At 58.8% G+C, this 56,111-nt stretch carries 58 protein-coding genes and 1 pseudogene (1 of these 59 running past the window's edge); 41 read left to right on the forward strand and 18 right to left on the reverse strand.

Translation table 11 applies throughout. The features are described from left to right. Both BCY88_RS33915 and BCY88_RS33925 read right to left on the reverse strand, forming a co-directional pair. On the reverse strand, positions 1-407 hold a 407-nt coding region (locus tag BCY88_RS33915; protein ID WP_147408504.1), incomplete at its 3' end, for an electron transfer flavoprotein subunit beta/FixA family protein. Between the two features lie 282 nt (positions 408-689). After that, positions 690-1,898, reverse strand: a complete 1,209-nt coding sequence (locus BCY88_RS33925; protein ID WP_120348469.1) for a CaiB/BaiF CoA transferase family protein — start codon at positions 1,896-1,898, stop codon at positions 690-692. A gap of 380 nt (positions 1,899-2,278) precedes the next feature. Here BCY88_RS33925 and BCY88_RS33930 point away from each other — a divergent pair, with 380 nt between their 5' ends. Then, positions 2,279-3,736, forward strand: a complete 1,458-nt coding sequence (locus BCY88_RS33930) for an MmgE/PrpD family protein (RefSeq protein WP_120348470.1) — start codon at positions 2,279-2,281, stop codon at positions 3,734-3,736. A gap of 39 nt (positions 3,737-3,775) precedes the next feature. Next, the gene (locus BCY88_RS33935; RefSeq protein WP_120348471.1) at positions 3,776-5,227 is read left to right on the forward strand and encodes an MFS transporter; all 1,452 of its coding nucleotides are present in this window, start codon (positions 3,776-3,778) and stop codon (positions 5,225-5,227) included. A 123-nt stretch (positions 5,228-5,350) separates the two neighbouring features. On the opposite strand, the gene BCY88_RS33940 is transcribed toward BCY88_RS33935, so the two are convergent. The 7 genes from BCY88_RS33940 to BCY88_RS33970 form a co-directional block, all read right to left on the reverse strand. Next, on the reverse strand, positions 5,351-5,728 hold the full coding sequence (locus tag BCY88_RS33940; RefSeq protein ID WP_120348472.1) for a BON domain-containing protein: 378 nt from the start codon (positions 5,726-5,728) through the stop codon (positions 5,351-5,353). Between the two features lie 17 nt (positions 5,729-5,745). Next, entirely contained in the window at positions 5,746-6,792 is a 1,047-nt protein-coding gene (locus tag BCY88_RS33945) for a porin (RefSeq protein WP_120348473.1), read from the reverse strand. Between the two features lie 215 nt (positions 6,793-7,007). Next, positions 7,008-7,733: an OmpW/AlkL family protein gene (locus tag BCY88_RS33950; RefSeq protein ID WP_404935757.1), complete on the reverse strand. Its 726-nt coding sequence runs from the start codon at positions 7,731-7,733 to the stop codon at positions 7,008-7,010. 249 nt (positions 7,734-7,982) lie between these two features. Continuing rightward, positions 7,983-8,300 carry an SCP2 sterol-binding domain-containing protein gene (locus BCY88_RS33955; RefSeq protein WP_120348474.1) on the reverse strand — a complete coding sequence of 106 codons (318 nt, stop codon included), beginning with the start codon at positions 8,298-8,300 and terminating at the stop codon, positions 7,983-7,985. Between the two features lie 105 nt (positions 8,301-8,405). Next, positions 8,406-9,038, reverse strand: a complete 633-nt coding sequence (gene leuD, locus BCY88_RS33960) for a 3-isopropylmalate dehydratase small subunit (protein WP_120348475.1) — start codon at positions 9,036-9,038, stop codon at positions 8,406-8,408. After that, positions 9,035-10,435, reverse strand: a complete 1,401-nt coding sequence (gene leuC, locus BCY88_RS33965) for a 3-isopropylmalate dehydratase large subunit (RefSeq protein WP_120348476.1) — start codon at positions 10,433-10,435, stop codon at positions 9,035-9,037. The genes leuD (BCY88_RS33960) and leuC (BCY88_RS33965) overlap by 4 nt, the downstream gene beginning before the upstream one ends. A gap of 1 nt (position 10,436) precedes the next feature. Further along, positions 10,437-11,327 (reverse strand): isocitrate lyase/PEP mutase family protein, encoded by an 891-nt coding sequence (locus BCY88_RS33970; protein WP_120348477.1) that lies wholly within the window; start codon positions 11,325-11,327, stop codon positions 10,437-10,439. 403 nt (positions 11,328-11,730) lie between these two features. On the opposite strand from BCY88_RS33970, the gene BCY88_RS33975 reads away from it, so the two are divergent. Beyond that, positions 11,731-12,342, forward strand: a complete 612-nt coding sequence (locus tag BCY88_RS33975) for a GntR family transcriptional regulator (protein WP_147408595.1) — start codon at positions 11,731-11,733, stop codon at positions 12,340-12,342. Between the two features lie 62 nt (positions 12,343-12,404). Here the strand turns inward: BCY88_RS33975 and BCY88_RS33980 are convergent, their stop codons facing one another. Further along, on the reverse strand, positions 12,405-13,397 hold the full coding sequence (locus BCY88_RS33980) for a LysR family transcriptional regulator (RefSeq protein ID WP_120348479.1): 993 nt from the start codon (positions 13,395-13,397) through the stop codon (positions 12,405-12,407). 100 nt (positions 13,398-13,497) lie between these two features. Here BCY88_RS33980 and BCY88_RS33985 point away from each other — a divergent pair, with 100 nt between their 5' ends. The 9 genes from BCY88_RS33985 to BCY88_RS34025 all read left to right on the forward strand — a co-directional run bounded on the left by BCY88_RS33985 (position 13,498) and on the right by BCY88_RS34025 (position 24,880). Further along, entirely contained in the window at positions 13,498-14,664 is a 1,167-nt protein-coding gene (locus BCY88_RS33985) for a 2-methylaconitate cis-trans isomerase PrpF family protein (RefSeq protein WP_120348480.1), read from the forward strand. A gap of 17 nt (positions 14,665-14,681) precedes the next feature. Further along, positions 14,682-16,082: an MmgE/PrpD family protein gene (locus tag BCY88_RS33990; protein WP_120348481.1), complete on the forward strand. Its 1,401-nt coding sequence runs from the start codon at positions 14,682-14,684 to the stop codon at positions 16,080-16,082. A 390-nt stretch (positions 16,083-16,472) separates the two neighbouring features. Beyond that, complete coding sequence (locus BCY88_RS33995; protein ID WP_120348482.1) at positions 16,473-17,378, forward strand: isocitrate lyase/PEP mutase family protein; 906 nt, start codon at positions 16,473-16,475, stop codon at positions 17,376-17,378. Beyond that, positions 17,375-18,784 carry a 3-isopropylmalate dehydratase large subunit gene (leuC, locus tag BCY88_RS34000; RefSeq protein ID WP_120348483.1) on the forward strand — a complete coding sequence of 470 codons (1,410 nt, stop codon included), beginning with the start codon at positions 17,375-17,377 and terminating at the stop codon, positions 18,782-18,784. Before BCY88_RS33995 ends, leuC (BCY88_RS34000) begins: the two co-directional genes overlap by 4 nt. Further along, complete coding sequence (gene leuD, locus BCY88_RS34005; RefSeq protein WP_120348484.1) at positions 18,777-19,391, forward strand: 3-isopropylmalate dehydratase small subunit; 615 nt, start codon at positions 18,777-18,779, stop codon at positions 19,389-19,391. The genes leuC (BCY88_RS34000) and leuD (BCY88_RS34005) overlap by 8 nt, the downstream gene beginning before the upstream one ends. A gap of 78 nt (positions 19,392-19,469) precedes the next feature. After that, positions 19,470-20,861 carry an MFS transporter gene (locus BCY88_RS34010; protein WP_120348485.1) on the forward strand — a complete coding sequence of 464 codons (1,392 nt, stop codon included), beginning with the start codon at positions 19,470-19,472 and terminating at the stop codon, positions 20,859-20,861. 11 nt (positions 20,862-20,872) lie between these two features. Beyond that, positions 20,873-22,051, forward strand: a complete 1,179-nt coding sequence (locus BCY88_RS34015) for a 2-methylaconitate cis-trans isomerase PrpF family protein (RefSeq protein ID WP_120348486.1) — start codon at positions 20,873-20,875, stop codon at positions 22,049-22,051. Then, complete coding sequence (locus BCY88_RS34020) at positions 22,048-23,469, forward strand: MmgE/PrpD family protein (protein ID WP_120348487.1); 1,422 nt, start codon at positions 22,048-22,050, stop codon at positions 23,467-23,469. Before BCY88_RS34015 ends, BCY88_RS34020 begins: the two co-directional genes overlap by 4 nt. A gap of 43 nt (positions 23,470-23,512) precedes the next feature. Beyond that, the gene (locus BCY88_RS34025) at positions 23,513-24,880 is read left to right on the forward strand and encodes an MmgE/PrpD family protein (protein ID WP_120348488.1); all 1,368 of its coding nucleotides are present in this window, start codon (positions 23,513-23,515) and stop codon (positions 24,878-24,880) included. A 102-nt stretch (positions 24,881-24,982) separates the two neighbouring features. Here BCY88_RS34025 and BCY88_RS34030 read toward each other — a convergent pair whose 3' ends face one another. After that, complete coding sequence (locus tag BCY88_RS34030; RefSeq protein ID WP_259461601.1) at positions 24,983-25,747, reverse strand: GntR family transcriptional regulator; 765 nt, start codon at positions 25,745-25,747, stop codon at positions 24,983-24,985. A gap of 385 nt (positions 25,748-26,132) precedes the next feature. On the opposite strand from BCY88_RS34030, the gene BCY88_RS34035 reads away from it, so the two are divergent. From BCY88_RS34035 to BCY88_RS34050, 4 genes are all read left to right on the forward strand, one after another. Then, positions 26,133-27,311: a 2-methylaconitate cis-trans isomerase PrpF family protein gene (locus BCY88_RS34035; protein WP_120348489.1), complete on the forward strand. Its 1,179-nt coding sequence runs from the start codon at positions 26,133-26,135 to the stop codon at positions 27,309-27,311. A gap of 531 nt (positions 27,312-27,842) precedes the next feature. After that, positions 27,843-29,087, forward strand: coding sequence for a porin (locus tag BCY88_RS34040; RefSeq protein WP_120348490.1), 1,245 nt, complete (start codon positions 27,843-27,845; stop codon positions 29,085-29,087). A 171-nt stretch (positions 29,088-29,258) separates the two neighbouring features. Next, positions 29,259-30,683: an MmgE/PrpD family protein gene (locus BCY88_RS34045; protein ID WP_183081523.1), complete on the forward strand. Its 1,425-nt coding sequence runs from the start codon at positions 29,259-29,261 to the stop codon at positions 30,681-30,683. After that, on the forward strand, positions 30,670-32,280 hold the full coding sequence (locus BCY88_RS34050) for a methyl-accepting chemotaxis protein (RefSeq protein ID WP_120348492.1): 1,611 nt from the start codon (positions 30,670-30,672) through the stop codon (positions 32,278-32,280). The genes BCY88_RS34045 and BCY88_RS34050 overlap by 14 nt, the downstream gene beginning before the upstream one ends. Here BCY88_RS34050 and BCY88_RS34055 read toward each other — a convergent pair. Together BCY88_RS34055 and BCY88_RS34060 are read right to left on the reverse strand one after the other, a co-directional pair. Next, positions 32,276-32,740: pseudogene (locus tag BCY88_RS34055) on the reverse strand (helix-turn-helix domain-containing protein); the annotation flags it as partial. The gene BCY88_RS34050 and the pseudogene BCY88_RS34055 overlap by 5 nt on opposite strands. Before the next feature lie 148 nt (positions 32,741-32,888). Then, a complete protein-coding gene (locus tag BCY88_RS34060; protein WP_120348493.1) occupies positions 32,889-33,218 on the reverse strand; it encodes a helix-turn-helix domain-containing protein in 330 nt (109 codons plus the stop codon). A 537-nt stretch (positions 33,219-33,755) separates the two neighbouring features. On the opposite strand from BCY88_RS34060, the gene BCY88_RS40585 reads away from it, so the two are divergent. From BCY88_RS40585 to BCY88_RS34080, 4 genes are all read left to right on the forward strand, one after another. Beyond that, positions 33,756-33,878 carry a hypothetical protein gene (locus BCY88_RS40585; protein ID WP_259461602.1) on the forward strand — a complete coding sequence of 41 codons (123 nt, stop codon included), beginning with the start codon at positions 33,756-33,758 and terminating at the stop codon, positions 33,876-33,878. Positions 33,879-33,947: 69 nt separating this feature from the next. After that, entirely contained in the window at positions 33,948-34,859 is a 912-nt protein-coding gene (locus BCY88_RS34065) for a hypothetical protein (RefSeq protein ID WP_120348494.1), read from the forward strand. Positions 34,860-35,324: 465 nt separating this feature from the next. Continuing rightward, complete coding sequence (locus BCY88_RS34075) at positions 35,325-35,579, forward strand: ogr/Delta-like zinc finger family protein (RefSeq protein WP_120348496.1); 255 nt, start codon at positions 35,325-35,327, stop codon at positions 35,577-35,579. Next, complete coding sequence (locus BCY88_RS34080; RefSeq protein ID WP_120348497.1) at positions 35,576-35,788, forward strand: ogr/Delta-like zinc finger family protein; 213 nt, start codon at positions 35,576-35,578, stop codon at positions 35,786-35,788. The genes BCY88_RS34075 and BCY88_RS34080 overlap by 4 nt, the downstream gene beginning before the upstream one ends. A 65-nt stretch (positions 35,789-35,853) precedes the next feature. Here the strand turns inward: BCY88_RS34080 and BCY88_RS34085 are convergent, their stop codons facing one another. Next, on the reverse strand, positions 35,854-36,621 hold the full coding sequence (locus BCY88_RS34085; protein ID WP_120348498.1) for a TraB/GumN family protein: 768 nt from the start codon (positions 36,619-36,621) through the stop codon (positions 35,854-35,856). Between the two features lie 320 nt (positions 36,622-36,941). On the opposite strand from BCY88_RS34085, the gene BCY88_RS34090 reads away from it, so the two are divergent. Next, a complete protein-coding gene (locus BCY88_RS34090) occupies positions 36,942-38,111 on the forward strand; it encodes a hypothetical protein (protein ID WP_147408596.1) in 1,170 nt (389 codons plus the stop codon). A 577-nt stretch (positions 38,112-38,688) separates the two neighbouring features. Here BCY88_RS34090 and BCY88_RS34095 read toward each other — a convergent pair. Then, a complete protein-coding gene (locus BCY88_RS34095; protein ID WP_120348500.1) occupies positions 38,689-38,979 on the reverse strand; it encodes a hypothetical protein in 291 nt (96 codons plus the stop codon). A 229-nt stretch (positions 38,980-39,208) separates the two neighbouring features. Next, positions 39,209-39,589, reverse strand: coding sequence for a response regulator (locus BCY88_RS34100; RefSeq protein ID WP_120348501.1), 381 nt, complete (start codon positions 39,587-39,589; stop codon positions 39,209-39,211). A 128-nt stretch (positions 39,590-39,717) separates the two neighbouring features. Between BCY88_RS34100 and BCY88_RS34105 the strand changes: the two genes are divergently transcribed. After that, positions 39,718-40,839, forward strand: a complete 1,122-nt coding sequence (locus BCY88_RS34105; RefSeq protein ID WP_120348502.1) for a sensor histidine kinase — start codon at positions 39,718-39,720, stop codon at positions 40,837-40,839. A gap of 266 nt (positions 40,840-41,105) precedes the next feature. Here BCY88_RS34105 and BCY88_RS34110 read toward each other — a convergent pair whose 3' ends face one another. Then, positions 41,106-42,146 carry a phage portal protein gene (locus BCY88_RS34110; protein WP_120348503.1) on the reverse strand — a complete coding sequence of 347 codons (1,041 nt, stop codon included), beginning with the start codon at positions 42,144-42,146 and terminating at the stop codon, positions 41,106-41,108. Then, the gene (locus BCY88_RS34115) at positions 42,143-43,921 is read right to left on the reverse strand and encodes a terminase ATPase subunit family protein (RefSeq protein WP_120348713.1); all 1,779 of its coding nucleotides are present in this window, start codon (positions 43,919-43,921) and stop codon (positions 42,143-42,145) included. Before BCY88_RS34115 ends, BCY88_RS34110 begins: the two co-directional genes overlap by 4 nt. A 153-nt stretch (positions 43,922-44,074) precedes the next feature. Between BCY88_RS34115 and BCY88_RS34120 the strand changes: the two genes are divergently transcribed. The 19 genes from BCY88_RS34120 to BCY88_RS34210 all read left to right on the forward strand — a co-directional run. Continuing rightward, positions 44,075-45,094 (forward strand): GPO family capsid scaffolding protein, encoded by a 1,020-nt coding sequence (locus BCY88_RS34120; protein WP_120348504.1) that lies wholly within the window; start codon positions 44,075-44,077, stop codon positions 45,092-45,094. A 40-nt stretch (positions 45,095-45,134) separates the two neighbouring features. Further along, on the forward strand, positions 45,135-46,154 hold the full coding sequence (locus tag BCY88_RS34125; protein ID WP_120348505.1) for a phage major capsid protein, P2 family: 1,020 nt from the start codon (positions 45,135-45,137) through the stop codon (positions 46,152-46,154). Continuing rightward, the gene (gene gpM, locus BCY88_RS34130; RefSeq protein ID WP_120348714.1) at positions 46,154-46,834 is read left to right on the forward strand and encodes a phage terminase small subunit; all 681 of its coding nucleotides are present in this window, start codon (positions 46,154-46,156) and stop codon (positions 46,832-46,834) included. The genes BCY88_RS34125 and gpM overlap by 1 nt, the downstream gene beginning before the upstream one ends. A gap of 100 nt (positions 46,835-46,934) precedes the next feature. After that, positions 46,935-47,426: a head completion/stabilization protein gene (locus BCY88_RS34135; protein ID WP_120348506.1), complete on the forward strand. Its 492-nt coding sequence runs from the start codon at positions 46,935-46,937 to the stop codon at positions 47,424-47,426. Then, positions 47,426-47,632 (forward strand): tail protein X, encoded by a 207-nt coding sequence (locus BCY88_RS34140; protein ID WP_120348507.1) that lies wholly within the window; start codon positions 47,426-47,428, stop codon positions 47,630-47,632. Before BCY88_RS34135 ends, BCY88_RS34140 begins: the two co-directional genes overlap by 1 nt. A gap of 11 nt (positions 47,633-47,643) precedes the next feature. Then, on the forward strand, positions 47,644-47,988 hold the full coding sequence (locus tag BCY88_RS34145; RefSeq protein ID WP_030103260.1) for a putative holin: 345 nt from the start codon (positions 47,644-47,646) through the stop codon (positions 47,986-47,988). Between the two features lies 1 nt (position 47,989). Next, complete coding sequence (locus tag BCY88_RS34150) at positions 47,990-48,262, forward strand: phage holin family protein (protein ID WP_120348508.1); 273 nt, start codon at positions 47,990-47,992, stop codon at positions 48,260-48,262. Continuing rightward, positions 48,259-49,065, forward strand: a complete 807-nt coding sequence (locus BCY88_RS34155; protein ID WP_120348509.1) for an N-acetylmuramidase domain-containing protein — start codon at positions 48,259-48,261, stop codon at positions 49,063-49,065. The genes BCY88_RS34150 and BCY88_RS34155 overlap by 4 nt, the downstream gene beginning before the upstream one ends. Further along, a complete protein-coding gene (gene lysB, locus BCY88_RS40590; protein ID WP_120348510.1) occupies positions 49,062-49,496 on the forward strand; it encodes an Rz-like lysis system protein LysB in 435 nt (144 codons plus the stop codon). Before BCY88_RS34155 ends, lysB begins: the two co-directional genes overlap by 4 nt. Continuing rightward, positions 49,384-49,626, forward strand: coding sequence for an Rz1-like lysis system protein LysC (lysC, locus tag BCY88_RS40150; RefSeq protein WP_259461603.1), 243 nt, complete (start codon positions 49,384-49,386; stop codon positions 49,624-49,626). The genes lysB and lysC overlap by 113 nt, the downstream gene beginning before the upstream one ends. Next, positions 49,619-50,038: a phage tail protein gene (locus tag BCY88_RS34170; RefSeq protein WP_120348512.1), complete on the forward strand. Its 420-nt coding sequence runs from the start codon at positions 49,619-49,621 to the stop codon at positions 50,036-50,038. Before lysC ends, BCY88_RS34170 begins: the two co-directional genes overlap by 8 nt. Then, positions 50,035-50,505, forward strand: coding sequence for a phage virion morphogenesis protein (locus BCY88_RS34175; protein ID WP_220669715.1), 471 nt, complete (start codon positions 50,035-50,037; stop codon positions 50,503-50,505). Before BCY88_RS34170 ends, BCY88_RS34175 begins: the two co-directional genes overlap by 4 nt. Before the next feature lie 142 nt (positions 50,506-50,647). Then, positions 50,648-51,286, forward strand: coding sequence for a phage baseplate assembly protein V (locus tag BCY88_RS34180; RefSeq protein WP_259461604.1), 639 nt, complete (start codon positions 50,648-50,650; stop codon positions 51,284-51,286). Further along, positions 51,283-51,642 (forward strand): GPW/gp25 family protein, encoded by a 360-nt coding sequence (locus BCY88_RS34185; protein ID WP_120348515.1) that lies wholly within the window; start codon positions 51,283-51,285, stop codon positions 51,640-51,642. The genes BCY88_RS34180 and BCY88_RS34185 overlap by 4 nt, the downstream gene beginning before the upstream one ends. After that, positions 51,639-52,550 carry a baseplate J/gp47 family protein gene (locus BCY88_RS34190; RefSeq protein WP_120348516.1) on the forward strand — a complete coding sequence of 304 codons (912 nt, stop codon included), beginning with the start codon at positions 51,639-51,641 and terminating at the stop codon, positions 52,548-52,550. Before BCY88_RS34185 ends, BCY88_RS34190 begins: the two co-directional genes overlap by 4 nt. Continuing rightward, positions 52,543-53,112: a phage tail protein I gene (locus tag BCY88_RS34195; RefSeq protein WP_120348517.1), complete on the forward strand. Its 570-nt coding sequence runs from the start codon at positions 52,543-52,545 to the stop codon at positions 53,110-53,112. The genes BCY88_RS34190 and BCY88_RS34195 overlap by 8 nt, the downstream gene beginning before the upstream one ends. Next, positions 53,109-54,767 (forward strand): hypothetical protein, encoded by a 1,659-nt coding sequence (locus BCY88_RS34200; RefSeq protein WP_120348518.1) that lies wholly within the window; start codon positions 53,109-53,111, stop codon positions 54,765-54,767. Before BCY88_RS34195 ends, BCY88_RS34200 begins: the two co-directional genes overlap by 4 nt. After that, positions 54,764-55,348: a DUF4376 domain-containing protein gene (locus tag BCY88_RS34205; RefSeq protein ID WP_120348519.1), complete on the forward strand. Its 585-nt coding sequence runs from the start codon at positions 54,764-54,766 to the stop codon at positions 55,346-55,348. The genes BCY88_RS34200 and BCY88_RS34205 overlap by 4 nt, the downstream gene beginning before the upstream one ends. Before the next feature lie 62 nt (positions 55,349-55,410). Continuing rightward, positions 55,411-56,111, forward strand: partial view of a phage tail sheath protein gene (locus tag BCY88_RS34210; RefSeq protein WP_120348520.1) — the 5' portion only. It continues 475 nt past the right edge of the window; only the first 701 of its 1,176 coding nucleotides appear in the window; its start codon is at positions 55,411-55,413; the stop codon falls past the right edge of the window.

Here is a 56,111-nt window from a genome sequence, read left to right on the forward strand (position 1 = left end):
TTCGCCAGCGCAGCCAGCATCTGGCCGGTCTGGTTCGAATCGTCGTCAATGGCCTGCTTGCCGAGGATGACCAGTTGCGGCTGTTCCTTGTCGACCAGCGCCTTGAGCAGCTTGGCGACAGCCAGCGGCTGCAGATCTTCGTTCGACTCGATCAGGATCGCGCGGTCCGCGCCGATCGCCAGCGCCGTGCGCAGCGTTTCCTGCGACTGCGCCACACCCGCCGACACGGCGATCACTTCAGTTGCCACGCCCGCTTCGCGCAGACGCACCGCTTCTTCAACCGCGATTTCGTCGAACGGATTCATCGACATCTTCACGTTCGCGATGTCGACGCCCGTGCCGTCCGACTTCACCCGGACTTTCACGTTGTAATCGACCACTCTCTTGACTGGCACCAGGATTTTCATGCAGCTCTCCTTGAATTGATAGTCGACGCCTGCACGAACTGTGCGGCGTCAGGGATACGGATCAGTTGATCGTCACGCCGGCTTGCTTCAGAAGCGGCATAGATTTCTCGAGGTTCCGGCCCGACGTTCCGACTGACTTCACGTCTTCATCGACGACGAGTCCAAGCGCCTTCTGCGCTTTCTCGCCGGGGATGAGCTTTGGAATGATTGAGACGTTGGCACCGAACAGACCGCTGTCGCGTAGATATCGACCGTACCGTAGCGGCGAGACGCAATACCGCGTCAAACGACACCGTCGGCCTTCAACCGCGCGAGCCGTTCGTCCGACAACCCGAGCAGCGACTGAAGAACGTCTTCCGTGCCTTCCCCGAGTTGCGGCGGTGCGCTTCGTACCGGTAAGCGCGCACCGTCGAAGCGATAGGGCGGAGCGAGGACAGGCGTGCTGCCGACTTCCGGATGCGGCTGTGTCGTCACGAGCCCGGCATCCGTTGCACGCTTCGAGGTGAGCGCCTCGTGAAGACCGAGTACTTCGCCACATGGAATGCAGGCCTGAGTCATGCGCGCAAGCAATACCTGGCGTGGTCGCCGAGCAATCTCGCGGTTGAGTTCGGGTACGAGAACCTCGCGATTCGCCGCGCGACCGATGTTCGTCTGGAACCGCTCGTCTTCAGCGAGATCGGGGCGTTCGATCACTTCGCGACAGAAACGCATGAACTGGCCGTTGTTGCCGACGGTGATGACCAGCGGTCCATCGGCCGCGCCGAATACGCCGTAGGGCACGATCGACGGATGCGCGTTGCCGTAGCGCGGCGGGTCCTCGCCCATGAGCAGTGCTTCCAGGCCGTAGTAAGCGGTGATCATCAGGCCGCAATCGAAAAGCGCCATTTCGATGTGGTGTCCTTTACCGGTCTTCTGGCGCTCGAACAGCGCTGCGAGTACCGCCTGGGCGGAATACATCCCGGTGAACAGGTCGACGGCGGCAATGCCGAACTTCAAAGGCGGCTGATCGGCTTCACCGTTTAGCGCCATCAGCCCGGCCTCGCCCTGAATCACGAGATCGTAGCCGGGACGCGCAGCTTCCGGCCCAGTGCGGTCGTAGCCGGAAATCGAGCAGTAGATCAGGTCCTCGTGCTCCTGCTTCAGTTGCTCGTATCCGAGGCCCAGCTTCTCCATGCCGCCGAACTTGAAGTTCTGGATCACGACATCGCTCCTTTGCGCCAGCTCTCGCGCGATCTGCTGACCCTCGGCGGTTTGCAGGTCGAGACTCACCGAGCGCTTGTTGCGGTTGACGCTGTTGAAATAGGCCGTCTCGGTCGAGCCGACTCGCAAGCCCCAATCACGGGTATCGTCGCCGCGTTTCGGGTGCTCGACCTTGATGACTTCGGCGCCGAGGTCACCCAGTACCATGCCGCACCAAGGTCCGGCAAGTACGCGAGAGAGATCGAGAACACGAACGCCGGCGAGCGGCAGCGAGGAAATCAGGTTCGACATGGCGAGTCCAGATTGACAGGGTGATGGGGTTAGTGGCGAGGAGGTCATTTCTAAGGTGACTGTGTAGCCACCCAGCGACGCAAGGCGAAGAAGTCGGCGGGACGTTGGTCGAAGACAAGCGCGCATGCCTTCCTGACGAGTTGCCACGATCAAGAAGTCGGCCTGATGAATATCCGTCGCGGACACCGGTTCACGGTCCTGCCGCCATCGCGTCTAGCCAGGTGATTAACGTAAACCCTTCTCGCATTTTTAAGTTCGTCATCATAATAATATAACAACAAATGAATGAATACCAGATTTGGCTCCCCGCAGAAGCTGGTTTTGTCCATGTCACGTAAACGAACGTCATCGATGTCCCCTAACTTCAGGAAGCGTCACGCATGGCCTCTTCAATTGAATCGTCTTACACCACCTCCGCTCATTCAGGCCCCACGGACCCGAACGGTCCGACAGGGAAATTGGCGACATGGCTCGCATCTGTGCAGCTCGACAACATCCCCGAACGGGCGCTAGAGCGCGGCAAATACCTGACGCTTGACGGGTTGGGGTGCGCGCTCGTCGGCGCGCAATTGCCCTGGTCGAGAAAGGCGGTGGAACTGGTAAGCGCGCTCGAAGGTGGTGGGAACGCGAGCCTGATCGGGTGGGGAAAAAGCGTCAGCGCGCCTGCTGCGGCGCTGCTTAACGGCACCTTCGTCCAGGGTTTCGAACTCGACGACTTTCATCCGTTGGCGCCGCTGCATGCCGCATCGGTTGTGCTGCCGTCGCTCTTTGCCAGTGCAAGTCTGCTTGGTCCGGTCAGCGGCGAACGGTTCCTGCTTGCCGCGATGTGCGGCTATGAAGTGGGACCTCGCGTTGGCCTTGCATTGCACGGCTCGCAGATGTTGTCGCGCGGTTGGCACTCGGGCGCGGTCTTCGGCACGCATGCAAGCGCTGCGGCAGCCGGTAAGCTGCACGGTCTGAGCGCTGCTGCGTTCGAAGATGCGCTTGGGCTAGCCGGCACGCAATCCGGCGGACTGATGGCGGCGCAATTCGAAGCTATGTCCAAGCGCATGCATCACGGCTTCGCGTCACGGGGCGGCCTCTATGCCGCGGCGCTGGCGGCGGGCGGATATACCGGCATCAAACGGGTCTTCGAGCGCGAATATGGTGGTTTCCTCTCGACGTTCGGCGAGGGTCACGATCCGGACGCGTCGCAGATATCGGCCAACCTTGGCGCAAAGTGGGAGACCGAGGCATATGTGATCAAGCGCTACTCCGCAATGGGCGCGCTGCTTGGTCCGATTAGCGCCGTGCTTGAGATCCAGCAGCAGCGCGGCACGACTGCAACCGACATACTGAAGATTGAGCTCGATTGCGCAAGCGCGTCGTTTCACCACGGCGGCTGGCAGGCGCACAAGCCGCTGACCCCGATCGGCGCGCAAATGAACATGGCCTACGCGGTCTCAATTGCAGCCCTCGACGGCGCCGCGCTGATGAAGCAGTTCAGTCCCGAGCGCGTCAATGCCGCCGATGTATGGGAATTCATGAAGAAGGTCACGGTCCGGCACGAAGAGGCGTTCGACCGGGATGGCCCGCTTGCCCGCGGAGCCGTGCGGATCCGCATTACGTTTACTGACGGCAGCCATGAAGAACAACTGCTGCGACATCCGCGAGGCCGTCCATTGGAGCACGTGTCGAACGAAGTCATTGTCGATAAGTTCCGTGCGCTGACAGACGGCGTGATCGACAAGCCGCGCCAGCGGCGCATCGAGGAACTTGTGGTGGGTATGGAGCGGCTCGATGACATCGCCGAACTGATCGAAGTGCTGGCACCACCCGTAACGGACGCGCTTGCATAGAACCGACGTGGATAGCTAAAAATACAGATGGAGGAGCCAATGTCATCGACACACAATTCGATCGGATCGCCCGTCGGTGCGACCGATATAGACCAGATACGCGTAATCGAGGCGAATGAAACCACTGGCATGATCGGCGCTCGGCTTGACCGGCTGCCAGTGTCGCGATCCGTCTGGATGCTGGTGCTGCTGATCTCACTCGGTGGTTTCTTTGAATTCTACGAATTGTTTTCGACCGCCTACATTGCTCCGGGCATTATCCGATCGGGTGTTCTGACGGCTACGACAACGAACTTCCTGAGCATGAGCGGCATAGCGAGCTTCATTGCCGCGGCGTTCACAGGATTGCTCGTCGGCACGCTGTTCTTCGGGGCAATCGCGGACAAATTCGGGCGGCGTTCGGTATTCACGTTTGCGTTGCTCTGGTACACCGTGTCTGCGGCGATCATGGCGTTCCAGACGACAGCACTCGGATTGAACTTCTGGCGCTTCATGGTCGGGATCGGCTTGGGGGTCGAGCTGGTGACCATCGACAGTTATTTGAGCGAGATCGTCCCTAAACATATTCGCGGACGTGCGTTTGCTTTTAACCAGTTCATCACCTACCTGGCGGTGCCGGTTATCGCATGCCTCGCCTGGCAGCTTGTGCCTCTTGCACCGTTCGGTCTCGATGGGTGGCGCTGGGTCGTACTCATCGGTTCAGTGGGAGCCGTCGCGATCTGGGTGATTCGCAGGCGTATTCCCGAAAGTCCGCGCTGGCTCGCGGCGCACGGCGAATCGAAGAAGGCTGAGCTGATTGTGGCAGAGCTCGAGCGGCGGGCCGAGCGGGAAACCGGCAAGCCTTTGCCGACGCTGGAAGCGGCCTCTGGTGAAGTGGTGGAGACAGGTCAGTTTTGGGAAATATTCAGTCGCCCATTTCTGTCGCGCACTGTGATGTTGAGCTTCTTCCACGTATTCCAGACGATCGGTTTGTACGGGTTCTCCAATTGGGTACCGAGTTTTCTGATCAAGCAGGGTTTCGAGGTGACAACCAGCCTGGGCTATACGCTGGGGATTACGCTGGTGATGCCATGTGGTCCGCTGATCGCCTTGCTTTATGGTGACCGCTTCGAGCGAAAATGGCAGATTGTGGTTTCGTCCCTCTTGGTAGCCGGTGCAGGACTGCTGTTTGCCGAAGCGCGCAATCCGATATTCATCGTGACGACCGGTGCATTGGTGACGCTAGGGGCCACGACCCTCTCCTATAACTTCCATGCGTACCAGTCAGAGCTTTATCCGACCCGTATTCGTGCGCGTGCAATTGGTTTTGTGTACTCGTGGAGCAGGCTGTCGGGCATTTTCAGTGGCTTCCTGGTGTCGTACGCGCTGAACAGGGCAGGTGTCTCCGGCGCGCTGCTGTTGATTGCGGCGAGCATGGGTATGGTTGCGTTGTCGATTGCAGTGCTCGGGCCGTCGACAAAAGGCCGGTCACTTGAATCGCTAGCGACCTGAGTAGTCAGATCCAGGTCGCCGCAATGGTGACCTGGGTCTATAACGACGCATTTGCAATGTGCGGGCTGGCCATCCGCGCCGAGCGAAGCGGACGGCGTAAATCCGAACGAGGCGTCGCTTACGTCAGTATGACTGGTCCTGCAGGCGAAGCGTATCGCGCACCGACTTTACGCCACCGACCCGCCGCGCCGTTTCCACTGCGAGAGGAATCTGCGCCATATCGGTGACTGTGCCAGATAACGTCACGTTACCATCCGATGCCTTGACGAATATACCGCTCGGGTCGAGGTGAGACGTATGTGCCAGCGCTTTGAGCACCTGCTTCGACAACGTGCGATTGGCTGCGCGCGCCGCTTTCGCGGACGGTGCTGATGCCCCTACGTCCGGTGTCCGCATGGAAGCGTTGCTGGTTGCATTGCTGACGGGCTGCGCATACGCCGCAAGGGCGGCTATGGCCAGCGCTACCGCCGGCGGGATCTTGATCAGGTTCAACAGGTTCATGAAGGTTCCTTTCGAGTTCAGAAGCGCGTCGTGAAACCGACGGACACGCCTGTGGCCGCGGTGCTTGCCGGATTGCGATTGAACAACGCCAGATTAGTCGGATCGGTGCGGTAGGCACCGGTGAAGCTATTGCGGTCAAACTCGATATAAACGTCGGTGCTCTTGGATAGAAAATAGTCTGCGATCGCGTAAGCGGTGGTCTTGTGACCGTTTGCGCCACGCTTATTGCCGAGGTTGCTGGCGATGTCGTCGTAGACAGCGGCCGTCAACACCAGTGCTGGTGTGACCTGATAGACAATGCCGCCTTGCGGGATACTGTCTCTTCGTTGTGCCGGATTGGAACTGCTGCCGCTCACCGTCAACGCGAAGTAAGACATATAGAGCCGCACCGGTCCCATCTGCCAGAAGCCTCCTGCCTGATAGCTTTGCGCGACCTGCGTGGCGTCGGCGTTATAGGTGCGTTGATAACCTGCGCCGGCAAGCAATGGTCCGGCTTGGTAGGTTGCCATCGCCGAATAACTGGCCCCCGCTTGCGTGTTGCCCGCTACACCGCCGAGCGAGTAGCTTGCAGCGAATGCGGCGCCGCCAAATTTGCCACGATACTTAACCGTATTGTTGAAGCGGGTGTCGAGAGTAAAGAAGTTCGTGCCGAGTAGTGCGCTAGGCGTAATGGCGACGTTGGCGCCGGCGACATGATCGGGATCGAGCTCGATTCCGAGGTCTTCACCGGCGGTTAGCTGGCGACCGAACGTCAGCTTCCCATACGCACCGGTCAAGCCGACATAAGCGGCCTGGTCGAATAGAACGCCGCTTTTGGTCATGGTGCCGTTGGCGGTTGCGAAGCTGTTTTCAAGCGCGAAGATCGCATTCACGCCGTTGCCGAGATCCTCGCTACCGCGCAAGCCGAAGCGGTTAGGCGCCTCGACGCTCGCATACTGAAGGGTCGAGCCGCCTTTGGTGTTGTTCAGCCATCGGAGCCCGCCTCCCGCGAGTCCATACAGCGTGACACTCGATTGTGCATGTGCCATGCCAGTGACCATGGCAAGTGATAGAGGTATCGCCATTTTATTCAATTAAGTCTCCTTAATATTGTATATGGGTACTTCAACCAATCTCCAACTTTGACTTACATCGTGGCGCTGGCCGGAAACCTGAATGCCGGTGCGCAAGTGATTAACTGACGGGACTGACGACGGTGCGCGCAGACGGGCGAGTGCCGCGGAACTCAGGAGGTGCAGTTATGGCTCCAGGCTGCGGTTCTGCAGCCTGAACCAGTGGCTCAGAATCGGTAGCCGATCGATACGAAACTGACAATGGGATTCACTTTGACTTTAGCCTGACTTGTCACGGTGCCCAGCGCTGAGTGAGTTGTCAGCGTTGCACGGGTGGATAGCCAGATATATGACGTGGACACACCCACTGACCAATGAGAATCGATGTTGAACGTCAGGCCAGCGTTTACAACTGGAGCAAGTGATTTACTCAATGAAACCGACGTTGGCCCTTCCAGTCTGTTTCCCGTCGACGGCGAATACAAAAACTGGCCAGTCTGGAATCCATTGCTTAAGTGGATATCGTTAAACCAGACGTACGAGATTCCGGCACCGACATACGGTTTGATTCTTGCCGACGGTGCACCAAAATGGTATTGCACAATGATGGACGGACTCCAGACCCGAGCATTCCCAATTTCCCCGAACGAAGCAAGTGTCCCGGTGCCGTTCACTTGAAGTTTTGGCGGCATACCGAGAGCTGTTTCAATCGCGATATGATCGGTCACAAAATAGGACGTGGTAAGTCCGAAGGTGTCCGCGCTATCCGCAGTGGCGCCTGAACCCGCCTGAGTTGTAGTCCGCGCCAATGCAGAAACAGTCAAGGGTTGGCTTGAGCTCTGTGGCGCAATGTGAAACCAGCCAGCATTAAGCAACCACTGCCCCGCCGACTGTGCGTGCGCGAACTGGACTGTGGTTAACACAAGTGCCAATGCAAAACAAGGTTTTTTCAATTTTGTCTCCGTATTTTTAATAGTTGTACTGGATATATTTGTGGCGCTACGTGCACGGAAATTTAATTTCCCATGGAATTGCCGGTCGATGCAGGTGGAGGGCGCCATCGCTCCACCCATTGCCGATCGGTAATCTCATCTCACGCGGGAAGATCTTCCCGATGAATGAGTGGGCGTATCCGTAACCCGAACTTAAGTGGCTCTCGCTTCGGACACACCACTCGATTCGGCACCTGATTCGTCCTTGGGCTATGCCAACTTCGATGCATCGAAGAATTCCAGCATTTGCCTGGCTAGACTCAGATCGCCGCTAACAGCCAGCTTGCCGCTCATGACAGCCATGACACCATTGAGCCGACCCTGCATCAGCTCGACGAAGTTTTCGTCGGACATTGTCAGATCCACATCCGGGTTCTCGCTGATTCCATGGGTCAAGGCACATTTATCATCGGCAATTGCGACGTACGCGGGTTGAGACATGTTGAATTGCAACACACAGCTTCGGCCGCCGGCTGCGCCAGGAATATACGCTTCGGGAAGTTGCTTCAGGATTTGTTCTACGGACACTTCTATCTCCAACTGTTTTTTTGGTTAAGGCGCTGCGAGAACACAAAGACGCGTCTTCGCTCTGGCCTGTCGTCCATCACGAACCGGTTGCCACCGCTATCGCTTCTAATCTTTCGGCATCCTGGCGATGGGGGACTGCCAGACCCACGGACGTGCGATCCGGTCAGCGGTTTGCCAGGCTGTGATAGCGTCACTCCACTTGAGCGTCTGACCGATTTCGTCCAGTCCTTCAAGAAGAAGTTCTTTACGAATGGGGTCTACGTCGAATGGGTAGACAGTTCCGGACGGACTTGTGACGATTTGCTGTGTCAGGTCTACCTTGAAGTTGGCCGAACCGTTCGCCTCGCTCGCAAGGAGGGCGATTTCAGCTGGCGGCAGCACCAACGCAAGTAGGCCATTCTGAAAGCAATTGCTAAAGAAAATGTCTCCGAAGCTCTCTGCGATTACGCAGCGAACGCCGAGTGATGCGATGGCCCACACCGCTGGTTCCCGCGAGGACCCGCAACCGAAATTGTCCCCCGTGAGCAGGATCGGAGCGTCCCGGTATATTTCCTGGTTAAATGGACTGTCCGGATTCTCCGAGCCATCGCCCAGATAACGGAGCGCCTCAAAGGCGTACTTGCGCATTGCCGAGGGCGATCGGTTCGTCATGCGCTCGACGCGAATGATGACGTCGGTATCGATATTCGCGAGGGGTAGGGGAACCGCGGCCCCCGTTACGGTAGTGAATGGCTTCATTGTTGCAGATCTCTCACGTCTACGATGGCACCAGAAACGGCAGCGGCAGCAGCCATGGCGGGGCTGGTCAGATGCGTTCTCGCGCCCGGCCCCTGACGTCCGACGAAGTTGCGATTGGATGTCGATACGACGCGTGCGCCGGAAGGCACTTTCTCACCGTTGGCGGCCACGCAGAGACTGCATCCTGGCTCCCGCCATTCAAACCCGGCACGCCTGAAAATCTGGTCGAGACCCTTCGCCTCAGCCATGCGCTTGACCTCCTCAGAGCCCGGTACGACCCATGCTGTTACTCCCGCTGCGACGCGACGACCATCGGCAATGCGTGCGGCTTCTTCCAGGTCGGAAAGGCGCGAATTGGCACACGAGCCGATAAATACCCAGTCGATGCTGGTTCCGACAATGGGCACTCCCGGCGACAACCCCATGTATTCGATCGCGGCCGCCCAGGTCGCCCTGTCAGATGGGCGTGCTTCGGCAGGGTCCGGCACAATGCCGTCGATGGGGATGACGTGTTCTGGGCTAGTGCCCCACGTAATCGTCGGTTTGGTCTCGCTGACGTTGATGACTTCCTCACGGTCGAAATGCGCTCCTTCGTCACCATGCAGGATCTTCCATGCTGTGATGCCTTCTTCCAGGGCTGCACCAGTGGGCGCAAACGGGCGGCCTCGAAGGTAGTCAAAGGTCTTTTCGTCGGGTGCGATAAGTCCGTACTTCGCACCCATCTCAACTGAAAGATTGCAGATTGTCAGCCGTCCTTCGATATCCATTTCCCGGATAGCGGAGCCACCGAATTCGACCGCGTAGCCGGTGCCGGCATTTGCACCCAGCGAACCAATCAGGTGCAGGATCAGATCCTTGGCGGTTACACCTTTCGGCATCACGCCTTCAAACCTCACGCGAAAGTTTTTGGGCTTCTTCTGCCGAAGCGTCTGCGTGGCCAGCGCGTGGAGAATCTCAGACGATCCCACCCCAAACGCGAGCGCCCCAAGGGCGCCATTTGTACAGGTATGACTGTCTCCGCAGATGACGCTCATGCCGGGCAGCACGATGCCGAGTTCCGGGCCCATCACATGCACGATGCCTTGCCCGGGTCTGCCTAATTCGAAATAACGAACGCCGAACTTCGAGGTGAGCTGTTTCAGTGCGCTCCACAGCATGCCGCCCAGCGGGAACGTCTCTCCAGTGCGACCGGGTGCGCTGGAAACCATATGGTCCGCTGTAGCAAACGCCAGTTCCGGGCTTGGCATCGTCAGCTTGCGTTCTGCAAGGTCATTCAATGCCGGGGCACCGGACAGGTCGTGCAACAAATGCCGGTCGATGTGAAGCAGAGCCCAGCCTTCGCCCAGTTCACGAACGATATGGGCATTCCAAAGCTTGTCAAAGAGGGTCAGCGGCATATCACGTCCCACGCCTGGCACTGGACGCCTGTGCGACCGACTGGAATCCCGAGCGCAATTCATCCCATTCCGCAGCACCGAGAACCTGGAATGCCTGCATGACTTGCGCAGTCAGAGGAACAGTCGGTGCTTTTTTCGTGTCGCGTAAGGTCCGGAGCGCTTCGGCGCCCGCTGTGATCTGGGCGACCAACATGATTCCGGGATATAGAACCATGCGGAAGCCCATTTCCTGCGCTTCCTGGGTCGTCACAAGTGGTGTCCTTCCCGCGGGTACCATGTTGAGCAGACATGGGCCGGCAACCCTTTGCGGGATGGTGGCGACTTCGTCCATGGTGCACGGCGCCTCGACGAAAGCCATGTCGGCGCCGGCTGTCAGCGCTGCGTTCACGCGGTCGATTGCCTCGTCGAGCCCTGCGACCGCCCGGGCATCCGAGCGGGCGATGATGAGAAAGTCGGGGTCCGACTTCGCTTGGACGGCCGCCCGAATGTTCGCGACGAAAACGTCCAGAGGCACGATTTCCTTTCCGTCGAGATGGCCGCACCGCTTCGGTGAAACCTGATCTTCAATATGAATTCCGGCGATCCCCCTGGCTTCGAATTCGCGCACGGCGCGTGTGACGTTCAGCTCGTTGCCGTAACCCGTGTCGGCATCCGCGATGACCGGAATTTTCACCGAACGTGCAAGCACCGCTGCTTTTTCCGTCATTTCGGTCATCGTAATCAGACCGTAATCAGGATAGCCGTAAGAAGCCGCTGTACCGGCGCCGGTCATGTAAACGCCCGGAAACCCAGCCTGCTCGACGAGGCGTGCGGTTAGCCCGTCATAGGCGCCCGGCAGCACCACAATTTCATCGCCAGCCAATAGCTCGCGTAGACGCTTCGTTGCTTTCAATTTGTCTCCTTTTCCTTGTGGTTGACGGTCCGCCGCATTGGCAGCGGCAACATCGATTCCACGTCTCGCAATATCTTAGTGTTATATCTTGCTAAGATATTTAATGAAGACTAATGGCCCTCGTATGCGACGTCAATAGGCGGTTTCGCTCGTGGAGCGATAAGGAACGCAGTGAGGTTGCATGCCGAATCAGGGCAATTGTGATAGATTTCACCAAAATATCTTCATAAGATGTGTCTGCCAGAACATGATCAGCAATTGACGGCAGGAATCTGACGGCCACATCCAGTTCAATTTCGAGCGGTTCCTCTACGTGGACCGAACGCACGACAAATCTTCGCGGGAGAACGAGGTGGTATATCGACGTGTGACTGACGGCGTTGAGTCCGTAGTGGATGTGGCCGTGGCCGAGATCAGGCAGCGTATCCGCCGGGGCGATCTGGCGCCGGGCCAGCGACTGGTTGCCGCCGAGTTGAGCACGCAACTCGCTATAAGTGGGGGGCCGATCCGGGAGGCCCTGACGCGGTTGGCCGGTGAAGGCCTGATCGACATCCAGCCACACCGGGGAGCGATTGTCCGTACGCAATCTCAGGAGGATGTCGTCGAGATTTTCCAGTTGAGGGAAGTCGTCGAGGGGTTGGCGGCCCGGCTGGCTGCGCGCGCGGTCGCCGACGGGACCGGTGACGCCGGTGCGATGCTCGATGCCGCACGCGATTGCCATGCGATGGCGGGCTCAATGGACTTTTTCGGCTACGCGAAAGCCAATCAGGCGTTTCATGCAGCCATTTATGAGCTAGCTGGCAGCGCTCGTGTTACTGCCCTTGCAAGGCAATTGAGCGACCAGATCGACCGACTGAACAACCTGCGCTTGGGGCGCGCTTCCGTGCTCGTTCAGTCATCCGAGGAGCATGATGAGATCGCGACCGCGATCGCAGCGGGCGATGAGGAAGGTGCCGAGTCATCAATGCGGCAGCATGTGATCGGAAGCATGAAAAAGGTGATTGGCACCGCCTGACGGCGGATGAGCCTTCGGGGCCGCGCGCGCACAGCGGATGACCGGCGTTACGTACGACGAGGCTAGAGTTGATGCAGGTGCTGCGCTGCGATCAGCGGAGGAATGCTTTGAGTCAGGTAGCGGCAGAAGCTCTGCTCTGATGAGTTCAATACCTTGCGCTTCGCGATCACGATGCCAAAGTGCCTGGCCAGATCGACTCCCTCTATTTCGATAAGTGCGTGATCCGCTGTATCGCCACGCGTCGCAAGCGAACGGGGCAGTAGCGCTGGCCCCATGCCAGCATTAAGCATTCCTAGCAGTGTGTTGAGATTCGCCACTACTCTGGAAGGCGGTAGATGCAAGCCTTGCTGCTCCGCGGCCTCGGCAATCACCGCTCGCAGCCTCTGGTGCTGCTCGATGAGCATTAGCGCGTGGGTCGTCAGATCTGCCGGCGATACACGTTCGAAGCTTGCCAGGGGGTGGCCTCGGGGGACCACTAGCAGCATGTCATCGGTCCAGAGCGGCTCGAATCTGAACTTGGTTCCAGCGCCCTCGAAGGCAATTACGCCGATGTCCGCGCTTCCATCGTCGATAGCCGCGAGCACATCGGCGTGCTGCAAATCACGCAACTCCACGGTTACGCCTGGAAACTGCTCTAGATATCCTTTGACCACCGAAGGCATGAACGTCGCAAGCATCGGCGTAGCCGCAACGATTACAGTTTCACGCGCCAGCTCTACCTGACTCCGGAAGTGCCGAACAAGGTTGCTCAAACCATTCAGCGCCTTGATCGACTCCGCGAGAAGCAAGGCACCGTCCGCCGTCACCTCGACCTGCCGCGTAGTCCGACGCAACAATTGGGTACCGAGGGAATGCTCCAGACGCTGGACCCGGCCGGTGACCGTTGGCTGGGTGACATGCAGGTTCGTTGCCGCAACGCTGAAGCTCCCGGCTTGGGCGACGGCAATAAAGGTCTCCAGTTCGACCAGGTCAATCCCCGCAGTTCCAAGGGTATTTGCACCTAGGTGCGACGTAGGGTGTGGCGCAACGCCGGAGTCGGATTTATTGGGCAACATTATAAATTTATAACAAATAACGATTTGTTGGGCAATGCCCGCGCACTGACAATCGGATGCGAGACAAAAAATTCCTACTCATGAGACAACCCCTCAGACCATGTCAGACGCGACTTACCCCGACCAGATTGCTATCCCCTGCGCATGGATTCGCGGCGGCACGAGCAAAGCGCTGTTCTTCCACGAAAAAGACCTTCCTCCTGCCGGAGCCGTGCGCGATCATCTCCTCAAACGTGCGATGGGAACGCCCGATGTCCTGCAAATTGATGGTCTGGGCGGTTCGCGCCTTGTCACCTCGAAGATTGCAATCATTCGGCGCTCCACGCGATCCGATGCGGACGTGGACTACACGTTTGCACAGGTGGACATCGACAAGGACGTGATTGGCTACGAAGGCAACTGCGGCAACATCTCGTCAGCGGTTGGTCCGTTCGCGGTAGATGAAGGCCTGATCGATGCCGCTGAGCCGATCACAACGGTTCGTATCTTCAACACCAACACCAGCAAAATCCTGATTGCCAGAGTACCCGTCGCAGATGGGAAGGCACGCGTGTCAGGCACAACCGCGATCGCCGGCGTCCCCGGAACCGGCGCGGAAATTTTGATGGACTACACCGACACGGTCGGTTCGAAGACCGGCAAGCTTCTGCCATCTGGAAATGTTTCCGATACGCTCGTACTGGAAGACGGACGCACCATCGAAGTGTCGCTGTGCGACGCCGGAAATCCCTGCGTGTTCATCGCGGCAGGAACGTTGGGGATAAGCGGTAGCGAGCTACCGGATGCGGTATCCGCTGACCAGCAATTGATGAAGACCATCAGCGAGATTCAGGCCAAAGCGGGTCAGCTTGCCGGTTTCTGGGACTGGAAAGCCGCGCTCCCCGGACTGCCGCCAGTAATTATCGTCGCCCCACCGGATGACTTTGTGGACGCAGCGGGCGACTGCCAGACTGCTGCGTCGATGGATCTTCGGGCACGTCTCGTCTTCCTGGGAAAATGTCACGACAGCATGGCAGGCACGGGCTCCATCTGTTCGGCAGCGGCGTCCCGCGTGCGCGGCTCGGTTGTGAACAGGATGCTTCCGGAAGGGCAGGACACTGGCTCGACGCTTCGAATCGGACATCCGCTTGGCGTCATGGAAGTGAAGGTTGAAAGCAGTGGCGGTCCAGACTCTCCATCGCCGGAATTCACGGCGCTAGGCTTCACGCGAACTGCACGACGGCTGATGGAAGGGAAAATTCTCGTACCGGCGGACTACAACACTTAAAGCAACCGAGGAGACTGATGATGAGTGCCCCCAACCCCACATTCGACAGCAAGCGTCCGACCCAGGCCCTCGCGACACTCGCTGCCTCAGTACCGGGTGAATCGATTCCGGACGAAACCTTGACGTGCATCGAGGAGTGCGTGCTGGATTTCATCGGCAACGCGGCATATGCGGGGCGTTTTGCGGAAAGCAGCGCCTCTTTCCGTGACGGTGCCCGGCAAACGGATCCCGCCGGCACGGGATTCACTGTCATAGGCGAACGGGAAAGCTATTCGCGCGGGCAAGCCGCGATGCTCAACGGTGCCTTTGCCCACACACTTGACTTTGACGACACCAACAGTTTTGGGGTGCTTCATCCCGGCGCCCCGATCATCCCCGCGGCGCTGTGTTGCGCAGAGCAGTCCGACGTCACCGGTCGTCAGCTCGCCGAGGCAATTGCTGTCGGCTACGAGGTGACGTGCCGCATCGGCGCAGCGTTGGGGACGACAGCTTATGACCGTGGATTTCATAACACGCCCGTCGCCGGCATCTTCGGCGCAGTTGCCGCGGGAGGACGGCTGCAGCATCTGAATAATCAGCAGATGGCCGCTGCATTTGGTATTGCGGCAAGCCTTGCTGCAGGGTCGTTGCAATGCCTCGAGGATGGGGCCTGGAATAAGCGGCTACACCCGGGCTTTGCCGCGCATAACGCGCTGATTGCACTTGACTACGCACGCGTTGGCGTTCTGAGCGCCGAGGAGCCCCTTGCCGGGCGATATGGACTTCTGACCGGTTATACCAACTCCCCCAAGCCGGGCCTGCTGACCGAAGACCTTTATGGATTGTGGGTAGCGGGGCATACCGCGATCAAACCCTATCCGTCGTGTCGATTCAATCACTCCGCAACGGATGCCGCGTTAGCGCTCCGCGAACGATGCACAGCGAAACAGCGAACAGAAGCGGCGTTGCAAATCGAAATATCGCAAAAGGCCTTCGATCTTGTCGGCGAGCCGCAACCGGCCAAGGTGGCCCCTCGAAACGTTGTCGACGGGCAATTCAGCATTTACTTTCAGGTCGCAGTGGCGTGGCTTTTCGGAGCCGTAACGCCCCAAAGCTATGAACGACTCGGCGCGCCGGACGTCGAGGCTCTCACGCGACGAATGGTGGTGCGCGTCAATTCACGTTTCTCGCTCGGTGAATGTCGCATGAGCGTCGAGGGAATCCCCGACGCCACCATTGACGTCCCCGTGCCTTCCGGCGAACCGAGATTCAATCCGTTGCCGAGACATCGAATCAAAAGCAAATTCATGTCCCTCGCCACGCCGGTTTTTGGGGAACAGGCAGCGAACACACTCGCTGACACCGTATTGGATTTGAGGCAAAGCGCATCTACAACCGCCCTCATTGCCGGCATGAGACCGGCTGCGCAGCAAGCTTAGAACGGCAAGTGGCAGGGGGCATTTCGTCTTAACGCCCTTGCCAGAAAGCCACGACGTCCGACCACCTCAGGCATCGGTCACTCGCACCGAGAGCCTCCACTACCTGCTTCTGTCGGGTCGCCGGACGCCGATCATTTTGTTCGCATCCGGGTTCCTAACCTTCCGGCGTCCTCTTTCGTATGACGGACGTCTCCTCCAGATTCTCGAGCATCTGAGCGCTGCCTGACAGCAGAGCATTGCGCTCGCACGCGTAAACCCCGATACGATAAATGCATAACGTTATACTACTATAACAACAAGAAGACGCTAGTCCTTGACTGCGACCGCGGAATGGTCGTTTTGTCTGAGCTCAGTGATCGCCGAAAAATTGTCTTTCTTGGAGCATCCGCAGTGAAATACGCCGAAACCCTACGAGCACTGCTCGCGAAGCCTGAACTCGTTGTTGCGCCGGGCGTCTATGACGGCCTGACTGCCAGGCTTGCAGCGCAAGCCGGTTTTCCCGCTGTATACATGACAGGCGCAGGAACAGCTGCAGCGCGTGGGTTTCCCGATTTCGGTCTGTTGACGATGACTGAAATGGTCGAGAACGCCGGTGTCATTGCTCGCAGTGCGTCAGTTCCGGTGATTGCCGACGCTGATACGGGTTTCGGCAACGAGCTGAATGTGACGCGCACCATTCGCGAGTACGAAATGCGAGGCGTGGCCGCGATCCACATTGAGGACCAGGTCTCACCCAAGCGATGCGGGCACCTTGATGGGAAAGAAATTGTCTCCCGGCAAGACTTCCTCGCGAACATTCGGGCGGCCGCCGCTGCGCGTACCAACCCCGATTTCGTCCTGATTGCCCGCACTGATGCACGGGCTGTTGCTGGAATGGAGGAGGCGATCTGGCGCGCTAACGCTGCCTTGGAAGCTGGCGCAGACGTTGCCTTTGTCGAAGCCGCACAAGGCCTCGATGAGGTGGCTTCCATTCCGCGGATGGTCAACGGGCCGTGTCTCCTCAACATCGTCCGGGGAGGCAAGACGCCTGATGTCAATCTGCGCGATGTTCAGGAGATGGGATACCGGATCGCGATTCTGCCAAGCATGCTTCTAAGCTCGATTATCGAAGTGTGTGACGTAATGCTGAAAACGTTGCGCGAAACCCAGATGCCGCCGACCTCAGCCGGTCATCCGTCTGTTCGTCAGCGTTTTCAGCGGCTTGGTGCAGACGAATGGGATGCGCTGCGTACGCGTTTTCGCGAGAACGACGAGCAAGTCGACGTTCCCGCGAATAGCGGCGGAGTGCTGTCGTGAGATCCGGCACATTATTTTCGAAAGTCTGGGACGTACACGTCGTCGACAATGCCAGCGATGACTGGTCGCTGTTGCACATAGACCGGAATCTGCTTCACGACCTGTCTGGCAATGCGGGGCTTGCAGCGCTTGCATCGCGTGAGTTGCCCGTGAGCGTTCCGGGAATGTCTTTCGCGACACCGGACCACGCAGTGTCAACCGCACCAGGGCGAACCGGGGAGACGTACCCGGGCGGAGCGAAGCTGTGGGCGAATCTTAAATCCCGCACTGCAGAAAATGGTATTCGCTTCTTCGATGTCGGGCAGATTGGTCAGGGCATTGTCCATGTGATGGCGCCAGAAATGGGCATCACTCTGCCCGGTAGCACGCTCGTTTGCGGAGACAGTCATACCTGCACGAACGGTGGGCTTGGTGCGCTTGCGTTCGGTATCGGATCTTCGGAGATCGTTCATGTGCTGGCGACACAGACGCTCTGGCAGCGCAAACCAAAAACGTTGCGTGTCAGATTTGATGGAAAGTTGCACCGTGGGGTTTTCGCAAAGGATCTGATCCTGCACCTGATTGGTCTTCTGGGCGCGAACGCCGGAACGGGTTTCGCAATTGAGTATGCGGGATCTGCGATCGAAGACATGGATGTCGAGGGGCGCATGACCGTCTGCAACCTCTCGATCGAGCTCGGTGCGAAAGTGGGGATGATCGCACCTGACGACAAGACGTTCGCGTATCTAAAGGGGCGACCTTTCGCTCCGATGGGTGAGGTGTGGGATAGGGCGGTTGCGCACTGGCGAACGCTAGCGTCGAGCAGCGATGCGGTATTCGACCGTGAGGTTACGGTAGACGCCAGTCGGATTGCTCCTATGGTGACCTGGGGTACGAGTCCGGAGCATGTGATTGCGGTGGATGGAACAGTGCCGGACCCCGAGAAGGCTCCCGACAGCGCTCGGCGGGAAGCATGGCGCAACGCGCTCGACTACATGGGGCTGAAAGCCGGCCAGCCTCTGGCCGGTACCCCGGTTGACTGGGTGTTTATTGGTTCATGCACGAATTCGCGAATTTCCGACCTGCGTGATGCGGCGGCTCTATTGCACGGGCAGCACATCGCGCAAGGCGTCAATGCCTGGGTCGTGCCTGGTTCTGAAGTCGTCAAACGCGAGGCAGAGGCAGAGGGTTTGCATCGCGTATTCCTCGATGCTGGATTTGAATGGCGCGAACCGGGCTGCAGTATGTGCGTAGCCGCAAATGGTGAGGTAGTGCCACCCGGGGCTCGATCGGTCTCGACGTCAAATCGCAATTTCGTAGGCCGTCAAGGACCAGGGGCCCGCACGCATCTTGCAAGCCCACAAGGCGCGGTGGCAGCGGCGCTTACTGGTGTCATCGCAGATGTCAGGGAGTTGAACCGTGGATAAGGTGACCGTTATTTCAGGTGCAGCCGCGCCGCTTGTTCGCTCGAACATCGACACCGACACGATTATCCGGATTGAACGGCTGACACAACTCTCGCGCGATCAGCTGGGCCGGTATGCATTCGAGTCGCTGCGCTACGTAGAAGATGGGTCGGAGAACCCCGATTTTGTTCTCAATCAGGATGCCTACAGACACGCGCCGATCGTCCTGACAGCTGAAAACTTCGGTTGCGGATCGTCTCGCGAAGGTGCGGTCTGGGCATTGATGGGAACTGGCGTCCGTTGCGTGATTGCGCAAAGTTTTGGCGAGATCTTCTACAACAACTGTTTCCAGAATGGGCTGCTGCCCGTGCGACTTGCCGAAGAAGTAATCAGCCGACTAGTTGAGCTCTCCCGGTTGGGCCATCAGGTAACGGTGAAACTGGCCACTCAGGAGGTACTGGCCGGCGAAGAGATCTACACGTTTGAAATCGAACCCATGCGCCGGGACGCATTGTTGAATGGCATTGACGACGTAAGCAGAACGCTGCAATACCGCGAACGCATCAGGCAATGGCAGGCTCGGGACAGGCTTGAGCGACCGTGGATCTGGATAGTGACCAGTTCCTGATTGGCCACCAGGCGATACGCCCGCCGCGCTGTGTCATGCAAGCCGGGCAGCTAATGAGCAGGACAATAGGAGACAGCAATGAAATATACAGCGGCACAGCGCCTTGACAGGCTGCCGGAGGCGCCATTCCACCGGCGCCTCGCAACGATGATTGCGGCGGGTATCTTTTTTGATACGTTCGATCTATATCTCGCTAGTGGCGTGATGCTCGCTCTCGCAAGTTCGGGCTGGGCAACCATGCAGCAAAACGCGTATTTTGTTTCGGTTGGTTTCATCGGCATGCTCATCGGCGCACTTGCAGCAGGGGTTTTGGGTGACCGATATGGGCGGCGTTTCAGCTTCCAGTTCAATCTGATGGTATTCGGCTTGAGTTCGCTTGCGGCTGCATTTGCGCCCAATATGAACTCACTGGTCATTTTGCGTTTCGTCATGGGGCTGGGACTCGGTGCGGAAGTGATCGTTGGATACGGCATGCTGGGTGAATTCATTCCACCTTCGCGTCGAGGAAAATGGTCGGCAATTCTTAACGTAACGGCCAACTCTTCCTTACTGGTGTCCACTGTTGCCTCGTATTTTATTATTCCCCACTTCGGCTGGCGGTGGATGTTCGCTATTGTGGGCGTTGGCGCAATGCTCACATGGGTTGCACGCAAGAAAATTCCTGAGTCTCCGCGTTGGCTGGAGTCGGTCGGTCGAGTTGACGAAGCCAGCGCGATTGTTGATGGAATCGAACGAGAGATCGCGAAGTCACACACCTTGCCTGAGCCACAGTCGACCGCGTCGCGGCCACAACAGACTTTTCAGCTGAAGGACCTCTTTGGCGCCAAACTTGTCCGGGCGACCCTGCTCGGCATGGTGATCAACGTCGTTACCTTTAGCGGGCTGTACGGTTTCATCATCTGGGTTCCGACGTTCCTGATGAAAAGCGGCATGACCATGTCGTCCTCGTTGGGCTACTCGTCGCTTATGGCGAGTGGTTCGATAGTCGGGGCGGGAGCCGCGGCATTTCTTTCCGACCGGATCGGGCGCAAGTGGGGTATCACGGTTATTTCATTTGTTGCTGCGGTGATTGGGGTCGCCTATCCGCACATGGGCTCTGTGCTGGCTACGACGCTGATGGGCTGGTTGCTTGTCGCGGCCATGTACTTTGGCGGTGCGTTGGCGTTCGCAACGTATGTCCCCGAACTATTTCCGACGGAACTTCGCATGCGTGGTACCGCCGTGTCGAATGTTGCGGGGCGACTGGCGTCGATCGCCGCACCCCAGGTCGTAGTCATGGTTTTTCACGCAGGCTGGGGGATCACCGGAGTTACCTGCATTCTCGCCGGCTTGATGATCTTTCAAGGGCTGGTGGTTGGGATCTTCGGCATTGAGACTCGTAAACGCTCGCTTGACTCGCAATTCGACGAAATCAGGATCGGCGATTCAGGAGCCCCCGCTGCTGTCGCGGCCGGATCCGCGTACAAATAACTGGAGGCGTTATGGATTCGACCGGTAAGCGGGAGCAGTTTTCCGTTCCATGCACGATCATGCGTGCGGGCACGAGCAAGGGGGTCTTCTTTCACGAGAAGGATATCCCGCCTCCCGGCCAGGCGCGGGACACGCTGCTCAAACGTGTGATGGGCTGTCAGGACGTATTGCAGATCGATGGTCTGGGCGGATCGAGGCTTGTGACCGCCAAGATCGCCATCGTCAAACCCTCGGAGCGTGAGGATGCGGACGTCGACTATACGTACGCAATCGTTCCGCCCGAGCGTGATGTTGTCGTCTACACAAGCAACTGCGGCAATATTTCTTCTGGTGTCGGCCCGTTTGCCATCGACGCTGGCCTGGTTCGGGTGATGGAACCTATCACGACGGTGCGCATATTCAACACGAACACCAAAAAGATCCTTGTAGCCCACGTCCCGGTTGTAGATGGACAGGCGCGCATCGAAGGAGATTTCGCGATTCCAGGCGTTCCCGGCACCGGTGCCGAAATCATGATGGACTATCGTCAGACGCTCGGCGCGAAAACAGGGCGTATCCTGCCGACGGGCAACGCTACGGACATGATCACGCTGGAAGATGGCTGGGCAATCGAGGTCACCATCGGCGATGTCGCCAACCCGTGCGTGTTCATCCGGGCGCGAGACCTGGGCATGACAGGAACGGAAGGTCCCGAGTCGATCAACAACAACGAGGCGCTACTCGTCACCCTTGACGAGATTCGCGCGAGAGCCGCGCAGACGATCGGTCTTTGTGACGACTGGAAAGAAGCGGACAAGACGACACCGGCATTGCCGTTAGTCGTCATGGTCGCAGATCCTGCTTCGTACACGACGTTGAATGGAGCAGCGGTTGACCCAATCTCGATGGACCTGCTGGCCAGACTGGTGTTTTACCGGAAGTGCCACGAGAGCATGGCGGGAACCGGTTCGATGTGCACGGCTGCAATGTCACGCATTCCGGGAACGCTGGTGAATCAGTCGGCTGTTCGCCCGCAGCAGGACACCCTGAGAATCGGCCATCCGTCTGGTGTGATGATTGTCAACGTGGCTGCGCGCATTGTGCCGGATGGGCAGGGCGTGGTGTATGACAAGCTTGGTTTTAGCCGTACGGCCCGACGCATTATGGAAGGACACGTATTCGTCCGGTCTGCCGGCATGGAGATGTCATGACTGCAGACACGGACGTTCGATCAGAGCCGCTTACGGCTAGCGAACAGATTGCGGAATTCGTTTGCAGCTTCGATGCCGATCGCTTGATCGACTCGCACCGCCGCCAATGTTCGCGAACGTTCGTCGACACTTTCGCTGTCGCCGTTGCGGGGAAGTACGAACCGGCGTCGTTGAGCGCCCGGAAACTGGTTGGATTCCAGGGTGTCGGGCCGGGTTCGCCTGTCGGCGTCGTTCATGGCGGCGCGCGTTTGTGGACGGACGGTACGGTTACCGGTTGTGAGGCGGCCGCGCTTGCTAATGGCATTTTCGGCCACGTGCTGGACTATGACGACGTAACCACGCCGTTGCGCGGGCACCCAAGTGTGGTTCTGTGGCCGGCGCTCACCGCTATCGGTGAAGCGCGTGACCTGCCGGGTGATCGGCTTGTCCCGGCGTACGTAGTGGGATTCGAAGTTCTATGCAAGCTGTCCCGGGTCATGGCTGTGCCTCACTACGAATCGGGATGGCATTCAACTGCGTCGATCGGCGTGATCGGCGCGACTGCGGCCTGCGCGTATCTTCTGTCGCTTGACCGCTCACAGGTTGTCAATGCGATTGGTCTCGCTGTGGCTCAGGCTGCGGGCTGTCGCGAGAACGTCGGCACTCAGGCAAAGTCATTCCAGGCGGGACAGGCCGCGGCAGCCGCCGTACGGGCCGCTCTGTTTGCAGAGTCGGAATTCGAAGCGTCGGTTCGATCTCTTGACGGTGCACATGGTTACATGCATCTCTACGCGCAAGACGAGGAGCTGGCGCAATCGCTCGGCGAGCTTGGCGACCTTCCACTGGAAATCGAACGGGCCGGAATTGAGGTCAAGCAATATCCGATGTGCTACGCGACGCATCGAACGCTCGATGCGTTGCTCTCCCTTCGCAAGGACAACGAACTTGCGTTGGAAGATGTCTGTCACGTACAGGTGGAAACCAGTAACAGCGCGCTTATCCCGCTTACACGACATCGCCCCGTAACGGGCCTGGAGGGTAAGTTCAGTATCGAATATGCGGTGGCGGCGGCACTGATGGATGGCGCAGTCAGACTGGATACGTTTACTGATGATGCGGTGAATCGTCCGTCTATCCAGCGCTTCCTGGCCTGCGTCGAGTCGTCGGAGGCGGAGGGGGCGTTGTCGCCTCGTTGGGCACGGGTGAAAGTCACTCTGAAAAACGGCCGGACAGTCAGCCGACACATCGAAATCTTGCACGGTTCAGCGCAAGACCCATTGAGCGATGACGAGTTGCTACGCAAGGTTACCGATTGCCTGAGCTTCGGTCGTAGCGACATGGATCCGCAGTCGCTGTATGACCAGGCGATGAACATGCATCGGGTGACGGTCCGGGAATTGCTGGACGCCCTGACAACCCGCCCCAACGTGCAACCGTGAGCCGTGGAAGTCGATAGCGGTCAATGCTTTTCCAGGACACTCCATGATTCTTGAAACGTTCGCGCAGTATGTAGCGGATGAGGCAAAGCGGACTCTCCCTCCCGAAGTCACTCATGCCGCCAAACGTGCCCTGATCGATTGGTTTTCGGCATTGCTTCCTGGTACGAAAGTCTCGCCGGCTACGAACCTGTTTCATGCCCACGCTAGCGAGCTTGGACAAGGCAAGTCCAGTCTGCCAGGTTTCGCGACAACTGCGCACGCGGGCGTCGCAGCCTGGATTAACGGCAGTGCATCACACGCCGTAGAATTCGACGACATTTTTCGCGACGCCGTTTACCACCCCGGCTGTCCGACGATCGCCGCTGCGTTGGCTCTGGCAGAGCAGCACTCGACAACCGGCGCGGCATTGCTGAAGGCAATCACAATCGGCTACGAGGTTTCCACTCGAATTGGCGCAGCAGTGCAGCCGGCGCACTATCGCTACTTCCACACGACCGGGACGGTTGGTTGTTTCGGAGCGGCAGCGGCAGGGGCGGCGTTGGTACAACCCGGAGCAGCCGCCGTGGCGCTGAATGCCATGGCAACTTCGGCAACTTTCGCTTCTGGACTGCAGCAGGCGTTCCGCTCGGATGCGATGACAAAAGCGCTTCACGCCGGGCACGCGGCCTGGGTCGGCGTGATGGCGGCGCAGGGCAGTGGGCATGGCATAACCGGCGTTGCAGACATTCTGGAAGGCGAGGTGGGATTTGGTGCCGCGCTTTGTGCCTCACCTGACTGGTCGAAGGTGACCGACGGTCTCGGTTCCCGTTACAACATTGAAAAGGTTACGCAGAAGAACCACGGCTGCTGTGGGCACACTTTCGCCGCCATCGACGCGATGTTAGCCTTGGTGACGGAGCATCGATTGCGGCCGGATCAGATTCGGACAATCAGGATAAAAACCTATCGCGTCGCGATCGAGGTTGCAGGCATTCCGCAACCGTGCTCAGCGTTTGAGGCAAAGTTCAGTCTTGCGTATGTCGTCAGCCATGCGGCCCTGTACGGGGCAGTTCGTCTGGATGCGTTCAGCGCGGACCGGCTCGCCGATCCGTTGCTGCGTTCGCTCATGGAACGCGTACATCTGGAGCCAGATCCCGAGCTTACTGCAGGCTTTCCTGGTATGCGCGCAGCCCGTGTGACCGTCGTTCTCGACGATGGGCAACAACTCGAGCACTTTGCGCCGTATCGTCGGGGCGATCCGGAGGAGCCGCTCACGGATGCAGAAATCGAGGACAAGTTCCTGGAGCTTGCCAGTCCTGTGATCGGCGACGCGAAGGCGCACCGGCTTCTCGTTAATCTGTGGCAGGTGGACGAACTCGATGTTGTTGGTTTAACGCTTTCCGCACTCGGCAAAAACTCGTTGACCATGTGAGAGGAGGGGCGGTTACCCCTGCGGCATTCAAATCCTGAAACGCCCTGCGTGGTAAGCCGCCGAGAGCTGTCCGTCTACACTGTTCGCCGTTCCGGATCCCTGTCAACCTCGCCGCTTGCCAGCGGCGCGATCGGGTTGCTGAACATTGTGAACAATCTGACCGGTACGCAGCGTGTTCATGGAATCCACAGACATGTCCGTCACTATACGGCTGCGCTCAGGCGTGACAGTTAGCGTCAGGTGCTGCACTGGTATGCGGTTGGTGTCGTACACGAGCCGGCTGGTCCTAAGCAATGGCACACCAACCTCGGTGCCTAGCCATTGCGCGAAAGTCGGGTCAGCAGCAACTGCAGTGACTTCCTGGATGACGCGTCCGAACTCGACGCCCTGGCTCATCAGGATTTCATAGAGTGCGCGCTTTTTCAGGGTAGTGGCAGTGACGGCCTTGCTGTAGCGCTCTGGGACCCAGGCATCGGTCACCATGACAGTGACGTCACCTATCTTGCGCAATCGCAGAGCGTGAATCGCACGATCGCCAGGTTCGAGTTGCAACTGTTGGGCAATGGATAACGGAACCGGTCGCAGCTCGACGTTTAGCACCTCAACCTTGGTTTCCTCGGCCGATTTGTGGAGCGCATCCACAAATCCTAGCGTCGCCGCTTCCCTCGCAACAGGCAGGTCCGTAGGGACAAAAGTCCCCAGACCTTGCCGGCGGTAAACGTAACCTTGTGCTTCAAGGTCCGTCAGGGCCCGCCGCGCAGTGATGCGCGACACCCCAAAGTATGTGCAGAGATCCTCTTCTTTCGGGATCAAGCTACCGGCGGGGTAGCCGCCACTAACGATCCGCTCACGAAGCACAAGGAACATCTGACGATGTAATGAGGTACCACGCGCGCGGGGCAGAGTTTGGGTAGTGGATGCGGACATCATATAGACCGTATTGTTGGGTTCGGAGGCCAATATTGATGTTAGTCATTATGACATACAGATATGCCAACAAGCCAGGCTCGTGCCACGTGGGTCCGACGACTCGCGCACATCACGGAGCACACGCAGCGTAAACCCGAAAGGTTCCGGCTATATGTTATGGTAACATAACAACATGATTTGACTGAGATCGCACCACGCGCTACGGCTATTCAAGGGCGGAAGAAATTAGTGGCATCCGGTGCCCATTTTGCGTGCCACGGGATAGTGAAATACGTGAGACAGGCACTGTGACAGCGAAAAGAGATCTAAATGGAGCCCAGCTATGACATTCGCAATCCTGCCCGACCAGGTCCTGGTTCCTTGCGTTCTGATGAGAGGCGGCACAAGCAAGGGGGTGTACTTCCACGACAAAGATCTCCCCGTGGAAAAGGATGAGCGAGACCGATTTCTGATGCGGGTTATGGGCACACCGGACTTGATGCAGATCGATGGACTGGGCGGATCGAGGCTGGTTACTTCAAAGATCGCGATCGTGCGGCCATCAAATCGGCCTGACGCCGACGTTGACTACACTTTTGCACAGGTCGATATCGAGCGAGAGCTCATCGGGTACGACGGGAATTGCGGCAATATTTCCTCGGGTGTCGGGCCGTTCGCGATTGACGAGGGGCTCATCGATGCTATCGAGCCTTTTACCGTGGTGCGCATCTACAACAGGAATACCGGCAAAATCCTTGTTGCAAGAGTGCCCGTTGCTGGCGGCAAGGCGCGTGTAATTGGTGATTGCGCCATTGCGGGCGTGCCGGGTACCGGCGCGGAGATTCTGATGGACTTCTCGGGTACCGTGGGTGCGAAGACCGGCCGGCTACTGCCGACCGGGAACGTCGTGGACCAACTTACGCTCATTGATGGACGCACGATCGAAATTACCATTGCCGATGCGGCGAACCCGTGCGTTTTCCTAACGGCCAATTCGCTAGGACTGGATGGTACCGAACTGCCGACCGCCATTTCAGGCAACGAACGGTTGATAGCTACCATCGGCGAGATACAGTCGAAGGTCGGTCAGATGATCGGGATGTGGCCTGACTGGACGCGGGTTCATCTTCCCGGCGTACCGCTGTTCGTCATGGTCGCTGCGCCGACGGACTATGTCGACATGAACGGCAGGAAGCAATTGGCGATCGAGCACGATCTGTGTGCCCGCCTGGTTTTCCTGGGCAAATGCCATGAAAGCATGGCGGGTACTGGATCGATTTGCACGGCGGCGGCGTCACGTGTTTCTGGCTCGGTGGTCAACAAAATACTGGGACCCGGCGTGAGCCATGCGACGACATTGCGCATCGGTCACCCACTGGGCGCTATGGGTGTGAAGGTCGAGACCGATATCGCGACCGAAGGGCCGGAGCCGGTATTTCGTGTTCTTGGATTCGCCCGCACAGCAAGGCGAATGATGGAGGGGAATGTGTGCGTTCCAGTTGATAGCTTGAACGCGAGTTGAACGGTACGAATGCCAGCGAGGCCACCTGAGCGTTGCGGACCACGAGACGGTCGACAGTTCCGTGCGGCCTGCGTCGCCTTGCTTGCACCGTCTAATCTAACTTCAGGTTTGCCGCGCGACACTGTTGTGCCCGGCCTCTACGCGTCCCGCCAGGGCGTCGATTTTCGCCCTTGGATTTCGAAAGGCGACGTGTTGCGCTCATCTCCCAGTTCCGCGCTCAGTGCAAACTCCCGAACCATTCTGCCTGGAACATCGTTGTGTTAGCGCTAACACTTCGGCTCCAGCGTAGAGGACGCTCAGACTCGCGGTAAACCTCTATACCAATGATGAAATGTTGTTATGATAATAATACATTGTGGTATGAGAAATTCCTGGCGATACGGTCATTGGGTTTTTCGGAGAGGGAGACTCAATCGCTCTTAAATGGTCAGTGAATTCCGGTGTCGGTGTTGTTAAGTAAATTAGCAATACGAATTAATTGAAAAATATCACTGTCCAATTGAACAAAAAATATGGAGATTAGAGGAGAACATGAAAAAAACCATTCTCGCAGCAACGGCAACTTTGGCGGGCATCGTCGCGCCGGGTATTTCGTCGGCGCAAAGTAGCGTTACCTTATATGGCCTCATAGATGTCGGTGTGAACTATCTCAGCAACGCTCAGACAGGACGATCGGGTAACCAGTTGGTGGGGCGCTCCCAGTATTCACTGCAGGAGGGCTCAACGGGCGGCCAGAATGGGAGTCGATGGGGGCTTCGCGGAACTGAGGATCTCGGAGGAGGACTGAGCGCTATTTTCCAGATTGAGAACGGATTCGCAATCAACAACGGAACCTTGGGACAGGGCGGCGCGGAGTTCGGTCGCCAGGCCTATGTCGGCCTGCAGTCTTCGTACGGCACGGTCACATTGGGCCGGCAGTACGATCCCGTGGTGAGTTTCGTTCAACCGTTCGCTGCCGGGGCACAGTGGGGCGGGTACATCAGTTCGCACCCGGACGACGTTGACAATCTGCTGAATACTCGCCGCATAAACAATTCAGTGAAGTACATGAGCCGGAGTTATGGCGGATTCAACTTCGGCGGCCTCTATAGTCTCGGGGGTGTTCCCGGAAGTGTCGGAAGAAATCAGATCTGGTCTCTGGGTGCAGGCTACACCGCCGGCTCCCTCGCTTTGGGCGTTGGCTACCTGAATGCACGAAACCCGAACTTTTCGTACTTTGGAACCAACCCCTCGGCAGGCACCGCGCTTACCAGCAACAACATGGGGGCGCTCGGGAGCGCAACCAGTGCTCAATCCAATCCTGTCGTTGCGGGATATGCGTCGGCGAGTACAACACAGGTTATTGCCGCTGGTGCCAGCTATGTCATCGGCTCCGCGACGCTTGGTGCGACCTATTCGAATACGCAGTTTCGCGGCTTGGGCAATACCGGCTCATCGGGACCCAATCCTTTTGGGTATTCCGGGACGGCAACGTTCAACAACGCAGAAGCGAATTTCAAATATCAGATCAGTCTGGCCCTGCTTGCGGGGGGCGCGTACGACTACACGCGTTCGTCCGGTGCTTCGGGTCGAGCAGGGGCGACGTATCAACAAGCCTCCGTTGGGACGGACTATTTCCTTTCAAAGCGGACCGACGTGTATGCGATCGTCGTCTATCAGCATGCCAGTGGCACTGATTCGCTGAATCAGCCTGCGGTCGCGAGCATCACGGGCCAGACTGCATCGGCCAATAATCACGAGGTTCTTGTACGTCTCGGACTCAGGCACAAGTTCTGAGCGTAGCTCTTAAGACGATGGCGGTGAGTCTGTGCCTGGCAATGTAAAGATGGCAGCTTCCTGTGTTGGTCGGTCTCGCCGCCCGCAAAAAAGTTTGGCATGCGTCGTTGCGACGTTGGCTCGAAAAGTTTCCGGACATGACAATCGCGACAATTGATGGAGAATCATCAGATGACTAACCCGACGACGCACAACTCCCTCGGTCAAACGCATGCCTTGGCCAGTTTTGCTGCGAGTTTGCAGTTTTCAGATATTCCAACCTCGTTGGTAAAGCGAATCAAACTGCATGTGCTTGACGGGTTAGGAGTCTGTTTGCATGGCGCGCAGCTTCCCTGGACGAAACTGCTGAGAGATTTAGCGCTGGTCGAGGGAGGGACCCCTGTGGCAGGACTGTGGGGAACCGGTAAGCGAACCTCATTGACTCAAGCCGTGCTGGTCAACAGCACTGCGGGGCACGCTTTCGAAATGGATGACATTCACAAAGAGTCGGTGCTTCATCCCAATTCGATTGCCGTGCCGGTGGCGCTTGCACTTGCAGAGGTGCGGTCGGGAACACGAGGGCGTGACGTGCTAACTGCCATTGTCGCCGGCTACGAGGTGGGTCTTCGTGTCGGAAACGCCGCGACCACAGCGCTGTTCCTCAACGGTTTTCATCCCCAAGGCACTACCGGGGCCTTCATCTCGGCCGCTACTGCTGCAAACCTCTTACGACTTGATGCGAAATCCGCACAGCATGCGCTTGGCATTGCCGGTTCGCTGGGCTCGGGATTGATGGCGGCGCAGGAAGGCGCAATGGTAAAGCGCTTGCACGCTGGTCGAGCGTCGCAGAGTGGCCTGATGGCGGCGCTCCTTGGCGCACGAGGTTTCACGGGCATTGAAAACGTGTTGGAGGTTGACTACGGCGGGTTCCTTAGTTCGTTTTCGCGGGACTATTGTCTCGACAAGCTTACTCAGGGACTGGGTTCCGACTGGGAAGCGGGAAAGGTCGGTTTCAAAATGTATCCGAATGTCACGAGCATCCACACATCGCTGGACGCTTTAAAGCAGATTATCAGCGATGGAGAGTTAAGCGCACGCGACATTGAGTCAATCGAGGTGGGTTGCGGGCATATGACGTTCGTTCATACGGCGTGGCAGTACAAACCTGGCGGGGTAACGGCCGCCCAGATGAATCTGGCCTACGGTATGGCGATGATGGCTCTATACGGCGACGTGACGGCTGCTCACTACGACGATAGTTGTATCGCAAATGCGGACGTGCTTGCCTTCATTCCGCGAATCCGCGCGTTCGAGGATCCAGAGTTGGAGCAAATGGGCCCAGCGTATCGACATGCCTGCCGTGTCAGCGTTCGCACGTTCACTGGGCAAGTGTTCAAGCGTGAAGTACTCGCGCGCCGAGGAAGCCCGGAGGACGACGTGTCGCCAAGTGAGATCGAGCGTAAGTTTCGCAGCAACGTAGCCACCTGCATGTCGCAAAGAGGGGCACAGCGAATCGTCGAAATCGTTGCAAACCTCGAAGAACTCCCTGATCTTGCTGAGCTCTCCGACCTGCTTGGGTCAAAATTTCGACGTGGGGATAAGAGTGAACCGTTTTAGTTTGAACACAAAGCTATGGTTTGCATTGCTCATCATGTGGCTTGGCCTTCTGTTCCTCGGGGGCTGGGCTGCAATCCAGTCGCGCAATGCCATGTTGGCGGGGCGCAAGGCAGCAATTGAGGACGTGGTCGATGCGGCGGAGGGAGTCGTCGCGGAATACGCAAAGATGGCCGGGCGAAACGAATTGACGCAGGCGCAAGCCCAGCAGCAGGCAATGGCGCGACTCTCGGCCATGCGTTTTCCTGGCCACGGCTACATGGTCATTACTACGGCAACACCAGTCGTCATCATGCATCCGGTCCTCGCCGATTTGCGCAATAAGGACGTGAGCACCTCCGCGGACCCCAACGGCAAGCTCCTGTTCGTGGAGATGGTCAAGGTCGCACAGGCGAAGGGCGAAGGTTTTGTCGACTATATGGCGCGCCTGCCCGGCAAGACAGACTATATTTCGAAGATCAGTTTCGTGAAGCGCTTCGCGCCGTGGGACTGGTATCTGATCTCGGGCGTCTATGTCGACGACGTCGATGATGCCTTCAGGAGCAACTTGCTGAGCTACCTGGTCATGGTCTTCGTAATCGGCAGCCTGGGATCGGTCGCGCTCGTGATCATCATCCGCAATGTCAAACGTAGCCTTGGGGGTGAGCCTGCATACGCGGCCGCGGTCGCAGAAGGGATCGCTGACGGCGATCTCTCACACGACGTCACGCTCAGGGCCGGCGATAGCGGCAGCATGCTGTTTGCAATGCAACGCATGCAGCGCCGGCTGGCCGACACAATTCGTCGCATTCACAGCGGGACGGAGACGATTACCGTAGCCGCAGGGCAGATTGCGGCGGGCAACCTGGACCTGTCGGCTCGCACCGAAGAGCAGGCGTCGTCGCTCGGCGAAACGGCGGCAAGCATGGAAGAGCTGACCGCGACCGTCAAGCAGAACGCGGACAACGCGCGGCAGGCCAATCAAATGGCACTAACCACTTCGCGTATGGCCGTTGAAGGAGGCGAGGCGATGCAACAGGTGGTTGTAACGATGCAGAGCATCGCGAGCAGTTCTGTGCGGGTCGTTGATATCATTTCGGTCATCGAGGGCATTGCATTCCAGACCAACATCCTGGCGCTCAATGCGGCTGTCGAGGCAGCTCGTGCGGGTGAGGAGGGAAGGGGTTTTGCGGTGGTCGCTGGAGAGGTGCGCAACCTCGCGCACCGCAGCTCGGAAGCGGCCAAAGAGATCAAGCGTCTCATTGAGGACTCAGTCGAGCGGGTCGAAAATGGCAAGGCACTTGTAGAAAAGGCTGGCAGTACGATGCGGTCGCTGGTCCATTCAGTGCAACGCGTGACCGATATCATCAGTGAAATCTCCGCGGCGTCCGAAGAGCAGACTCGCGGCATCGAGCAGGTGAATATCGCGATCACGCACATGGATGAGGCAACGCAACAGAACGCAGCGATGGTCGAACAGGCCGCCGCCGCGGCGCAGTCGATGCAGGAGCAGGCGCAGATGCTTCGCGACATCGTCAATATGTTCCGTCTCGCAAGGATGATTGCGTGCGGGCCGGGAGCGGCATATTCAAGTTACGCGTGCATCGCCTCGAAGAGCTGAAGGTCGACTCGGTTGCCGTGAAGTGCAGCGCCATCAGCCGGCTGGTCGCGTCGTCGATGAACACCAGCAGCGTGCACGCCGGCGCGCGTTCCTCAAACCACCGGTGATCGCTGCCGTCAATCTGGATCAGCTTGGCAAGCCGGATGCCGTGACATTCGTACAGCTTCTCGCAGGCCAGCGTCGGCCCGAAATCGGCATAGCGCTCGCGAATCACAGCCAGTGCGCGTCGCGCCATGCCATCGGCTAACTGATGATTGCCCGGTCGGCCGCGCTTGCCTGACACCAGCCCGGCTACGCCGGCTGCCTCGTAGCGCAGCACCAGCCGTTCGACCTGGCGCACGCTTAACGCCAGCCGGTCTGCCGCCTGGCCTGGCTTCAGACGCCGCTCACATACGGCCTGTACAACCTTCAGCCGGTCCAGCTCAGTCATCGACATGGTGATCGTCCCAGATGCGTCCATGGCCAGCGCTCCTCAAGGGATACTGGCAGCCAGCCTGGACCCGCAAACACGACATTTCAATTTAGCGGAAACGCGACATCTGAACTTTGGACTAACACATTTGTTGTTGATAATTTATCGACAGTAAAGTGACTAATTAAAGCTGGTGTTACACCTGCGAGACAAGAGCCCCGCAAGCATTAGCGCGTAGCACCAGCGACCGAAAACCCGCGGAGAATTTTTCCCAAGCCCCGGTCCACACCGCACGGATGTGGTCGTCCGATGCGCTTTCCGCCTTACACGCGGAAATCACTTCAAGCGGATCGATACCGATCAACTCCGCTGCCTGAATGGCAACTTTCTCGTCAAAAACCGAACGTCCAAGCCGGTACTTGCTAACCGTCGATGGCGTGACGCCCAGCACTTTTGCTGCAGCGTAGTCGGACGGCAAGTGAAGCTTTTCGCGCAACGCGTCCAGATATTCAACAGTCGTTTTCATTCCCGAACCCCTTTGTGGAAATCTACCCTACTGGCAGCGTATGACAGTAGGCATCAAATGACAACATGTCATCGATTGACATGTGTCACTAAATGACACTATCCTTGCGGAAAGTCACCCCGTAAGCCGTCGGTAATCTACCCTTCCAATCGACGCTTGAGCCCCATCTGACAAGGCCGGGGTGGCTTTTTCCAGTGGTCGGGATGGGATTATCACGAGGTAAAAATGGGACGCATTTCGTTACAAATTCGTAGATCTTCACATGGCGGATTCTCCGTTGTCAGTCCACTGGAGCGTCGTGCACGCCGGATTTCTGCAATCAACTCCTTCTTTTACTGGCTCGGCGCGTAATGGGAACGGTCCTGTTCATCGCGTTTCTTGCGGGTATTGCGGTCGGCGTATTCGCGCTCGATCTGTTTTCTAACCGCCGCCGCGGATGACCGCCATCGCGGTGACAGCGGTCCTGTTGGTGGCCGCTCTCATCGTTGTATCGATTGCGCTGGCGCTTCTTGTTCGTCAATTGAGAGAGTGGGGAAGATGACCTCTGACTGGATCATGTTCGGGGCCGGAATGCTATCCGGCTTTGTTGCCGCGGGCTTCTTCATGGTCACGGCGCTCGCGCTCGTCAAGATCACCAACGACGGAACTGTGACGCGATGACGCCTGAAAATTCCGAATACGTTTCTTTTGAACATGTGATGCTGTGCGACGTGACGGAGGGCGGCACACATGGCCTCAATCAAGCTTTGTGAAGCTGAAATGCAGGCGCTTTATGGCCTTGGATACGAAGCGATCGCGCTCTATGTAATGGCGATCCGACCACGCATGGATTTCGCAACGGGTATGGTCGGCATCGCGCCACGCATCTCATGGCAAGCCCTGCGCGAGTGGATCTACGTCGAACCGCGGCAGGGCGTCAAAGCAACGGTCCCGTCAATTGAAGCGATACGGCGCATTGCACGCCAGCTTGAAAAAGCAGGGTTACTGCGCTGCGAATCGACTGAAAAAAATCTTGTTTTTCGAACGCTTCTCGCTGAAACGGATTCATGCGTCCAGAAAAAAGCCGACAGGAAGCCGACAGGTCAAGCCGACACAAGGAAACCTTCGGCAGTAAAGGCTCAACGTCCGGAAACCGACAGGGTGCAGTCGGCAAAAGCCGACACACACCCGGTATCCGGAGAAGCTCTTACTAATACCTCCTCCGCCACTACATACGTTAGTAGGGGAGACGAAGCGAAGGGGGGCGGTGGCGTTGCATTGATCTGGCCTGAGAACCTAGAAATCAACAAACGGGCCGCTATGACGACCTTGATGGGTGGCCTAGCGTCCGACCTTAAGCAGCAGATTCTGGACGAATGGCAGGGCGCTATACAGGCGGGCGGTATCCGTTACCCGGCGAAATTCTTCGCCAGCATGATCAATGACGCAAAGAGCGGTGTTTTCATGCCCGAACACGCGGGGCGTGTGAGCGCGGGACGTGAAACCAGAAAAAAGCAGCTTGCAGAAATGGCGCGTCGTGACGCGGCGTTTTCCGCCCAGGTCGCGGAATCGGCACGATCGCTTCCACCGGGCGGGTCGATCAAGGCGATGCTTAGCGGAGCCCTGAAGCGGAAAAAAGAGCAACAATCGACCGTGCAGTGAGCAGGCGGGTACGATGCGATGCAATTTGATTGGGAGAAACGACATGCCACGTTATTACGTCACGCACGACGGCCCTCTTGGACTTGCGCCACTCACAAGGGGCGGAACCTTTCGGGTATGGGATGAAATCAGAGCAGAGCCGATTCGTGAGTTGCACTGGTTCGAGTCCCGCGGCGCGCCGCTGCTGCCTCCCGACAGGACGCTATCAGAGGCAGAGGCTAGGAAAGAGGCGTACGACCTTACCCGGGAGCTCAACGCCAAGATCGAATCTGCTGACGCGTACCGTCGGCGTAAATGAGTCGATCCAGGGGACTCTAGGACTCGTGTCAATAACTGTACGCACGAGCTGGAAAATGCGACTCGAATGGGAAATGCGAGCGTGCGAAGGGACCAAAGTCCGCTTACTACGGAAGACCAAAACCCGGGGCGATTCCCTTTTTAGAGATCAGAGGTCGAGCTATGGGAATGAAGATAGATTGTCCGTGCTGCGGTGGCGAGATTGACGCTCGGCATACCGAGAGCATGTCTGCGACGTTGCGACGCATGTACTTTGTTTGTGACGATTGTGGTTATAGGACGCCGGCGGCGTTGGAAATTCTGTTCTCGTTGTCTGCGTCGTCACGCCCGCGCACAGGCGTGACTCTCGAAGTACGCCCGTCGCGAACGTTGTGTGGCGCAGTCAACGCTCGCACGACGATGCAATTCGCGAGGATGGCATGAGATTCACGATCGCATGCCCCCACTGCACCACGCGCGGGATCGCCCGAGCGACCGAGAAGGAGTCTGACACGGCCTGGATGATCGATTTCCAGTGCGACAACGTGACCTGCGGCCACACGTACCGCACACGCCTTCAGATGTTTCCGCCCGAGCTTCCGATTCCAAAACGGTCGCGACCGGAGACAATCGGGTTGCAGTTCAACGAATAAGCGCCGAGAGCTATCGACTCGTAAGCTGCGGCCTTCGAGAGTACACGAAAAACCGCGTCTGGCTTTTACGCTTGGCGTAAGAGCTTTTGCCCTTGTTGCGCGAGCAGATTGGGTAGGCCGATTGACCCTGCAAGATGGAGGGCGCCGACAACAAATAGAGTTGGCTCCGGTTGTCGTGCTTTTTCGAGAACAGTTGGAATCCAGTTCGTGTTCCGACGCCAGATGAGTTCGGAGGTCGTTTTCGGCATGAGTGCGATCCGCGCGGATAGGAACCTTTCGAAGAAAGGAGCATCGCGGTTTTTCCAAGCAGCGAGCATCTCGCGAAATTCAGAAAGTCCGGCGTCAAGGGCCACTACGTGGGCGAGAAAGGCGACTTGTTCCTCAATGGGCGCCGTCGCCAATATGCGTATCTGTTCGCTTCTCGATTCGAGGTTACCGATCCGCTTCGCTTCGCATTTCGCTCGATTCCAGAGTTGGGCGTCCACACCGAGTTGAGGTGTGTATCCCGCGGCCTGCACTGCATGGCCCATGAGCTGAAGAGCCGCCCAGCCGGGTTTAATCGTGAGCAGGGATTTTTCGTCGAGACCTAGGTGCGTCCAGTGTGCGCGGGTGGCGGTATAGGTGTCCGCGGTGATGAACTCTGGAAGATGGGCGTTTGGGGGAAGTAACGTAGGGGCGAGGTCGACGGAATCCGCGTAATCGATCTCAAAGAAGACATGAGTGGCTTTCGAAAACGCAATTTCCTCCTCTTGCAAAAGCTGCACAGGGTTCATGTCTGTAGCATGGATCGATCCCAATACATAGGTATTGGAGCCCTGAAGTTGCCATAGCATGCGAAACCTCGCCAATTGCGTGGAAGTGATTGCGCCGTCTGGTTTTCGCGAAGTGTATCAGCTTGCTCTGTTTGCAGCCCCTCAGAGGCTCTTGTTAACGACCCCAACGACGAATCACCGCTAGTTGTGGTGACGCCCGAGCCGCCATAGCGCTTGTAGTGCCGTCTGCGGACTTCTTGTTTCCCTAGTTATACTGGTCGCATGCTACTCAGTTGACCGATTGCATCTGTATCCCAATTCTCAGCGACGGAAATTGACATTCGCGTATGCCTCGAACGTGCATCTATTGCGACAAACCTAGAAAGTTCACAGACGAACATATGTTTCCTGCTGGCATCGGAGGCGACGATAGACGTTTTATGCTACGGGACCTAGTTTGTGGCGTGTGCAACACCACAGTCTTCTCACCGCTTGAGCGGCAGTTTATGCGCTCCTCGCCAGCGGCATTCGCGCGTATTTTTCTACAGGCACAAGGTCGCGGAAAGGGGAAAAAAGCGAGTATCCCCACGATTGACACGCTGTCAACGACCATTGCTTTGCCGGAACACGGTGAGGTCGAGGCGGAACTACTCGCTGGTGGGCAAGCAGTTACGCTTATGCAGATCGTACTCAGAGGCGGCGGCGAAGCGGTAGTCACCGGCGACGACCGGGGTGATTTTGGAAATTTTATTGACGCGGCGCGCGAAATAATAGATGACTTGATTCCGGTCGTCGCAAAAGAATTGGGCTCAAATGGCCGCGCAATCTACAAGCTAACAAATTTTAAATGGGTAAATGATGGCTACCACCCGGAGGCTGACGAAATACTTGATGTGCCTCCTGAAAAATGTCTTTGGCGCGAGTCATTTCCATCGATTTCGATAGAAAATCGACCAGCGAGACACCCGACACTTTATCAACGCACCGCTGGGCAAATTGCGCTCCGACTGTCTGCGACCGACAACATTGCGCCACTCCTTGCAGACCTCCGGTACGCCATCGCGAAGCTGTCTGAAACACCACTGCCGCCCTATCAGGCACTAGAAAAACCATCGTTGTCGATTTCAATGACGATCGATCCCAAGATCTACGTTCGCGTCCTTGCCAAGATAGGGTTGAATCTTGTCGCATGGACTTTTGGCGAGAAATACATAAGGGACCGGGCATTCAAGCGAACGAAGGCCGGTATTCTGACTGGCAAAAAAGACATTCTTTTGATTTCCGCAGATGAAAATGACGCGTTGAGGCCTATATTTAGTGGCGTTCCATCTAATCGCCATGCAATGACACTATTTCCTGTGCAAATAGGTGACAAATTTAATCTCGCCTTGATTATTCGCCTGTATGGTGGGGCAACGCATGCCGTCGATCTTGGAATCGATGTTCCGGCACCACCGCCTGCCGCGAAGGTTTATTTCTTCGTCGACTACTCTGCCCATCAGATCGATCAAATTGACAGCATTGAGTTTATGATGAAGTATCCACCTAAACTGCAATCGAACACCATATAAAATACATCCAGTAAATAAATTTATATATACAGAGATTTCAAAATATTAGTTTCTAACACTGTGATTTTCAGTGCGACGACGCAACGTGCGGTCACACATATCGCATGAAGCTCTGAATGTTCCCGCCCAAGCTGCCAACGCCTAAACGGCAGAGGCGAAGCAATACAAAATCTGCGGATCGGACCGTCTGAAACAATCGCCGCGCGCATCACATCGCATCACTCGGCCGGCCCAGAAATCGGCCGCCGCCCCGTGCAGACTGGCACCGCGCCGACGAGCGGCCAACTGCATCAAAACAAGGCACCGAAGAGGAGGGCAGGCGGGGAGGGGGACTGCGATCCTGAAGCAGTCTGGACCACCCACGGCCCGTACGACCGACCGGCGGTCGGCGCGCTGGCTGCCGGACCGGCGCCAGCCCGCCGTCGTGCGGGAAAACGCGCCGGGAGCCTATCGTCGCCACGTCTTTACAGTAGAGAAACGGAGTTATTGAAGGCGGCCCTCAAGCCCAATCACTAATTGCGCCCGATCAGAGCCGGTCATCATCGGGCTCAAGTCGGCCATCAAGAGTCGGTCAAGGTCAGGAGGTGGACGTCCGCTTCGCACACTCTCCCGGACTAAAACTGCGTACAGCGGAAGCGGCACCCTGATTCCCCCGTCGCTCGACGTCCTGTGCGAGTATCTCTCGGAAAACGCCCAATTCCGGCGCGCCGTGCAACTGGCAGAACCCCTCAAGCACCTCGGCGATGGCACCGTTCAATGTCTCCGGTTTGCGCGTACTGGCGATATGCGAACTACCCCTTACCAGTTCCAGCATGTATGTCATACGGCCCAGCGCCATCGCGGCATCGGAGATAGTTTTCTTCGGCATTCCAGCTCTCCCGCTCTATTTTCAATAAATCATTATTACCAGCACAAAGTACCGTCAGTGGTTCAAATTTTTCGCACGGCCGCACGCAGGAACGTTCTTGCCAATAGCCTCCATCGTACGGGCCGACTACCCCGCTTACGAGACGGCTGGACCGGTCAAACGGTCTGTCAGACGCCCTTCGGAAGCAGCTGCTCGACGCCGCTTTCTTTCTCCCGTAAAACGTCGGCTCTCAAATGGTTGGGCGGGACGCTATTGCAGCCGCAATGACCGACAGCTCGGCCGGTTTTACAAAATGGTGATCGAAACCGGCCTTAAACGATTCGACCCTTTCGGAAGGGGCACGCAGTCCGCTTAACGCCAGCAAGAACGGGCGGGGGATGACGCCCATACGCCGGATTTCTCTCGCCACCGCGTGACCGTCCATACGGGGCATCTGGATATCGAGCATCACCACATCAGGACGCCAGGCGTAGTAGGCGGCGAGCGCGCTTACACCGTCCACAGCCGTTTGGATGATGTAACCGTAAGCCTTGAAGAACAGCACGTAGGCATCGACCAAATCCGGGTCGTCGTCCGCGATGAGTAAGCGCTCAGCTTTCGCAGTGGACATTAGGTTCCTGTAGGTTGCCCCTATGTCACGCAATTTAGGGACCCGATAGAATCAAAGCAGCTACTTGCGCGTAATATAGATTCAGGGATCTGTCCCTACTGACTTTTTCCGCTTCTTTGAGGTTAAACATGCGATTGGCTGACTTCATCCTGCGCGACATGGAAACGATTCTGGTGCAGTGGGAAACCTTCGCCGCTACGCTGTTGCCGGCTGCCGGGGACATGAAATCGCTCGCTCTGCGAGACCATGCGCAACAGATTCTGCACGCAGTAGCGAAGGATCTGTCGACGGCCCAGACAAGGAAGGCGCAAGCCGAAAAGTCGATGGGACGAGCCCCGGTGCTGATTGGGGCTCCAGAGACAGCTGCGCAGACGCATGCCCTTGTGCGGGCACGAGGCGGATTCGACATTAACCAGCTGGCTGCGGAGTACCGAGCCTTGCGCGCGAGCGTCCTGCGCCTCTGGATGGACGAATGTCAGCCCGAAGCACCACATCCGGACGATGTCATCCGGTTCAACGAGGCGATCGACCAGGCACTAGCCGAATCGGTCGGGTTTTTCAGTGCGCAGGTAGATCAGGCTCGCAATCTCCTGCTTGGCATGCTCGGGCATGACATGCGCAGCCCACTACAGACCATCCTGATGACGGCCCAGTATCTGGCAGCACTGAACGCCGGGGAGCAGGTTTCCGTAGCCGCATCCCGCTTGATCAGGAGCGGCGCTCGCATGCAGGCCCTTCTGAACGATATGCTTGATTTCAATCGAACCAGGCTGGGTTTGGGGATCAATATCGCGCCGACAGATGGCAACCTGGAGACACTGCTTGCCGACGAACTCGACCAGTTGCGGGCAGCACACCCAGACCGTCAGATCGATCTGGAAGTGGAAGGGGACTGTCGGGGAGTTTGGGACGGCCGCCGTTTGCAGCAACTGCTCGGCAACCTGGTGTTGAATGCGATCAAATACGGAGCGCCGGACGCACCCGTACGGGTGGTAATGACCGGCGAAGAGCGGAAAGTTCGTTTCGAGGTCAGAAACCAGGGACCTGCCATCGATCGAACGACTCTGCAACGGATCTTCGACCCGCTTCAGCGCGGCCTGAATCAACAAGACTCATATAACGCCGACGGCAACCTGGGGCTCGGTCTGTATATCGCGCGCGAGATTGCCAAGGCCCACGGAGGTGAAATCGAGGCGCAGTCCGACGAGGCGGAAACTGTGTTCGCTGTGCGCCTGCCTCGTCGCCAATAGCGTTCGTGATGCACCTCGGATCGGCCGCCCTGGCACCTTCGCGTGAGCGCCTGTAAGCGCAGGGCTCCCGTTCACGATCACGCGGCAAAGTCTCCGCTTGCCGTTCGCTTGGCTATCGCAGCCTTGCGCGACGGCGAGCGCCTGACAATTGCCCCTGGATATAGGGTCGTCCGAATGTCTCGTTCGCACGTTTAAGCAGTCGTTCGACTGACATTGAATGAATGCAAACGAGGCGAACTGAGCCTGTCGCCATCTGCGGAAGGGGCTCAAGCTGCGGTGGCCGCCCGCTTGATGGTGTAGGGATGAAAGCGCACGACTTCATCACCCATCCACTCGTTAAGCTGAGTAAAGCGGCGCTGCAGCGGTTCGATTTCGTTCGCTCCGAATACCTCGGCCGCCGTGTCTGCGGCTCCAAACCCGCCTGTGTTGCTCGGCACCACACCGATAAGCTGCGGCGGTACACGATGCGCGGCGAGCAGGTCGTCGCGCGTCACGTTCTTGATGTTGAAAAACTCGTCCTTCGCCGTGACCTCGGACACCGGGATTAGCTGAATCCCTTCCTTTTTGCCGGCCGGCGCGTACATGAACAGGTTACGGAAATTTCCCGGACCTTTGCTGTTTTTCAACGCCTCGCGTAACGCGTCCACATCTTCCTGTTTCTGAGCTGCGTCCGTCATGTACAGAATGAACCCGGCATGGGATCCGTTTTCATAGTAGCGGCGTCGAAACAGGGTGGCCGACTCGTTCAACCACGCCGCATGCAGTGCGCCGAGATATTCGGGCAGGCCATACACTTCCTGATTGATATCCGGTTCCATCAGGTGATGAACACTACCGGCCGCGAATTCGTGCTTTTCCTGTATGCCGCTCACCTGAAAGAAGCGCTGCAGATCGGACGCGCGGCGCATGTATTTCGACGGTGCGCGCTTCAGCGCGAGCGTCCCGCCAAGGCGGCTCGTTTGCTTCTCAAGGTAGGCATTGCCGAACACCATGAAGTCAAGCGCCCACTTGTCGAATTCCTCGCGCGTGAGCAATTTGTGAGGGATGAACGTGGACGACAGCACATTGCGCTTGAAGTAGATCGCCGAACTGTGATGAACGCCGGCGCGGAACGACTTCGCCAGACCAGCAAATGACACCGGTGGCTCGAACCAGTCACCGGCCGACCAGCTTTCGACGTAATCCAGAATCTCGGCGCGGTCCATGACGGGCATGGCGTCGCCAAATGTGAACGCCTCGGCACGTGGTGGAGCGGCCACCGGCGCCGGCGAAGCCGCGGTGTGTCGGTTGTGTTTGCGCTTGTTCAATTTGAAAACTCCATAAAGCCTGTGTTGTTGGCGGTAATGCCCTCTAGCGGTTCATTGCCGAGCGCATGCAGGCACGCCCACGCAAGATCAGCGTGCCCGGTTTCCTCACTGCGGCTCGCCTCATAGGTGACCTGCTTCCCGCTTGGGGTCATGGTCTTGCGGATAGCCATGAACGATTGCGCGAGATCAGTCCACCCGGCATCAAACTCAAGTCGGCCCTTACCGATCACCGACAAGCCTTTGAGAACGAGCCGGCCCTTAACCTCTGGCGAGTAGTTGAGCGCAACCGCATTCGGATAGAACTGGCGAACGAGCTGGTACACGCCCTGGCCGATGCCGGTCGTGTCGATTGCCATGTATTCCACGTTGAAATCCTGAGTGATACGCCTGATTGCATCGGCCTGGGCTTCGAAGTCCATGCCGCGCCATTGCTCCTTGTGCAACACGCGGAATTTGCCACCCGGCACGACCGGCGGCGCCACCACGACCAGGCCGGCCGAGTCGCCGGATAGCGCAGGGTCGTATCCGACCCATACGGGCCTGTGACCGAAAGGGCGGGGCGCCAGTGGCTTGAAGTCCTCCCACAGCTCCCACGAATCCACCATGCAGCGCTGCAGGTCGGCGAGCGGGAAAATCGATGCCGTGTCATCAATGAAGTGACACATCAACAGGTTGAGATATTCCTCGGGACTGTATTCGAGCCCCAGCTCGGCAAGGTCGAACAGATTGCAGCCACCGGCAACGGCGTCTTCGACGGTCACGATCTGGCGCCACTGGCGATCCTCGCAAAGCCGGCCACGTGCGAGCGCCTTGTGTGTGACGTCCAGGTGCAGGTGATCGGACTTGGCGCGGCCGCGGTTGAAATGGTCGCCTGTCCAGAATGAGTAAGCCTCATGCTGCATGCTCGATGGCGTGGAAAAGTAGGTTTTTCTCCACTTGCTATGCATCGCCATGCCCGATGCAACCTTGTTCAGCTTGCGAAAGCCACCGACCCAGAAATACTCATCGAAATAGAAATTGCCGTGATAGCTCTGCGCGGTGCGGGCGTTCGTGCCGAGAAAGTAAAGCATGGCCTCGTTCGGCAGCAGGATCGGCTCACCGGTCAAATCAACGTCTGCGGCCTCGCGCGCGAACTGGCACATGTACTGCCGGAACACGTGCGCCTGTGCCTTGCTGGCGGACAGAAAAATCTGATTGCGACCGGTCTCCAACGCATCGACCAACGCCTCACGGGCGAAATACCACGTCGCGCCGATCTGCCGCGATTTGAGGATATTGCGCGTGCGCTGATCGCGCTGGCGATACCAGACCTTTTGGTAATCGAATAGCGAATCGCGGAACGCCTCGACGATCCTGTCGCGCTGTTCGTCGCTAAATTCGTTGCGTGCTGCCTTGGCCTTGCGTGGCGCTGTGTTGCGCGCCTGAATGGCGGGATTTAGATCGCTCTCCCTGCCTGTCTCACCGTACTTGTGGACGCGCGCCATGCGCTCGACCTGCCGCATGAGCAAATCAACCTCTTTGAAGTCGCGGCCGTCTTTCTCAGGCTTGGCAATCAGCACCGCAAGCCGTGTTTCTAGCGACGACTCGATGCGCTCGATCGGCGTCGCCTTGTCCCATTCGTCGCGCTGTTTCCACGCCTCGACTGTCGCGCGTTTGATTTCCAGATGACGCGCGATCGACGTGACACGCCAACCCTGCCAGTAAAGCGCACGGGCTATACGGCGTGGGTCGGCATTTGATTCAAGTACAGGGGCTATTTCAGCGGTTTCTAGCATGGGCTCAAGTTTCTCGCGACGCGCACGCGCGAGCATCCCCGGGCGTCTGTACCCATATTGGGAACATGTGCCAACCGTTGAGCCGCGGCGAGCATGAACGCAAGATATGGACTCACACCTAACCCACCTTGCAACCCGCTGGAGACCTAACAAATGCAATCTCGCAAGCTGTCGCTCATGTCGTTCGCCGTTGCGGCGATCGCGTTCGCTTTCACGATGGACGCGCACGCGGCGACGCTCGCCGTGAGTAGCGTTCTCAACCATTCCGATTTCATCGGTGACCGCCTCGGCGCCGGCGCACTGGCGATCGGTTCTGTCGCGCTGACTGGCGCCGGTGAGTCGGTGAAGCATGCGACCACGAAGTTTTTCCGCATCGCTGTCGAAGGGGCGACGAGTGACGGCCGCAATATCGATCGCGCGTCGATCGTGCAGATGGCGAAGAACTACAACCCCGATGTGTACGGCGCACGGCTGAACCTTGAACACTACCGCGGCATCATTCCTGACAGTCCGTTCAAGGCATACGGCGACGTGATCGCACTGGAGACCCGCGACGAAACCGGCCCGCTCGCCGGAAAGCTCGGCCTGTACGCACAGATCACCCCGACGACCGACCTCGTCGCACTGACGAAAGCAAAGCAGAAGATTTACACGTCGTGCGAGATCGATCCGTCATTCGCCGACACGAATCAGGCGTATCTGGTTGGCCTGGCCGTCACCGATAGTCCCGCGAGCCTCGGCACGCAGATTCTTTCCTTTGCAGCTCAGAACCCGGCCGATTCTCCTTTCGCGGCCCGCAAGCTGAAACCGACGAACCTTTTCACGGCGGCCGAGCTGGCGACGATCGAGCTGGATGAAACCGCCGCGACGCCGAGTATCGGCGCGCTGTTCTCCCGCGTTGCCGAACTGCTCGGCAAGTCGAAGAAAAAAGACGCGAGCGACGAAACGCGATTCGCTGACGTAGGACAGGCCGTCGAAGCGCTTGCAACGCATGGCAGGCAACAGGCCGACGCAGTCGCGGTTCTCGCGAAGACCGTCAAGGATCTGTCCGATCTGCGCGAAGCCGACCGCAAGGCATTCGACGAACTGCACACGCAGCTCTCGACGACCAGCGGCACGCAGGCACGGCCGCCCGCAACCGGCGCCCCCGCTGCCGTTGTCACCGACTGCTAACCCGCATTCGTCCCCTCACTGTTTCCCGGAGAATTCTTAAATGCGCAACGAAACCCGGATTGCCTTCAACGCCTACGTTGAAGCGATCGCCAAACTGAGCGGCGTCGAAAGCGCCGCCGTGAAATTTGCTGTCTCGCCGAGCGTGCAGCAAAAGCTCGAGACCCGCATTCAGGAGTCGAGCGATTTCCTGAAACGCATCAATGTGACCGGCGTCACCGAACAGCAGGGCGAGAAGCTCGGCCTCGGCATCGGGTCGCCGATCGCTGGCACCACTGACACCACGAAGCAGGATCGCGCAACGACTGACGTTAGCGACCTCGATGCACGTGGCTATATCTGCACGCAGACGAATTTCGATTCGCACATCACGTATGCGAAGCTCGACGCATGGGCGAAGTTCGCCGATTTTCAGGCCCGCCTACGCGACGCGATCGTGAAGCGTCAGGCGCTCGACCGTATCGCGATCGGCTTCAATGGCACGTCACGCGCGGCAACGTCCGATCGCGCCAAGAACCCGCTGTTGCAGGACGTCAACAAGGGCTGGTTGCAGAAGTATCGCGACGAAGCCCCATCCCGCGTGCTGCACGAAGGCGTCAAAGCGGCAGGTAAGGTGCAGGTAGGCAAGGGCGGCGACTACGAAAACCTCGACGCGGTGGTTTTCGATATTCTCGCGAGCATGGTCGACCCGTGGCACCAGGACGATACCGGCCTGTTTGTCTTCTGCGGCCGTGGCCTCATGCACGACAAGTATTTCCCGATCATCAACACGACGCAGGCGCCGACTGAAACCCTCGCGGCCGACGTGATCGTGAGCCAGAAACGCATCGGCGGCCTGCCGGCGGTGAGCGTGCCTTTCTTCCCGGCTAATGCGTTGCTGATTACGCGTTTCGACAATCTGTCGATCTACACACAGGACGGTGGCCGCCGGCGCAACATCGTCGATAACTCGAAGCGCGACCGCATCGAGAACTACGAATCGAGCAACGATGCGTATGTTGTCGAAGATTTCGGCTGCGGTGCGATGGCTGAAAACATCGAGCTTCTGCCCAGGGCCGCATGATGAGAAGTCCCGCCCAACGCCATTACGAACGCGTCTCGGCCGAACTGGCGGCGGCTTCGGCCGCGCCTGGCGAATCCCTCGCCGGGGCGAGCGCATACGAGCTGATGCTCGCGAAGCTTGCGACCGATCGCAGGCGCCTGAAAGCGATCCAGTCGATCGAACGCAAGATCGACGTGAAGCGCGCCGAGCTGCTGCCCGAGTACGTCGATTATGTCGCGGGCGCACTGAGCGGCGGGCGGGGCGCCCAGGACGATGTGCTTACAACCGTGATGATCTGGCGCATTGACGCCGGTGACTTCGCTGGCGCGCTCGATATCGCCCGGTACGCACTCGCGCATCGCATGACACTGCCCGACCAGTACGACCGGCCGCTCGCAACTGCGATCGCTGAGGAATTCGCACAAGCGGCACTAGCGGCGTTCAAGCTTGGCGAAGCGTTCGATGCGGGCCAGCTCGCCGAGGTAATGACGCTGACCGGGTCGGCCGACATGCACGACCAGGTGCGGGCCAAGCTGCATAAGGCGCTTGGCAAAGCGCTACAGGAGACCGATAGAGCGTCGGCCCTCGATCACCTACGCCGCGCGTTGCAGCTCGACGAACGCGCTGGCGTGAAACAGGACATTGCCCGGCTCGAAACCGAGCCAGGCGATGCGACCGGCACCAAAGCCGGCCGCAAGTAAGGAGCCCCCCCGGCATGGCGGCGCCGGCTGACGAAACGCAACACCTGACGGAAACGCGTTTCCGACGCCGGCCCACCGCCATCATTTTCTGAGCCATCCCATGAGTAGCTTTCTCGCGACCGCCGAACTAACCACACCCCAAACACCGGGTTCACCGGCCAATCCCGCGATCGTCGAGAACGATGGCTGGTTTCCCGACATCGACATGAGCGCCTTGCGCGCCTCGATGCGCCTCGACGGCACCGTGACGCATGAGCGCTTGCGCGACGCCACGATCGATGCGATCGCAAGTGTTAATGCGGAGCTGGGTACATGGCAGGCCGACCATATCGCAGCCGGTTACGCCGATCTGGCCGCCGTACCGGCACCGCGCATCGGCGGCGAAAGTGTGCAGCTCGCGCGCTATCGCCGCGCCGTGTTCAACCTCGCACACGCGGACCTGACCGAGCGGTACCGCGATTTCGACTCGACGAAATCGGGTGGCCAGAAAGCCGAAGACCTCGAAATGACGATCTGCGAAGCGCGGCGGAATATCCGCTGGGCGCTGAGTGACATGCGCGGATTGCCGCGCTCAACGATCGAGCTGATCTGATGGAAGTGAAAACACTCCAGGGCGACACCGTCGATCTGCTGTGCTGGCGTCACTACGGCCGCACCGATGGAACCGTTGAGGCAGTACTCGAAGCGAATGCAGGCCTCGCCGATATGGGCCTCGTGCTGCCAATGGACACGATCGTGTATCTGCCGGCGATCGACACCGTCGAAAGCACCGCGCCACTTGTGCAACTGTTTGACTGATTGGAGCCGCTATGGCCGAACCGAACACCACCACCGCCGCAGCGCTATCTGCTGCGATCGGCCTCGCAGGCCTCGCGCCTGGCATCGACGGTAATGCGCTGATCGGCGCTTTCACTGGCGCGGCGCTTGTCGTCGTGACATCGAAGGATATCGGCGTGGCGAAGCGCATCGCATACATGCTGATTTCGCTCGTGATGGGCTATCTCGCAGCATCCGAAATCGTCAATGCGACGCCGATCCGCTCGACTGGAGTCGCTGCGTTCTTCGCGGCCGCGCTCGTGATTACCGTCACGCTGCAACTGATCGAGCGGGTCAAAACGGTGGATCTGTTCGGCTTTCTCAAGAAAGGGGAGTGACATGCACATCTCTTTCGCGCTGATCGCTCTGGCGGCGCACATCGCAGCGCTCGTGCGCGTGCTGACCTACCGGAAGAACGGCGCACGGCACCGGCACCGCGTTTCGTGGGTCGCCTGGGCGCTTGTGGCGGTATCCGGCGGCTCGGCGATCGAGCTGGCCATGCACGCGGCCGAAGTCGGTTTCTTCGAAGCTGGTACGGCTGTTCTGCTGGCCCTGTTTGTGTTTGGCGCGCGCGGAAATGTCGCGCGCCTTCTGCGGAGTGACGAACCATGAAAACGCACCGTTTCGGCGACCTAGGCGCGGATGTTGGCCTTCTGCAAAGCCGCCTGATTCGCGCCGGCTACAAGCTCACCGTGACGCACGTCTACGACGACGCGACCGAAGCCGCGGTGATCGCGCTACAGAAGAAAACAGGACTCGTCGACGATGGCGTCGCCGGTCCAAAGACGCTGGTCACACTCGCGACCGGCCAGCGCGACCCGAAGCACCTGTCGATCGCCGATCTCGTCGCAGCGGCTGACAAGCTGGGCGTGCCACGCGCAAGCGTGCGCGCAGTCAATGAGGTGGAGTCTCGTGGATCGGGCTTTCTGCTCGACGGCCGCCCGAAAATCCTGTTTGAACGCCACGTTTTCTGGAAACGGCTGCAGGCGCGCGGCATCGACCCGGCACCGATCGCCGCGAAGTATCCGAATATCTGTTCGCAGGCGACAGGCGGCTATCAGGGCGGCGCAGCGGAATACACACGCCTTGCGACGGCCGAGCTGATCGACCCGGTCGCGGCCTATGAGTCGGCGAGCTGGGGCGCGTTTCAGGTCATGGGCAACAACTGGGAGCGCCTGAAGTATTCGAGCGTCGATGATTTCGTTGCTCGCATGGAGAACGGCGAAGCCGACCAGCTCGATGCGTTCGTGCGCTTTGTGGCGGCCGATGCGGGCTTGCTGGCCGCTCTGAAGGCCAGGAAGTGGGCGGCGTTCGCCAAGGGCTACAACGGCCCGGATTACGCCCGCAACCTGTACGACGCGAAGCTCGCGCAGGCGTGGCTCAAGTACGCCGGCCCTGACAAGGCAGCGGCATGAACGCGCTCGCCGCGAAGTGCATCGCCGGCGTCGTCGTGCTGCTGGCGCTCGTCGTCGGCGTGCTGTATGTGCGTGAGCTGCGCGCCGAGCTGGCCGACACCGCGCACCAGCTCGAAACCAGTCAACAGGACGTTACCGACCGGGACGGCACGATCAGACGTCTGCAGCAGGACGCCGCCGACAAGGCCAGACAGCAGGCGCAGCTCGATCGCACGCAAGGCGCGATCGCAACGACGCTTTCGGCCACACAGCAGGAAAACCGGAGATTGCTCGATGAAAACGCCGCGCTTCGCGCATGGTCTGATACCCGTCTGCCTGATGACGTTATCCGCATGCACACAAGTCCCGCGCTCACCGGCGCCGACGATTACATTGCAGGAATGCCAGACGGTGACGCGCTGCACATTCCCGGCGATGGCACCCAGCACTAACGGCGATCTCGACGGGGCGCTACACATCGCAAAAGCCGCCTGGGCGACGTGCGCGGCCAAGGTCGACATGGTCGTGACGTGCCAGGCGAAAGGCACGAACCGCACGGCACCGGCGGCCGATCATGATTAAACCGGCCAGCCTACGCGCGGCACTCGTCGCGGCTATTCCTTCTCTCAAAGTCAATCCCGACGCGCTAACCGTCTTTATCGATCGCGGCTCGATCGCGGCCACTGGCGGCCGCTCGCTGTCATTCGAATACCGGTATGTGTGCAATGCGCTCCTGCTCGACTTCGCCGGCGAAGCGGACGACGTTTTTATCGCGCTTGTCGCCTGGGTTCGGGAGAACCAGCCTGATCTCGTGACGAACCCTGACGAGCGCGCGAACGGCATCACCTACGAGATCGACATTCTGAGCAATTCGACGGTCGATATCTCGATCAAGCTGACGCTGACAGAAAGTGTCGTCGTGTCTGTCGATGCGGACGGCAAGCGCACCGTGACGCACGTCGATGACGCGGCCGAAGATTGGGTGGCCCCCTGATGGATGAATTGCAAGCCGTGGAGAGGTTCCTGGGCGGCCTGCTCGGCAAGCTCGAACCGGCCGCACGGCGGGCCGCGATGCGTGACATTGCGCGCGAGCTGCGCCGCAGCCAGCAGGCGCGCATCGCCTCGCAGAAGAACCCGGACGGCACCGCATACGACGCGCGCAAACCTCGCCGGAAACCGGACGGCAAACTACGCGACAAGCGCGGCCGCATCAAACGTGCCGCGATGTTTGCGAAGCTGCGCACCGCGCGCTATCTCAGGACGGAGGCAGATTCTAACGGGCTCGCGCTCGGCTTCGCCGGCCGCATCTCGCGCGTGGCGCGTGTTCACCAGTACGGCGAGACTGATCGCGTCGCACCGCACGGCGTCGAATACAAATACCCAGCTCGTGTTCTGCTCGGCTTCACCCATGAAGAACGCGAGCTGATCCGCGATATGTTGCTGAAGCACATCGCAAAATAGCCCCTGTTTCAAGGGGCATTTGTACCCAAACCCGTCACACACGGCATAGCTCGCATCGCGCGCGTGCGGCCGGCAACATGGCCGGATGGACGCTAACGAAATCCGCCGACTCATCATCAATCTGATCCGCAAGGGGTCAGTGATGAAAGTTGACCTCACCAGCAACCCGCCCACGTGCCGCGTGTCGGTCGGCAATGCCGACGACCCGGACGGCGAAGGCCTACAAACGAACTGGCTGCCGTTTCTTTCGCTGCGCGCCGGTAAAACCCGCGAATGGAACCCGCCGACCGAAGGCGAACAGGTCATTCTCTTTTGCCCGATGGGTGACCCGGCGCAAGGCGTTGTTCTCTGCGGCCTGTCATCCGACGATTACCCGGCCCCTAGCGATAGTCCCGACAAGCATTTGCGCGCCTATCCCGATGGCGCGATCGTGGAATACGACCATGCAGCTCACTCGCTCAAAGTCGAACTGCCGGCCGGCGCGACCGTGCTGATCGTCGCACCCGGCGCAGTCAACGTGCAGACCAAGACCGCAACCGTGAAAGCCGACGCCGTGACGCTCGATGCCAAACAGACAACCGTCACAGGAAACATGCTTGTTAAAGGCGCGTTCGTTTTCGAAAGTGGCATGAGCGGTAAGGCCGGCGCAAATGGCGGCCCCGCTGCAATCATTGCCGGCACTGTCGCCGTGAGCGATGACGTGATCGCCGGCGGCAAGAGCGGGGCGCATCACACGCACATGGAACAGGGCGACGGCAAGCCAGTGAGCGAACCGCTATGAAAGGCATGAACGCCACCACCGGCCGCGCAATCGCCGACCTCGATCACCTGTATCAGTCCGTGGGCAGGATCATCGGGACGCCGCTCGCCTCGTGCGTCAAGCGCCGCACGTTCGGCTCTGATCTTTTTTCCTACGTCGATGCAGCGAGCAACGGCGCGACCCGCACACGCCTCTATGCCGCGATCGCCACGGCCCTGATGTTGTGGGAACCACGTATCACGCTCACGCGCGTGCAGCTCGTGGCCGACGAATCGGAGATGGACGGCAAAGCGTTCATCGAGATCGAAGGCTTTACGACCGTATCCGGCGATGCGGTGCGAACGCGCGCGCCGTTCAACCTTGGGAATGTCGCATGACCACGTCAGCCCTGATCGACCTCGCGAGCCTGCCGATTCCTGACGCGCTCGAAATGCTCGACTTCGAAACGATCTATGCGACGCGAAAGGCCAGCATGATCGCGCTATGGCCGGCCGACGAGCAAGCCGAGATAGCCGCCACGCTGGCGCTTGAATCTGAACCACTCTCGAAGCTGCTGCAGGAAAACAGCTATCGCGAACTGGTCTGGCGCCAGCGCGTCAATGACGCGATCCGTGCGGTCATGCTTGCGTTTGCGAAAGGCAACGACCTCGACCAGCGCGCGGCACTCTTTGGCCTGAAACGCCTCGTTATCACACAGGCCGTTCCGGCGAACAACATCGCCGAAGTTGACGAAGATGACGACGACTTGCGCGAACGCATCCAGCTCGCGCCGCAGGGGTTTAGCGTCGCCGGTCCGAGCGCTGCCTACGTGTCGAAGGCGCGCGCGGCTGATGCCCGCATTCTTGACGCCAGAAGCTCGCGCCCGGTTCCCGGCGACGTGCTGGTGACTGTCCTTTCGCGCGAAGGCGACGGCACGGCCGGCCGTGATCTGATCGACATTGTCGAAGCTGCGTTGAGTGCGGAAGATCAACGCCCGCTTAATGACACGGTCACCGCGGCATCGGCCGAGATCATCCGTTACCGGATTCGTGCAAAGGGTTACACGCGCTCGGCCGTTGGCGCAGACGTTCTGATCGCGCAGGCCATCAAGAACACGCAGGCTTACGCCGTCACCGCTCACCGCATCGGTGTAGGTGTCGCTGAATCCGCCATCAAGGGCGTTTGCCAAGCTGCAGGCCTGTCGAAAACGGAGCTGCTTGAACCGGCCGGCGACCTCGATATCGGCCCCACGCAGGCCTCGTACTGCGAAGGCGTTGAGATCGTATGGGGTGGCGTCTATGAATAGGCTTCTGCCGCCCAATGCGACCACGCTGGAAAAGCGCACCGCGACCGCGCTGGCTGTCGTCGACGAAATGCCGATCCCGATCCGTGATTACTGGAACCCGGACAAATGTCCGTCTGAGCTGCTGCCGTATCTGGCGGCAGAGGTTTCCGTGGATGGCTGGGAGCTGGCCGAGTCCGACGACGCACGCCGCGCACTTATCAAGGCCGCGATCGCGCTGCACCAGAAGCGCGGCACGCCCTGGGCGATCCGTGAAGTTATCCGCCGGCTTGGCTTTGGCGAAGTGGAGTTGATCGAAGGGCGCAACGTGCGCCGGCGCGACGGCACGGCTACCTATAACGGCGATTGGGCTCACGGCCGCGAAAACGGTCAATGGGCGCAATACATCGTGCGACTCGGGCGACCTATCACCCGTGACCAGGCGGAGAACCTGAAAGCCGTTCTCGAACGATACGCGCCGCAGCGTTCGGAACTTTACAAGCTCGATTACACGGCCTCACCGCTTCGTCACAACGGCGTCGGCCGATACGACGGCCAATACAACAGAGGGAGTATTACCGCATGACTGACCTGGCTGAAAAAGACCTGTGGGAACCCGGTATCCGGCAATTCGAAACCTCGGATTCCGTCATGGGCGGCCCCGATGGGGTTGACAACATCCCGCCGCGCCAGCTCGCGAACCGCACCGTATATCTGCGCAACCGTATCGCCGAAATCCTCGGCGTGTCGAAAACCTATGTACTCGCCGGCGGAACCGCGAATGCGATCACCGCGTCTTACACGCCCGCCGTGCCGGAAGTGGTTGACGGTCAGGTGTTCCGGGGCCGCGTGCAGACGGCAAACAAGGGTGCGACGACATTCACGCCGAACCCGGCCAAGGACGGCATCGCGCCGTCGCCTGTGTACGGACTCGACGGGCAACCGCTTTCAGGCGGCGAAATCGTTGGCAAGTTCGCGCTTGAATACGATTCGACGCTCAACGATGGCAAGGGCGGATACGTGCTGACCGACAACCCGGGCGGCATTCGCAGGACGGTTGCGCCGGCGGCATCCGACAACAGCAACGCCGTGCCTAACACCTCGTGGATTCGCACGCTGATTTCGGGCGCGCTGTCGGTTACCGGCCTGTCTGCTTCCGGCAAGGTGGACGGCGCAAATTGTCCGAATCTGCTCCGTAACGGGTCGGCCGAGTTTGGCGCGTTGGGATGGACAATGGCCGCCGGCCTGTCGGCGCTGACCGACACGGCCGGCGCAACTGGCACCTACTTCGGCAATCCTGCTGCGCTCGTGGCTGTCACGCAGAGTCAGAACAGCGAACAGGTTCCGGTTAGCCCTAACGTGGCGCTGTCGCTTGCCTACGATGTGAACACTTCTGGCGTGAATGCCGGCACCGTTCAACTGGTTCTTAACGCATACAACAGCAGTAACGAACTGCTTTCTGCCGTCAAGTCGCTCACCATCGCAAATGGCACGGCCAGCGCGCGCTACTCAATCACCGGCACCACGCCGGCCAAAACCGCATATGTGAAGGCCTGTTTCGTCCTGACAGGCGTTTCCGCATCGGTAGGCGGCATCGCTTTCACGCGCGGAAAGCTTGAGCTGGGTTCTTCCTCGTCGCTGTATTCGAATGAAGCGGGCCTTGCATTTCTTCAGTTTCTTATCGGGAATTTCAAGGGGGCAATCAGCCTATCGACTTCGTCGACGATCCCGGCGAATCAGGTCGGATACGAATTTCAGACTTCGGTGGGCGGCATCACCTCGACACTGCCGCATCCGAGTACGGTGTCGGCCGGCAGCTTGCTCCCGATGTACAACAACTCGACCGGCACGCAGACGCTTTCCGTGCCCGGCGGGAATTTCAATTCCGCATTCGGGTCCGGCACATCGGTGATTGTTCTGCCGCCAAACGCGTGCGTGATTCTCGTCTCTGACAACACATCGTGGAACGGCATCGGTGGCGCCGGCGCGGTCGGCTCGGCGGTAAAGCCGACCAATACTGCTGGCGTTGGGCAATGGACCAGCCTTCTGATTTCGGCCGGCACGAATGGCGCGATGTCGTTACCGCCTGGTGGCACCTGGGCCTATTTCTACTTCAACCAGACAACCGCACAGAGCGGCGTCGGCATCGCGGCCGGCGGTACGGTTCTGCTCACAGGCGCGGCTGCCGGCGGCCCTGGCATTTCCCAGGCGTCTGGCTTCTGCTGGAGGATCGCACAATGAATATCACTTTCGCACAGATGGGCTTTCTGCCCAACGTCACGGAGTCGTCGGCGACACCGAACGCTGATGGCTACGTGGGGACTTTTGGCGGCTACCCGTACCACATTCACCCCACGGAGACGCCCGACTCTTTCGCGGCGCTTGTGTCCGCCATCAAGGATGGTTCCGCGATTGTTGCGAAGTACCTGCCACCGGCAGCGCCTTCTCTTGAGAAAGTGAAAGCCGATCGCGTCGCAGAACTGGCGGCCGTATGTCAGGCGCAGATTGTTGGCGGCTTCGCGTCGTCGGCGCTGGCCATCGAGACCGCATACCCCTCGCTAGGTACTGACCAGCTCAACCTTCAAAGCGCCGTGCAGGCCGCAGCGTGGAACGCAGGCGAAGCCGGATGGACGACGCCGCTATGGTGCGCACAGGGCGGCACGTGGGCATTCGCCGAACACACGGCCGCACAGGTGCAGGCCGTGAACGTGGATTGGGTTGCATACCGGCGCGCAGCACAGCAGAAGTATGCGGACCTGATCCGGCTGGTCAACGAAGCGGCCACGGTTGAAGCCGTGAACGCGATCTTTGCGGCGACCTGATCGCGAAGCATCCACGCGCATTCGCCTTTCTCTCTCTGTTCTCACAACCTGGAGCATCAAACATGGCGCAGGACCAATATCACCACGGCGTAAGTGTCTACGAAATCAATCAGGGCTCGCGCCCGATCCGCACGGTCTCGACGGCAGTACTCGGCCTTGTCTGCACGGCCGAAGATGCCGACGCCGAAACCTTTCCCATGGACACGCCCGTGCTGCTGACGAATGTCGTTTCGGCACTCGGCAAGGCCGGCACAAAAGGCACGCTTCGCAAGGCACTGACGGGTATCGGCGCGCAGACGAAGCCTTTCACGATCGTTGTGCGCGTTGCAGAAGGCAAGGACGCGGCCGAGACGACCAGCAATGTGATCGGCACCGTCACGGCCGCCGGCAAGTACACCGGCATGAAAGCGCTACTCACGTCACAGGCGAAGTTCGGCATGAAGCCGCGCATCCTCGGCGCTCCGTTCCTCGACACGCAGGCCGTGACCACGGCACTCATTCCGATCGCGCAATCGCTCGGCGGCTTTATCTACTCGCAGGCAACCGGCTGCAAAACCAAGGAAGAAGCCACTACCTACCGCAAACAGTTCGCCGCGCGTGAGCTGATGATGATCTGGCCGAATTACCTCGCGTGGGACGACACGACCAGCTCGACGGTTGAAGTCCCGGCCGTGGCGTATGCGATGGGTCTGCGCGCGAAGATCGATAACGAAATTGGCTGGCACAAGACGCTGTCCAATGTCGCCGTCAACGGCGTGACCGG

The sequence above is a fragment of the Paraburkholderia fungorum genome (assembly GCF_003610895.1).
Lineage (GTDB): Bacteria > Pseudomonadota > Gammaproteobacteria > Burkholderiales > Burkholderiaceae > Paraburkholderia > Paraburkholderia fungorum_B.

Excerpts from the sequence above, each read along its gene's own strand:
- BCY88_RS33940 (WP_120348472.1), bottom strand. The coding sequence starts at position 5,728 with ATGAACCTGTTGAACCTGATCAAGATCCCGCCGGCGGTAGCGCTGGCC.
- BCY88_RS34125 (WP_120348505.1), top strand. The coding sequence starts at position 45,135 with ATGCGCAACGAAACCCGGATTGCCTTCAACGCCTACGTTGAAGCGATC.
- BCY88_RS34015 (WP_120348486.1), top strand. The coding sequence starts at position 20,873 with ATGGATTCGACCGGTAAGCGGGAGCAGTTTTCCGTTCCATGCACGATC.
- BCY88_RS34205 (WP_120348519.1), top strand. The coding sequence starts at position 54,764 with ATGAATATCACTTTCGCACAGATGGGCTTTCTGCCCAACGTCACGGAG.
- BCY88_RS34180 (WP_259461604.1), top strand. The coding sequence starts at position 50,648 with ATGAAAGTTGACCTCACCAGCAACCCGCCCACGTGCCGCGTGTCGGTC.
- lysC (WP_259461603.1), top strand. The coding sequence starts at position 49,384 with ATGACGTTATCCGCATGCACACAAGTCCCGCGCTCACCGGCGCCGACG.
- BCY88_RS34010 (WP_120348485.1), top strand. The coding sequence starts at position 19,470 with ATGAAATATACAGCGGCACAGCGCCTTGACAGGCTGCCGGAGGCGCCA.
- BCY88_RS34135 (WP_120348506.1), top strand. The coding sequence starts at position 46,935 with ATGAGTAGCTTTCTCGCGACCGCCGAACTAACCACACCCCAAACACCG.
- BCY88_RS34115 (WP_120348713.1), bottom strand. The coding sequence starts at position 43,921 with ATGCTAGAAACCGCTGAAATAGCCCCTGTACTTGAATCAAATGCCGAC.
- BCY88_RS34190 (WP_120348516.1), top strand. The coding sequence starts at position 51,639 with ATGACCACGTCAGCCCTGATCGACCTCGCGAGCCTGCCGATTCCTGAC.
- BCY88_RS34200 (WP_120348518.1), top strand. The coding sequence starts at position 53,109 with ATGACTGACCTGGCTGAAAAAGACCTGTGGGAACCCGGTATCCGGCAA.
- BCY88_RS34045 (WP_183081523.1), top strand. The coding sequence starts at position 29,259 with ATGACTAACCCGACGACGCACAACTCCCTCGGTCAAACGCATGCCTTG.
- BCY88_RS34140 (WP_120348507.1), top strand. The coding sequence starts at position 47,426 with ATGGAAGTGAAAACACTCCAGGGCGACACCGTCGATCTGCTGTGCTGG.
- BCY88_RS34150 (WP_120348508.1), top strand. The coding sequence starts at position 47,990 with ATGCACATCTCTTTCGCGCTGATCGCTCTGGCGGCGCACATCGCAGCG.
- BCY88_RS34090 (WP_147408596.1), top strand. The coding sequence starts at position 36,942 with ATGTTTCCTGCTGGCATCGGAGGCGACGATAGACGTTTTATGCTACGG.
- BCY88_RS33935 (WP_120348471.1), top strand. The coding sequence starts at position 3,776 with ATGTCATCGACACACAATTCGATCGGATCGCCCGTCGGTGCGACCGAT.
- BCY88_RS34025 (WP_120348488.1), top strand. The coding sequence starts at position 23,513 with ATGATTCTTGAAACGTTCGCGCAGTATGTAGCGGATGAGGCAAAGCGG.
- BCY88_RS34105 (WP_120348502.1), top strand. The coding sequence starts at position 39,718 with ATGCGATTGGCTGACTTCATCCTGCGCGACATGGAAACGATTCTGGTG.
- BCY88_RS34100 (WP_120348501.1), bottom strand. The coding sequence starts at position 39,589 with ATGTCCACTGCGAAAGCTGAGCGCTTACTCATCGCGGACGACGACCCG.
- lysB (WP_120348510.1), top strand. The coding sequence starts at position 49,062 with ATGAACGCGCTCGCCGCGAAGTGCATCGCCGGCGTCGTCGTGCTGCTG.
- BCY88_RS34145 (WP_030103260.1), top strand. The coding sequence starts at position 47,644 with ATGGCCGAACCGAACACCACCACCGCCGCAGCGCTATCTGCTGCGATC.
- BCY88_RS33925 (WP_120348469.1), bottom strand. The coding sequence starts at position 1,898 with ATGTCGAACCTGATTTCCTCGCTGCCGCTCGCCGGCGTTCGTGTTCTC.
- BCY88_RS34155 (WP_120348509.1), top strand. The coding sequence starts at position 48,259 with ATGAAAACGCACCGTTTCGGCGACCTAGGCGCGGATGTTGGCCTTCTG.
- BCY88_RS34195 (WP_120348517.1), top strand. The coding sequence starts at position 52,543 with ATGAATAGGCTTCTGCCGCCCAATGCGACCACGCTGGAAAAGCGCACC.
- BCY88_RS33985 (WP_120348480.1), top strand. The coding sequence starts at position 13,498 with ATGTCAGACGCGACTTACCCCGACCAGATTGCTATCCCCTGCGCATGG.
- BCY88_RS34030 (WP_259461601.1), bottom strand. The coding sequence starts at position 25,747 with ATGTTCCTTGTGCTTCGTGAGCGGATCGTTAGTGGCGGCTACCCCGCC.
- BCY88_RS40585 (WP_259461602.1), top strand. The coding sequence starts at position 33,756 with ATGACCTCTGACTGGATCATGTTCGGGGCCGGAATGCTATCCGGCTTT.
- BCY88_RS33980 (WP_120348479.1), bottom strand. The coding sequence starts at position 13,397 with ATGTTGCCCAATAAATCCGACTCCGGCGTTGCGCCACACCCTACGTCG.
- BCY88_RS34120 (WP_120348504.1), top strand. The coding sequence starts at position 44,075 with ATGCAATCTCGCAAGCTGTCGCTCATGTCGTTCGCCGTTGCGGCGATC.
- BCY88_RS34065 (WP_120348494.1), top strand. The coding sequence starts at position 33,948 with ATGGCCTCAATCAAGCTTTGTGAAGCTGAAATGCAGGCGCTTTATGGC.
- BCY88_RS34060 (WP_120348493.1), bottom strand. The coding sequence starts at position 33,218 with ATGAAAACGACTGTTGAATATCTGGACGCGTTGCGCGAAAAGCTTCAC.
- BCY88_RS34020 (WP_120348487.1), top strand. The coding sequence starts at position 22,048 with ATGACTGCAGACACGGACGTTCGATCAGAGCCGCTTACGGCTAGCGAA.
- BCY88_RS34185 (WP_120348515.1), top strand. The coding sequence starts at position 51,283 with ATGAAAGGCATGAACGCCACCACCGGCCGCGCAATCGCCGACCTCGAT.
- BCY88_RS33945 (WP_120348473.1), bottom strand. The coding sequence starts at position 6,792 with ATGGCGATACCTCTATCACTTGCCATGGTCACTGGCATGGCACATGCA.
- BCY88_RS34170 (WP_120348512.1), top strand. The coding sequence starts at position 49,619 with ATGATTAAACCGGCCAGCCTACGCGCGGCACTCGTCGCGGCTATTCCT.
- gpM (WP_120348714.1), top strand. The coding sequence starts at position 46,154 with ATGAGAAGTCCCGCCCAACGCCATTACGAACGCGTCTCGGCCGAACTG.
- BCY88_RS34040 (WP_120348490.1), top strand. The coding sequence starts at position 27,843 with ATGAAAAAAACCATTCTCGCAGCAACGGCAACTTTGGCGGGCATCGTC.
- BCY88_RS34095 (WP_120348500.1), bottom strand. The coding sequence starts at position 38,979 with ATGCCGAAGAAAACTATCTCCGATGCCGCGATGGCGCTGGGCCGTATG.
- BCY88_RS34080 (WP_120348497.1), top strand. The coding sequence starts at position 35,576 with ATGAGATTCACGATCGCATGCCCCCACTGCACCACGCGCGGGATCGCC.
- BCY88_RS33990 (WP_120348481.1), top strand. The coding sequence starts at position 14,682 with ATGATGAGTGCCCCCAACCCCACATTCGACAGCAAGCGTCCGACCCAG.
- BCY88_RS34085 (WP_120348498.1), bottom strand. The coding sequence starts at position 36,621 with ATGCTATGGCAACTTCAGGGCTCCAATACCTATGTATTGGGATCGATC.
- leuD (WP_120348475.1), bottom strand. The coding sequence starts at position 9,038 with ATGAAGCCATTCACTACCGTAACGGGGGCCGCGGTTCCCCTACCCCTC.
- BCY88_RS34075 (WP_120348496.1), top strand. The coding sequence starts at position 35,325 with ATGAAGATAGATTGTCCGTGCTGCGGTGGCGAGATTGACGCTCGGCAT.
- BCY88_RS33930 (WP_120348470.1), top strand. The coding sequence starts at position 2,279 with ATGGCCTCTTCAATTGAATCGTCTTACACCACCTCCGCTCATTCAGGC.
- BCY88_RS34035 (WP_120348489.1), top strand. The coding sequence starts at position 26,133 with ATGACATTCGCAATCCTGCCCGACCAGGTCCTGGTTCCTTGCGTTCTG.
- leuC (WP_120348476.1), bottom strand. The coding sequence starts at position 10,435 with ATGCCGCTGACCCTCTTTGACAAGCTTTGGAATGCCCATATCGTTCGT.